Source organism: Nonomuraea sp. NPDC005983 (genome assembly GCF_040614375.1).
Lineage (GTDB): Bacteria > Actinomycetota > Actinomycetes > Streptosporangiales > Streptosporangiaceae > Nonomuraea.
Genome location: NZ_JBEXUP010000009.1, coordinates 1 through 54,919, shown reverse-complemented (window position 1 = coordinate 54,919; position 54,919 = coordinate 1). Strand labels below are relative to the sequence as shown.

54 protein-coding genes and 1 tRNA gene (1 of these 55 cut by a window edge) are annotated in these 54,919 nt (G+C 69.5%); 31 read left to right on the top strand and 24 right to left on the bottom strand.

The annotated features are described in order from the left end of the window. Window positions 1-279: the 3' portion of a helix-turn-helix domain-containing protein gene (locus ABZ297_RS07085; RefSeq protein WP_355340694.1), read on the top strand. Its footprint begins 117 nt before the window's first position; the window shows 279 of its 396 coding nt (coding positions 118-396); the start codon falls outside the window, past its left edge; its stop codon occupies window positions 277-279. Between the two features lie 292 nt (window positions 280-571). On the opposite strand, the gene ABZ297_RS07080 is transcribed toward ABZ297_RS07085, so the two are convergent. The 4 genes from ABZ297_RS07080 to ABZ297_RS07065 are packed head-to-tail and all read right to left on the bottom strand — an operon-like array spanning window position 572 to window position 4,174. Then, the gene (locus tag ABZ297_RS07080; protein ID WP_355340690.1) at window positions 572-1,765 is read right to left on the bottom strand and encodes an ABC transporter permease; all 1,194 of its coding nucleotides are present in this window, start codon (window positions 1,763-1,765) and stop codon (window positions 572-574) included. Further along, window positions 1,762-2,484: an ABC transporter ATP-binding protein gene (locus ABZ297_RS07075; protein WP_355340687.1), complete on the bottom strand. Its 723-nt coding sequence runs from the start codon at window positions 2,482-2,484 to the stop codon at window positions 1,762-1,764. Before ABZ297_RS07075 ends, ABZ297_RS07080 begins: the two co-directional genes overlap by 4 nt. Continuing rightward, entirely contained in the window at window positions 2,481-3,599 is a 1,119-nt protein-coding gene (locus tag ABZ297_RS07070) for a peptidoglycan-binding protein (protein WP_355340684.1), read from the bottom strand. Before ABZ297_RS07070 ends, ABZ297_RS07075 begins: the two co-directional genes overlap by 4 nt. Then, window positions 3,596-4,174: a hypothetical protein gene (locus ABZ297_RS07065; protein WP_355340681.1), complete on the bottom strand. Its 579-nt coding sequence runs from the start codon at window positions 4,172-4,174 to the stop codon at window positions 3,596-3,598. The genes ABZ297_RS07070 and ABZ297_RS07065 overlap by 4 nt, the downstream gene beginning before the upstream one ends. A gap of 208 nt (window positions 4,175-4,382) precedes the next feature. Here ABZ297_RS07065 and ABZ297_RS07060 point away from each other — a divergent pair, with 208 nt between their 5' ends. Together ABZ297_RS07060 and ABZ297_RS07055 are read left to right on the top strand one after the other, a co-directional pair. After that, complete coding sequence (locus tag ABZ297_RS07060; RefSeq protein ID WP_355340678.1) at window positions 4,383-5,036, top strand: response regulator transcription factor; 654 nt, start codon at window positions 4,383-4,385, stop codon at window positions 5,034-5,036. Then, entirely contained in the window at window positions 5,036-6,367 is a 1,332-nt protein-coding gene (locus tag ABZ297_RS07055; protein ID WP_355340675.1) for an ATP-binding protein, read from the top strand. The genes ABZ297_RS07060 and ABZ297_RS07055 overlap by 1 nt, the downstream gene beginning before the upstream one ends. Here the strand turns inward: ABZ297_RS07055 and ABZ297_RS07050 are convergent. Genes ABZ297_RS07050 through ABZ297_RS07040 form a run of 3 tightly spaced genes read right to left on the bottom strand, consistent with a single transcriptional unit; the run spans window position 6,350 to window position 9,235 of the window. Beyond that, on the bottom strand, window positions 6,350-7,144 hold the full coding sequence (locus ABZ297_RS07050; protein WP_355340672.1) for a hypothetical protein: 795 nt from the start codon (window positions 7,142-7,144) through the stop codon (window positions 6,350-6,352). The two genes, ABZ297_RS07055 and ABZ297_RS07050, sit on opposite strands and share 18 nt — an antisense overlap. Next, window positions 7,141-8,403 carry a hypothetical protein gene (locus ABZ297_RS07045; protein WP_355340669.1) on the bottom strand — a complete coding sequence of 421 codons (1,263 nt, stop codon included), beginning with the start codon at window positions 8,401-8,403 and terminating at the stop codon, window positions 7,141-7,143. The genes ABZ297_RS07050 and ABZ297_RS07045 overlap by 4 nt, the downstream gene beginning before the upstream one ends. Beyond that, entirely contained in the window at window positions 8,387-9,235 is an 849-nt protein-coding gene (locus ABZ297_RS07040; RefSeq protein WP_355340666.1) for a hypothetical protein, read from the bottom strand. Before ABZ297_RS07040 ends, ABZ297_RS07045 begins: the two co-directional genes overlap by 17 nt. Window positions 9,236-9,389: 154 nt before the next feature. On the opposite strand from ABZ297_RS07040, the gene ABZ297_RS07035 reads away from it, so the two are divergent. Next, on the top strand, window positions 9,390-10,346 hold the full coding sequence (locus tag ABZ297_RS07035) for a phosphotransferase (protein WP_355340663.1): 957 nt from the start codon (window positions 9,390-9,392) through the stop codon (window positions 10,344-10,346). A gap of 6 nt (window positions 10,347-10,352) precedes the next feature. Here the strand turns inward: ABZ297_RS07035 and ABZ297_RS07030 are convergent, their stop codons facing one another. Both ABZ297_RS07030 and ABZ297_RS07025 read right to left on the bottom strand, forming a co-directional pair. Next, the gene (locus tag ABZ297_RS07030) at window positions 10,353-10,586 is read right to left on the bottom strand and encodes a hypothetical protein (protein ID WP_355340660.1); all 234 of its coding nucleotides are present in this window, start codon (window positions 10,584-10,586) and stop codon (window positions 10,353-10,355) included. A 10-nt stretch (window positions 10,587-10,596) separates the two neighbouring features. Further along, window positions 10,597-11,553, bottom strand: a complete 957-nt coding sequence (locus tag ABZ297_RS07025; RefSeq protein WP_355340657.1) for an aminoglycoside phosphotransferase family protein — start codon at window positions 11,551-11,553, stop codon at window positions 10,597-10,599. Window positions 11,554-11,791: 238 nt separating this feature from the next. On the opposite strand from ABZ297_RS07025, the gene ABZ297_RS07020 reads away from it, so the two are divergent. Continuing rightward, complete coding sequence (locus ABZ297_RS07020) at window positions 11,792-13,288, top strand: serine/threonine-protein kinase (protein ID WP_355340653.1); 1,497 nt, start codon at window positions 11,792-11,794, stop codon at window positions 13,286-13,288. An 18-nt stretch (window positions 13,289-13,306) separates the two neighbouring features. Here the strand turns inward: ABZ297_RS07020 and ABZ297_RS07015 are convergent, their stop codons facing one another. Continuing rightward, window positions 13,307-14,248, bottom strand: coding sequence for a YafY family protein (locus tag ABZ297_RS07015; RefSeq protein ID WP_355340650.1), 942 nt, complete (start codon window positions 14,246-14,248; stop codon window positions 13,307-13,309). Between the two features lie 89 nt (window positions 14,249-14,337). Between ABZ297_RS07015 and ABZ297_RS07010 the strand changes: the two genes are divergently transcribed. The 4 genes from ABZ297_RS07010 (at window position 14,338) to ABZ297_RS06995 (ending at window position 17,402) form a co-directional block, all read left to right on the top strand. After that, window positions 14,338-14,811: a VOC family protein gene (locus ABZ297_RS07010; protein ID WP_355340647.1), complete on the top strand. Its 474-nt coding sequence runs from the start codon at window positions 14,338-14,340 to the stop codon at window positions 14,809-14,811. A 116-nt stretch (window positions 14,812-14,927) separates the two neighbouring features. After that, window positions 14,928-16,157, top strand: coding sequence for an SMI1/KNR4 family protein (locus tag ABZ297_RS07005; protein ID WP_355340644.1), 1,230 nt, complete (start codon window positions 14,928-14,930; stop codon window positions 16,155-16,157). Window positions 16,158-16,263: 106 nt separating this feature from the next. Further along, window positions 16,264-16,833, top strand: a complete 570-nt coding sequence (locus ABZ297_RS07000) for a TetR family transcriptional regulator (RefSeq protein WP_355340641.1) — start codon at window positions 16,264-16,266, stop codon at window positions 16,831-16,833. Between the two features lie 101 nt (window positions 16,834-16,934). Then, window positions 16,935-17,402: an AAA family ATPase gene (locus ABZ297_RS06995; RefSeq protein ID WP_355340638.1), complete on the top strand. Its 468-nt coding sequence runs from the start codon at window positions 16,935-16,937 to the stop codon at window positions 17,400-17,402. Window positions 17,403-17,553: 151 nt separating this feature from the next. On the opposite strand, the gene ABZ297_RS06990 is transcribed toward ABZ297_RS06995, so the two are convergent. After that, window positions 17,554-18,138, bottom strand: a complete 585-nt coding sequence (locus ABZ297_RS06990) for a DinB family protein (RefSeq protein WP_355340635.1) — start codon at window positions 18,136-18,138, stop codon at window positions 17,554-17,556. A 116-nt stretch (window positions 18,139-18,254) separates the two neighbouring features. Here ABZ297_RS06990 and ABZ297_RS06985 point away from each other — a divergent pair, with 116 nt between their 5' ends. Further along, on the top strand, window positions 18,255-18,797 hold the full coding sequence (locus ABZ297_RS06985; RefSeq protein ID WP_355340632.1) for a GNAT family protein: 543 nt from the start codon (window positions 18,255-18,257) through the stop codon (window positions 18,795-18,797). 137 nt (window positions 18,798-18,934) lie between these two features. Here the strand turns inward: ABZ297_RS06985 and ABZ297_RS06980 are convergent, their stop codons facing one another. Continuing rightward, on the bottom strand, window positions 18,935-19,357 hold the full coding sequence (locus tag ABZ297_RS06980) for a hypothetical protein (protein WP_355340629.1): 423 nt from the start codon (window positions 19,355-19,357) through the stop codon (window positions 18,935-18,937). Window positions 19,358-19,637: 280 nt separating this feature from the next. Between ABZ297_RS06980 and ABZ297_RS06975 the strand changes: the two genes are divergently transcribed. From ABZ297_RS06975 to ABZ297_RS06965, 3 genes are all read left to right on the top strand, one after another. After that, complete coding sequence (locus tag ABZ297_RS06975; RefSeq protein WP_355340626.1) at window positions 19,638-19,772, top strand: hypothetical protein; 135 nt, start codon at window positions 19,638-19,640, stop codon at window positions 19,770-19,772. Window positions 19,773-19,774: 2 nt separating this feature from the next. Then, a complete protein-coding gene (locus ABZ297_RS06970; RefSeq protein WP_355340623.1) occupies window positions 19,775-20,224 on the top strand; it encodes a group II truncated hemoglobin in 450 nt (149 codons plus the stop codon). Window positions 20,225-20,286: 62 nt separating this feature from the next. Beyond that, window positions 20,287-21,012 carry an SGNH/GDSL hydrolase family protein gene (locus ABZ297_RS06965; protein WP_355340620.1) on the top strand — a complete coding sequence of 242 codons (726 nt, stop codon included), beginning with the start codon at window positions 20,287-20,289 and terminating at the stop codon, window positions 21,010-21,012. A gap of 10 nt (window positions 21,013-21,022) precedes the next feature. Here the strand turns inward: ABZ297_RS06965 and ABZ297_RS06960 are convergent, their stop codons facing one another. Continuing rightward, window positions 21,023-21,814, bottom strand: coding sequence for an MBL fold metallo-hydrolase (locus tag ABZ297_RS06960; protein WP_355340617.1), 792 nt, complete (start codon window positions 21,812-21,814; stop codon window positions 21,023-21,025). Window positions 21,815-21,862: 48 nt separating this feature from the next. On the opposite strand from ABZ297_RS06960, the gene ABZ297_RS06955 reads away from it, so the two are divergent. Further along, entirely contained in the window at window positions 21,863-22,252 is a 390-nt protein-coding gene (locus ABZ297_RS06955) for a MerR family transcriptional regulator (RefSeq protein ID WP_355340614.1), read from the top strand. Window positions 22,253-22,320: 68 nt separating this feature from the next. On the opposite strand, the gene ABZ297_RS06950 is transcribed toward ABZ297_RS06955, so the two are convergent. Together ABZ297_RS06950 and ABZ297_RS06945 are read right to left on the bottom strand one after the other, a co-directional pair. Further along, a complete protein-coding gene (locus tag ABZ297_RS06950) occupies window positions 22,321-23,505 on the bottom strand; it encodes a hypothetical protein (protein ID WP_355340612.1) in 1,185 nt (394 codons plus the stop codon). A gap of 111 nt (window positions 23,506-23,616) precedes the next feature. Beyond that, window positions 23,617-25,251, bottom strand: coding sequence for a phospholipid carrier-dependent glycosyltransferase (locus ABZ297_RS06945; protein ID WP_355340609.1), 1,635 nt, complete (start codon window positions 25,249-25,251; stop codon window positions 23,617-23,619). A 77-nt stretch (window positions 25,252-25,328) separates the two neighbouring features. Here ABZ297_RS06945 and rsmI point away from each other — a divergent pair, with 77 nt between their 5' ends. Further along, the gene (rsmI, locus tag ABZ297_RS06940) at window positions 25,329-26,177 is read left to right on the top strand and encodes a 16S rRNA (cytidine(1402)-2'-O)-methyltransferase (protein ID WP_355340606.1); all 849 of its coding nucleotides are present in this window, start codon (window positions 25,329-25,331) and stop codon (window positions 26,175-26,177) included. 52 nt (window positions 26,178-26,229) lie between these two features. Continuing rightward, entirely contained in the window at window positions 26,230-27,774 is a 1,545-nt protein-coding gene (locus tag ABZ297_RS06935) for a phospholipid carrier-dependent glycosyltransferase (protein WP_355340603.1), read from the top strand. Here ABZ297_RS06935 and ABZ297_RS06930 read toward each other — a convergent pair. Continuing rightward, the gene (locus tag ABZ297_RS06930) at window positions 27,710-29,254 is read right to left on the bottom strand and encodes a hypothetical protein (protein WP_355340600.1); all 1,545 of its coding nucleotides are present in this window, start codon (window positions 29,252-29,254) and stop codon (window positions 27,710-27,712) included. The genes ABZ297_RS06935 and ABZ297_RS06930 overlap by 65 nt on opposite strands. A 99-nt stretch (window positions 29,255-29,353) precedes the next feature. On the opposite strand from ABZ297_RS06930, the gene ABZ297_RS06925 reads away from it, so the two are divergent. The 3 genes from ABZ297_RS06925 to ABZ297_RS06915 all read left to right on the top strand — a co-directional run bounded on the left by ABZ297_RS06925 (window position 29,354) and on the right by ABZ297_RS06915 (window position 33,303). After that, window positions 29,354-30,589: a glycosyltransferase family 2 protein gene (locus ABZ297_RS06925; RefSeq protein WP_355340597.1), complete on the top strand. Its 1,236-nt coding sequence runs from the start codon at window positions 29,354-29,356 to the stop codon at window positions 30,587-30,589. A gap of 72 nt (window positions 30,590-30,661) precedes the next feature. Then, window positions 30,662-32,443: a methionine--tRNA ligase gene (gene metG, locus ABZ297_RS06920; protein WP_355340594.1), complete on the top strand. Its 1,782-nt coding sequence runs from the start codon at window positions 30,662-30,664 to the stop codon at window positions 32,441-32,443. A gap of 5 nt (window positions 32,444-32,448) precedes the next feature. Further along, window positions 32,449-33,303, top strand: a complete 855-nt coding sequence (locus tag ABZ297_RS06915) for a TatD family hydrolase (RefSeq protein WP_355340591.1) — start codon at window positions 32,449-32,451, stop codon at window positions 33,301-33,303. 40 nt (window positions 33,304-33,343) lie between these two features. Here ABZ297_RS06915 and ABZ297_RS06910 read toward each other — a convergent pair whose 3' ends face one another. Both ABZ297_RS06910 and ABZ297_RS06905 read right to left on the bottom strand, forming a co-directional pair. After that, window positions 33,344-34,585 carry a hypothetical protein gene (locus ABZ297_RS06910; RefSeq protein ID WP_355340588.1) on the bottom strand — a complete coding sequence of 414 codons (1,242 nt, stop codon included), beginning with the start codon at window positions 34,583-34,585 and terminating at the stop codon, window positions 33,344-33,346. After that, window positions 34,582-36,228: a serine/threonine-protein kinase gene (locus ABZ297_RS06905; RefSeq protein WP_355340836.1), complete on the bottom strand. Its 1,647-nt coding sequence runs from the start codon at window positions 36,226-36,228 to the stop codon at window positions 34,582-34,584. The genes ABZ297_RS06910 and ABZ297_RS06905 overlap by 4 nt, the downstream gene beginning before the upstream one ends. 91 nt (window positions 36,229-36,319) lie before the next feature. Between ABZ297_RS06905 and rsmA the strand changes: the two genes are divergently transcribed. The 3 genes from rsmA to ABZ297_RS06890 all read left to right on the top strand — a co-directional run bounded on the left by rsmA (window position 36,320) and on the right by ABZ297_RS06890 (window position 38,782). Continuing rightward, window positions 36,320-37,159, top strand: coding sequence for a 16S rRNA (adenine(1518)-N(6)/adenine(1519)-N(6))-dimethyltransferase RsmA (gene rsmA, locus ABZ297_RS06900; RefSeq protein WP_355340833.1), 840 nt, complete (start codon window positions 36,320-36,322; stop codon window positions 37,157-37,159). A gap of 32 nt (window positions 37,160-37,191) precedes the next feature. Then, a complete protein-coding gene (locus tag ABZ297_RS06895; RefSeq protein WP_355340585.1) occupies window positions 37,192-37,374 on the top strand; it encodes a hypothetical protein in 183 nt (60 codons plus the stop codon). Between the two features lie 811 nt (window positions 37,375-38,185). Next, window positions 38,186-38,782, top strand: coding sequence for an NlpC/P60 family protein (locus tag ABZ297_RS06890; RefSeq protein ID WP_355340582.1), 597 nt, complete (start codon window positions 38,186-38,188; stop codon window positions 38,780-38,782). A 25-nt stretch (window positions 38,783-38,807) separates the two neighbouring features. Here ABZ297_RS06890 and ABZ297_RS06885 read toward each other — a convergent pair whose 3' ends face one another. Further along, window positions 38,808-39,125, bottom strand: coding sequence for an arginase family protein (locus tag ABZ297_RS06885; protein WP_355340830.1), 318 nt, complete (start codon window positions 39,123-39,125; stop codon window positions 38,808-38,810). A gap of 188 nt (window positions 39,126-39,313) precedes the next feature. Between ABZ297_RS06885 and ABZ297_RS06880 the strand changes: the two genes are divergently transcribed. Both ABZ297_RS06880 and ABZ297_RS06875 read left to right on the top strand, forming a co-directional pair. After that, window positions 39,314-40,216 (top strand): 4-(cytidine 5'-diphospho)-2-C-methyl-D-erythritol kinase, encoded by a 903-nt coding sequence (locus tag ABZ297_RS06880; protein WP_355340579.1) that lies wholly within the window; start codon window positions 39,314-39,316, stop codon window positions 40,214-40,216. Window positions 40,217-40,460: 244 nt separating this feature from the next. After that, entirely contained in the window at window positions 40,461-42,257 is a 1,797-nt protein-coding gene (locus ABZ297_RS06875; RefSeq protein ID WP_355340576.1) for an ABC-F family ATP-binding cassette domain-containing protein, read from the top strand. 321 nt (window positions 42,258-42,578) lie between these two features. Here the strand turns inward: ABZ297_RS06875 and ABZ297_RS06870 are convergent, their stop codons facing one another. Then, window positions 42,579-43,079 (bottom strand): MarR family transcriptional regulator, encoded by a 501-nt coding sequence (locus tag ABZ297_RS06870; protein ID WP_355340573.1) that lies wholly within the window; start codon window positions 43,077-43,079, stop codon window positions 42,579-42,581. A gap of 56 nt (window positions 43,080-43,135) precedes the next feature. Here ABZ297_RS06870 and ABZ297_RS06865 point away from each other — a divergent pair, with 56 nt between their 5' ends. The 4 genes from ABZ297_RS06865 to ABZ297_RS06850 are packed head-to-tail and all read left to right on the top strand — an operon-like array spanning window position 43,136 to window position 47,008. Continuing rightward, window positions 43,136-43,924, top strand: a complete 789-nt coding sequence (locus ABZ297_RS06865) for a trans-aconitate 2-methyltransferase (protein ID WP_355340570.1) — start codon at window positions 43,136-43,138, stop codon at window positions 43,922-43,924. A 10-nt stretch (window positions 43,925-43,934) separates the two neighbouring features. Continuing rightward, entirely contained in the window at window positions 43,935-44,291 is a 357-nt protein-coding gene (locus ABZ297_RS06860; RefSeq protein WP_355340567.1) for a VOC family protein, read from the top strand. Window positions 44,292-44,345: 54 nt separating this feature from the next. Continuing rightward, window positions 44,346-45,821, top strand: a complete 1,476-nt coding sequence (locus tag ABZ297_RS06855) for a CYTH and CHAD domain-containing protein (RefSeq protein WP_355340563.1) — start codon at window positions 44,346-44,348, stop codon at window positions 45,819-45,821. After that, on the top strand, window positions 45,818-47,008 hold the full coding sequence (locus ABZ297_RS06850; protein ID WP_355340560.1) for a cytochrome P450: 1,191 nt from the start codon (window positions 45,818-45,820) through the stop codon (window positions 47,006-47,008). Before ABZ297_RS06855 ends, ABZ297_RS06850 begins: the two co-directional genes overlap by 4 nt. Here the strand turns inward: ABZ297_RS06850 and ABZ297_RS06845 are convergent. The 4 genes from ABZ297_RS06845 to ABZ297_RS06830 form a co-directional block, all read right to left on the bottom strand. After that, the gene (locus ABZ297_RS06845; protein WP_355340557.1) at window positions 46,983-47,813 is read right to left on the bottom strand and encodes an NUDIX hydrolase; all 831 of its coding nucleotides are present in this window, start codon (window positions 47,811-47,813) and stop codon (window positions 46,983-46,985) included. The genes ABZ297_RS06850 and ABZ297_RS06845 overlap by 26 nt on opposite strands. Next, a complete protein-coding gene (locus ABZ297_RS06840) occupies window positions 47,806-49,866 on the bottom strand; it encodes an RNA degradosome polyphosphate kinase (protein WP_355340554.1) in 2,061 nt (686 codons plus the stop codon). Before ABZ297_RS06840 ends, ABZ297_RS06845 begins: the two co-directional genes overlap by 8 nt. Before the next feature lie 131 nt (window positions 49,867-49,997). Next, window positions 49,998-50,864 carry a TetR family transcriptional regulator gene (locus ABZ297_RS06835; RefSeq protein WP_355340551.1) on the bottom strand — a complete coding sequence of 289 codons (867 nt, stop codon included), beginning with the start codon at window positions 50,862-50,864 and terminating at the stop codon, window positions 49,998-50,000. 79 nt (window positions 50,865-50,943) lie between these two features. Further along, entirely contained in the window at window positions 50,944-51,882 is a 939-nt protein-coding gene (locus ABZ297_RS06830) for an acyl-CoA desaturase (RefSeq protein WP_355340548.1), read from the bottom strand. Between the two features lie 232 nt (window positions 51,883-52,114). Between ABZ297_RS06830 and ABZ297_RS06825 the strand changes: the two genes are divergently transcribed. The 3 genes from ABZ297_RS06825 to ABZ297_RS06815 all read left to right on the top strand — a co-directional run bounded on the left by ABZ297_RS06825 (window position 52,115) and on the right by ABZ297_RS06815 (window position 54,733). After that, window positions 52,115-52,186, top strand: a tRNA-Gln gene (locus tag ABZ297_RS06825). Window positions 52,187-52,307: 121 nt separating this feature from the next. Next, the gene (gene glmU, locus ABZ297_RS06820; RefSeq protein ID WP_355340545.1) at window positions 52,308-53,759 is read left to right on the top strand and encodes a bifunctional UDP-N-acetylglucosamine diphosphorylase/glucosamine-1-phosphate N-acetyltransferase GlmU; all 1,452 of its coding nucleotides are present in this window, start codon (window positions 52,308-52,310) and stop codon (window positions 53,757-53,759) included. After that, window positions 53,756-54,733, top strand: coding sequence for a ribose-phosphate diphosphokinase (locus tag ABZ297_RS06815; protein WP_355340542.1), 978 nt, complete (start codon window positions 53,756-53,758; stop codon window positions 54,731-54,733). Before glmU ends, ABZ297_RS06815 begins: the two co-directional genes overlap by 4 nt. The last annotated feature ends 186 nt before the right edge of the window (window positions 54,734-54,919 follow it).

Here is a 54,919-nt window from a genome sequence, read left to right as displayed (position 1 = left end):
TTCGGAGAGCTGAAACGGGCGATGCCCGGCATCACCCAGCGGATGCTCACCCGTCAGTTGCGCGAGATGGAAGCCGATGGACTGGTCGTACGTGACGTGTACCGCGAGGTGCCCCCGAAGGTGGAGTACTCCCTGACGGAGACGGGACGGAGCCTGGAACACATCGCCGACCTGCTCGACGACTGGGGACGGTGGTACCGCGACACCGTCCGGAGGCAGTCTGAGGGCGAACGGTCCTGTGACGTCCACCCTGACCTGGCACCACCCTTGGCCGGTTGATCAGACCCATGTCGGCGGCGAGTGCGGGCTCGGCGACCTGGACCGCCTGCCAGTGCATCGTCACTCCCGGCTCTTCAGCGTCCGACGCCTTGATCGCCTGTCTGCGGGCGATTGTCGTCTCCCGGTTTCCCGCGCCGGGGGGCGGCAGCACGATCGTCTGACAGGAGGACCTGGAGATCCCCTTCGATCTGGCCAGGCGGCTCGCCTGGCTGGCAGCCTCCCTGGTCAGAGGGTATGCCGCCCCCGGCACCGCGCAGTTTCGTCCGCGGTGCCGGATGGTGTGGCGATGGGTTCAGACGGTTCTGAGTGCCTCTGTGGGTTGCATGCGGGCGGCGCGCAGCGCCGGGAGAAGTCCTGCGACGGCGCCGATCGCGACGGCTGCGCCGAGCCCGCCCCAGGCGAGGGGTGGCACCACGGTGGTCCAGTCCTTGACGTGGGCGTACACCGCTGTGGCCGCCACCCCGATGGCCACTCCGGCAGTTCCTCCGAGCGCGGCCAGCAGGATCGCCTCGGACAGGAACTGCAGCCGGATGTGTCCCTTGGTCGCGCCGAGCGCGCGCCTGAGCCCGATCTCCGACCGGCGCTCGAGGACGGAGATGACCATGGTGTTGGCCACGCCGATGCCGCCCACGAGCAGGGCGACCGCGCCGAGGCCGAGGAACAGGCCGCTGAGCGCCGACTGTGCCGCGGCGCGGGCCACCAGGGCGGCTGAGGGGCGGCTGACGCTGACCTCGCCGGGGTTCTGCGGGTTGGCCGTGGCGGCGAGCACCTTCTGCACGTCGCTCACCTGCTCGGTCTGGGCTCGTACGTACACCGTGGACGGGTGGCCGTCGAAGTTCAGATATCTCTGCGCGGCCGGGTACCCGACCAGCACCGAGGAGTCGATCTCTGGGGTCAGCGCGGCGGGGTTGAGTATCCCGGCCAGGTAGAACCACTGGCCGCCGACCCAGATGCGCGCACCCGGATGGATCCTGGCGATACCCAGGCGGGCGGCGGCGTCCGAACCGAGCACCGCGACCGGTTGCCCGGCGGTGGCGGCGTTGAGGTAGCGCCCCTGGGCGGTGGTGGTGCGTACCGCCGCGGGCAGGTTCAGGCTGGCGGCGTGAACCGTGATCGAGTTGGTGTTGAAGCTGGGGATGTGCGGGCTGCGGTAGGCGCCGGCCTCGACCTTGCCGGTGTGCTCGACCGTGTCCACCGGGCCGATCCTGGCGATCATCGCAGGGGCGTCCACGGGCAGCTTGGCGTCGGCACCGCCCATGGTCTGGCCGGGGGTGACGGTCAGCAGGTTGGTGCCTAGCTTGTCGATCTCGGACAGCAGCCCGGCCTGCGAGGAGGCTGACAGGCCGAGCACCGCCACCATCGCGGCGACGCCGATGGCGATGCCGAGGGCCGACAGGGCGGCGCGCATGCGGCGGGTACGCAGGCCGACGCCGGCGGTGCGGGCCAAGTCGGCCGGGTGCAGGCGGCTGGACGCCGTGCTCGTCATGGCCGGTTCCTCTCGGTGTCGGCGACGATGCGGCCGTCGAGGACCTCGATGCGGCGGGGCAGCCGCGCGGCCAGCTCCCGATCATGGGTGATCATGACGATGGTGGCGCCTTCGGCGTTGAGCTCCCGCAACAGCGCGAAGATCGCGCTCCCGGACGCGCTGTCGAGGTTCCCGGTGGGCTCGTCGGCCAGCACGATGTCCGGGTTGCCGACCAGCGCACGCGCGATCGCCACGCGCTGCCGTTCACCGCCCGACAGTTCCGGCGGCCGGTGGTGGAGGCGATGGCCGAGCCCGACCCGCTCCAGGGCGACCGCGGCGGCCCGCGTCCGCGTCCGGTGCCGGGTGCCCGAATACAGCATCCCGTCGGCCACGTTCTCCAGTGCGGTGGCGTGCTGGGCCAGGAAGAACTGCTGGAAGACGAAGCCGATCCTGGACGCGCGGAGCCCGGCCAGCGCCCGGTCGGACATGCGAACCAGATCGTCGCCCACGATGCGGACCGTCCCGGACGTGGGCCGGTCCAGGGTGCCCATCACCTGCAACAGCGTGGACTTGCCCGACCCTGACGGGCCCACGATGGCCACCAGTTCGCCCCGCCGTACGGTGAAGGTCGCCTCGGCGAGCGCCACCACCGGGGTGGCGCCCGGGTAGATCTTGGTCACCTGGTCAAGCTGGAGCACCGGCTCGCCGAGCGGCCGCGGTTCCGCATGAACGCCGGTCATGTGCTCGGCACCACGATGTTCTGGCCGGCTGCCAGGCCGTCACCGGTGACTTCGACCTTGCCGCCGCTGTCGTCGAACAGGCCAGTTTCCACCGGGATCAGCCGGTGCCTGCCGTCCGTCTCCACGACCTCGACCGCGTAGCCGCCCCCGGCCAGCGCCAGCAGCGCGTTCACCGGCACCGACAGCACGTCCTCGACCGTGTCGGTCACGATGGACACCTGTACAGGCGCTTGGTCGAGCTGCCCCGTCGTCTGCGGCCTGAGCGGTTTGATCCGGACGTCGACGGTGGTGCCGCTGTCCGCTTTGACGGCCACCCTGCCCACCGAGGAGACGACGCCGGGGCTGGTCTTGCCGTTGGGCAGCGTGATGGTCACCTTGTCGCCGGTCGCGACCTGGGACTGCCGGCTGGCGCTCAGTTCGACGGTGATCTGGCGGGCCGTCGACGAGGCCCGCAGCACCACGGACCCGGCCGCCGCCGTGCCACCGGGCACTGCGATGATCTTGGTGATGCGGATCCGCCCGGCGGGGACGAACACCGCCTGGCCCAGTGTCAGGTTCCCGGTCGCCTCCAGCCCCGCCGCCTCCTGCAGTTCTTTGAGGGCGTAGTAGGTCGGTCGGCCGAAGTAGTCGGAGTCGGGGTCGATCTCGTCCTTGGTGGCGTACCTGAGATCCACCAGCGCGGCGTTCAGTTGCCGTACGTCGCTGCCCTGGGTGCCCCAGGACAGGTCGCGGTAGACCGGAACCTCACCGCGCAGCAGCACCACGGGCCTGCCGTCCACCCGGTAGAGCACCCGGCCCTGGCTGATGACCTGGCCGACCGCGGGCAGCCTGGTCACGGTGCCGCCGGCCTTGTTGACCACCTGGTAGTCGCCCGCGTAGCCGAGCGTGCCGTTCTCCATCGTTCTGGCCGACAGGGTGCCCCTGGTCACCTGCGCCAGCGCCGTTGCGGCCGCGGTCCGGGCCGGCGCCTCCTTCGTCCCGGCGGCGAACGGGCCGGACCGCGCGTACCACGCACCGGCCGCGATCATCGCCCCGCCCACGGGGACCGCCACGAGCCGGCCCAGCCGACGCCGACCCGTCGAGCTCCCTGTGTCCGCGGTCTGGGCGGCACTCACGACATTCCCCCCTTCATCTGCCCCTGCTTCGGCATGTTCCGCGGCTGGTACTGCTTACAGGCTTCCTCCGCCTTCTTGAACGGCTCCGAGGCGGGGTCCACGGTGCCGTTCTGCGGGAAGATGAACCCGCCGTTGTCGTCGGGGTCGGGGAAGCTCGGCACGCCGTTCTCCCGCATGCACTTGGCGTACTTGAGCTTGTCCGGCACCGGCCAGGAATCGTCAAGCGCGGGGGGCTGATCCGGAGCCGGCGGCTGGAACTGCTTGCAGCTCTTCTCCGCCGCCTTGAACTGCGGGGAGTTGACCAGTTCCGGCGAGAAGGCAAGACCCTTGTCGGGCTTGGGATCGGGGAAGTCCGGCATGCCATGGGCGCGCATGCACGTGGCGAAGGCCAGCGCGTCTCCCTTGGAGGCGGCCGCGGTCTGGGGCTTCTCGTCGCCCGCCTGGGGCGCCACGGACGCGATGGTCCTGACCGGCCCCTCGCTGCCGCCGCAGGCCGCGGTGGCCAGTACGACGGACGCCAACAGGACGGCCATCACGCCGAACCGCCGCATGTCCGTACTCACAACGATTCGCATATCGCTCTCCCTTACGTCCGGCGAGAGGCACGTCTACGTCCGGCGAGAGGCACGTCCCGAAGGCGTGCACTGGTGGAATGCGATCGTTTGTAGGGGATCTGCGGTTTCGACAAGGTTTCACTGACCCTGACCTGCGGATGAAACGCTGCCGAAACCGGCGTTGGAGGATCCTGTCGGAGATGTTCTGTCTCGGCGGAGGGAGCTGTGGGTGCGCGTGCTCGTGGTGGAGGACGACGAGGTGACGGCGCAGACGGTGGCCGTGGGCCTGCGCAGGGCCCAGATGGCCGTGGACGTGGCGCTCGACGGGCCCGGCGGGCTGGAGCGCGCGTTGCTCAACGACTACGACGTGATCGTGCTCGACCGCGACCTGCCGGGGATGCACGGCGACGACGTGTGCGCACAACTGCTCGCGGCCGGCTGCCGCAGCCGGGTGCTGATGCTGACCGCGGCGGCGACGACCGAGGACCTCGTCGACGGGCTAGGCCTGGGCGCCGACGACTATCTCACCAAGCCGTTCGACTTCCCCGCGCTGGTGGCGCGGATCGGCGCGCTGGCTCGCCGCGCCCATCCGGCGTTGCCCCCTGTGCTGCGCCACGCCGATCTCGCGCTGGACACCGCGCGGCGCCGGGTCAGCCGGGGCGAGCGGCCCCTGGAGCTGGCCCCCAAGGAGTTCGGTGTCCTGGAGTTGCTGCTGGCATCCAAGGGTCGGGTGGTTTCCGCCGAGGAACTGCTCGAGCGGGTCTGGGACGAGAGCGCCGACCCGTTCACGCACGCCGTGAAGATCACCATCAGCAGGCTCAGGGCCAAACTCGGCGATCCACCGATCATCGAGACCGTAGCCAGGCAGGGATACCGCATCTGATGGCGTCCCTGCCGGCCCTGACTCGGCTCGCCGACCGCCTGGCACGTCCGCACCTGCCGCGCCGAACCGTGCGGCTGCGGATGACCCTCCTGTACGGAGGCCTGTTCCTGGTCTCCGGCGTCGTCCTGCTGGCGATCACGTACCTGCTGGTGCGCCACGCGGTCATGGGCCAAGTGGTCAAGAGCTTCATCCCCGCGCAGGGCGACGGCTCCGTCCCCTCTCCCAACATGCCGCCGCCAGGCAAGCTGCGCTCCGTAGAACTGCTCCCTGCCCAGATGCAGCAGGTCGCGGAGCTTCAGCGGGCCGAGGTGCTGGACCAGCTTCTGATCAATTCCGGGATCGCGCTCGCTCTCATGTCGGTGATCTCGGTCGCGCTCGGCTGGGTCGTCGCCGGACGCATCCTGGGCAGGCTCCGTACGATCATCGCGACCGCCAGGGACATCTCGGCGACGGACCTGCACCGGCGCCTGGCCTTCGACGGCCCCGCCGACGAGCTCAAGGCGCTGGGCGACACCTTCGACGGCCTGCTGGCCCGGCTGGAGGCGTCCTTCCAGGCCCAGCGCCAGTTCGTCGCCAACGCCTCCCACGAGCTCCGTACCCCACTGACCCGGCAGCGGGCACTCGGCCAGGTCGCCCTGTCCGACCCGACACCCACCGTGGCGTCGCTACGAGAGGCGCACGAGCAGATCCTCGCCGCCGGAGCCCAGCAGGAGCGGCTCATCGAGGCGTTGCTCACCCTGACCCGCGGACACGCGGGCATCGAGGTCCGCCACGCCTTCGACCTGGCCCAGCTCACCGAAGAGATCACGGACACCCGCCGCGCGGAAGCCCACCGGCGGGGCGTGACGATCCGCCCGTCCTTCGGCGCCGCCCTGGCAGCCGGCCACCGCCCTCTTGCCGAACGACTGGTCGCGAACCTGGTGGACAACGCGCTGTGCCACAACACCTCGCCCGGCTGGGTAGAGGTGCGAACCCGGACCACGAACGGCCACGCCGTACTCACGATCACCAACTCGGGCCCCCTGGTGCCCCCTGACGCCGTCGAACGCCTCTTCCAGCCCTTCCAACGCCTCGGCATCGCCCGCACGGACCGCCCGGACGGGCTGGGCCTCGGCCTCTCCATCGTCCAAGCCATCGTCACCGCGCACGACGCCACCATCACCACGACTCCCAGACCCGAGGGCGGCCTGACCGTCACCGTCACCTTCCTCAGGCCATCGGCCGTAGAGCGTGTCCGGCAACCCCACGTGCGACGGTATGAAATCGCCGGTGATGACCACGCAGAATACGAGAGTGGCACGATTCCCCGACAACTACCGCCACCGGCCTAACAGGACCCTCTGGTACGGGGGAGCGACGACGGGGAGTTTGGTGAGCGAGCCGGTTCTGATATCGGCGGCGTAGTAGCCGTTGTAGGTCCTGGCCAGGAGGTGATCGGCGTCAAGCCATTGCTTGGTTGCCGGGATCGGGAAGTTTCGCACCGCCTCACCGGTCGCGAAGTCGATGAGCGTGAAGCCTCGGACCGCGATGAACTTGCCGTCGGGCGAGAGCGAAGGCCCGTCGTTGCGGTTGAGGTACTTGAAGACGCGCGGTTTCTTGCCTGGAGAGACCCAGCGCAGGTCACTGTCGCCCTCGCAGTGTCGTGTCCCGAGTACTCCGGAAGAGGTCACGCCGTAGAGGCGGCAGACGTTCTTGATGATCCTGGTTTCGCCGGTGTCAAAGTTGGTGATCGTGGTTTCCGCAACCGCCTCTGGAGAGGTGGCGAAGAACATGCCGTCGCCCGAGACGGCCAGGTGCGGCTCATCCTCGCGGACGCGGCCTGCCGGCTTCGCGTTGAGCTGCCGGATCTGGCCGGTGCGCAGGTCGAGCGCGACGTAGTGGCCGAAGGCGTCGTCGATGTAGACGACGCGGTGGCCATCGCGGCTCACGCCCACGATCTTCCTGACATTCTGGATCGCCACGTCCTGGCCGGATGCGAGACGGGCGATATCTGATGTGCTGATCCAGCGGACGGGGGACTGAGTGGGCGCGAACGGGCGCGGCCCCTCGGGAGCGGGGGAGGAGCAAGCCGTCAGCAGGAGTGCCGCCAGGGCGAGTGGGACCTTCATACCGCTCCGATCGTGATGTCGTCCCCGGCTACCTCCGGAGCGTACGGCACCGGCCGGGTCGCGCCGCTGAGCACGTTCATGAGGTAGACGGCGGCTGAACGGTACCCAGGCGCATACACCAGCACCTCGCCAGGCCCCGTCCACCGGTAGATGCGCCTGAGCTCGGCGGTCGGTGGCAACTGCGCGTCGACCTTGCGCAGCACCCCGCCGTTCTGGCCGAGGACCAGGACACGCCGGCCGGAGGGTACGGCGATCTCCTTGCCATCCGGCGATACGGCCGGCCGCCGGTCGGATTCCAGTGCCGCGGCCTGTGCCTTGGCGATCACTGAGCCGTCCAACGCCACGATCTTGACCCCGTTGTAGGAGTGGCCCATCACCAGATGGCCGCCCGCCCATCCCAGGAGAGGCTCGTCGTCCTCGATGCGTATGACGGTGCCCGACCGCGTGTCGGCGACGACCACTTCCTCTGCTCGTGTTTGTTCCATGGCCAGATAGCGGCTGTCGGGAGAGAAAGACAGGCCGACCTCGTAGAAGGCGGTCGGAACGGGAAGGATCGCACCGGTCGTGACGTCGTGGATCACCACCTGCATGCGGGCGAAGCTGTAGTAGGCGAGTTTGCGGCCATCCGGGCTCACCTGCACGTCGGTTTGCGGCAGCGCGTCCGGTAGCCGCCAGCGCCGTCCCGACGTGTCGACCACGAGCCATCCTTCGGACGGATCTGCTGAGGCGAACGGCTCGATCCGATCGGGAAACAGCTCGTCCCGCACACGCATGCCGTACCGGATGGGCTCGGCTGCCGCGGCAGGCAGAACCGGCAGCAGCGGTGGCTTTCGAGCTGTGAGCGGGACCACGGCGGCTGAGCCGGCCATGCCGAGCAGGCAGAGGCAGGCGACGAGTTTCGGGAAGCGCGTCGGCGCCGGGCCCGGTGTCGTGGCTGCCTCCCGAAGCCGGGCGGCGAGCGCCGCCCTTTCCTGCTCCGGTACGGCAAGCGCTCGGACCTCGGCCTGGCTCAACCCGCACAACTCGGCCGTGTCCTGCTCGTCCCATCTCTCATGCAGCGTCGCTACCAGCACTGCCCGCTGCCGCCGGGACAAGCCCCGACCCCAGGTGGGCGCATCCCAGACGCGCAGCGGAGACAGGAAGCGGCGAAACATCCGGAAATAGGTGGCAGGGGTGCCGCTGCCCTTGGCGAGTCTCGCCGCCGATTGACCGGCGAGTAGGGAAGCGGCCCGTGCCTGCCGTTCAGCCCAGCCAGTCATTACCCGCCCCGGGCAACGCGATGTAAGGGATCCACTTGTCTGGCAACGCCGGGTCGTGGCGCGTGTCGCCCGTCTTCACGTCAACGAGCTGGTACGGCGAATCCTGGACGATGACCTCGTGATCGTTGAACCAGGCGATGATGCCGGGATTGTTTCTCCTGATCAATTTGATCTTCTTGCCGGACGTGGCGTCGCTGATGAGGACTCCGTCGAAGTCGTATGAGGCAACAAGCCGAAGGTCGGGCGAAACCAGCCCGCCGGTAAGTTTGCCGACGAACGCGCCCGTAGCATCGCGTCGAACGATCACGAGCCGGGCTTCCTCCCCATGGCGTGCGCAGCCGGGCACACCCCAAACGACGGTGTCGGACAATCCGTACACCTTGCAGATATCGGTGATCGTGCGCCGCTCGCCGGTCCGGAGGTTCGCGATCAGCGTGCGATCCCGATAGGAGACCGTGACGTCCCGGCCGTCGAAGGAGGTGTGCAGGCCGGTGATTCGGCCCGCGTCGGTGAGGTCGTGCACCGTTTCGTCACGCAGGTCGCGTGCCCGAATACGGCCGTCCTGAACGTAGACGATCGTGTGACCGTCGCCGCTGACGATGAGGGGGTCGTCTGCCTGGATCTCGTTGAGCGTGAGCGTCTGTCCGGATCGCAGACGAAGCACCCAGCCCTGGTCGTCGTTGGGATCCCCGTAGAGGATCGGCTCAGTCGTGAGGGCCTGCGGCCACCGGATGTAGACGCTGTAGCCAACGATGAGGAGGAAGGCCGCGGCGAGGCGGCCAATTCGGTCGCGACGCGCGCGGCGTGCTAATCGGGTCCAGGTGCCAGGCACACGGCTGATCGTAGGGAAGGAGATGCCGCGGTGGAAGCCGGGCCAGGTGGTAGGTGGCGGTCGTGTACGCCGGCCAGGGGCCGCCTGCGTGCCCGGATGTGGCGCTGCCGAAAACGCCTGGTCGGGCTGGTACAGCCGCTGATCTAATGCGCAGATGGAGATCCCACCGAAGGCCGAAGCGGCCCCCGACGCTGATCCGTGGCCCGGATACTTCGCCGGCCGCGGACACCCAGGGGCCCGTCGTATCGGCGCCGGTGTCGAGGGCGTCGTCTACAGGCTGGGTGACGGCCAGGTCGCCAAGGTGTGGACCGGTCGGCCGCCGACCGAGCTCACCCGCCAGGTGTACGCGGACATCGCACAACACCGACTGCCATTCGCCACCCCGGAGATCTTCGAGGTCCAGGAGCACGAGGGCATCGTGGTGACGTACGAGCGTGAGCTGCCTGGCGTCCCAATGCGGGGCGATTGCGCGCACGAGGACTACGAGCGTAAGCTGCCCGTCGCCCACAGGAACGCGCTGCTTGCCGTCCTGCGCGGCCTCGCCTCGGTGCCGGGTACGGACGCGATGCGCCAACTGACCGTCCAGGGCGACGACCGTCCGTTGTGGCAGGATCACGACCGCTTCCAGGACGCGCTCGCGGCCCTGGTCGTTCGAGCAGCGGCCCGGCACGGCGCTGCGCTGGCCGTGGAGGTGCCGAACTTCAGCGCGGGGGTCGAACGCACGCTGAAAGCACTGCGGTCGCTGCCCGACGCTCCGGTCACAGCGATCCACGGCGACCTCGTCCCGCCCAACATCCACACCGCCGCCGACCGACCCGTCGCCGTACTCGACTTCGGCTTCTATACGACCGCAGGCGACCCGGCATTCGAGGCGGCCGTCACCGCGGCCATCTGGGACATGTACGGCCCGTACGCCGAGGAGCACACCGCGGAACTCACCCGGTTCTTCGCACAGGAACTCGGCTACGCGCCTGCCGCCCTCACCGTCTACCAGGCCGTATACGCCCTCACCACCTACGATCTCTTCGGCATGGACGACAACGACGGGCACTTCCGATGGTGCGCCGAACAGCTGCGCCGCAACACCGTGTTCAGCGCCCAGGTGTCGTGACTACAGCTACTTCGTCCACGCCAGTAAGCGATCACCGTGTTGCGACGACCCCTCGAATGCGCCCTCGCTCAGCCGCCGCCCCTCGTCGTGCCCGAGCCACGCGTGCAGCCGCTCGCCGCTCTTGCCCAGCCCGGGCCATTCGGCCAGGTCGGGCCCGGTGACGAACCCGTCCACCGACATCGAGATATCCACCTCAACAAGTGCCATACCCGAGTAGACGTACTCCGGCCGGAATGTCATGGGACCGAAGTCAGCGGACGCCGGCCGAGGTTCGTCGGCTGCGTTCCGTGAGCAGCTCCGCCAGGCGGTCTGCGAACTGGGTGACCCAGTCCAGTCGTGGTCCGCTGCGGGCGATGCGGAATCCGTGGCGGCGGCCCCAGAACGCAGCCTGGACGGCGTGGAGCTGAGCCCATCGCTGGGCGCGTTCGCGATCTAGTTCCGCGGCGTCGACGAAGACGTCCAGGGTGTGGTGGAGGGCCTTGCGCAGGTCGTCCGCTTCGAGCAGCGTCAGCGCGCGCGACTTGAGCAGAGTGCCGCCGTCGTAAGCGGGGTCTCCCGCGTACCCCTTGGGGTCGACGGCGAGCCAGGGCTCACGGTCGGCGCGCAGGATGTTCCCGGCGTGGAGGTCGCCGTGGATGAGGACGTCCGGCTGGACGCGGCCCAGCTCACGGATGGTCGCCACGGCGGCGTCCACGACGTAAGGCGCCAGTGAATGGGGCAGCTCCTTGGCATCCGTGCGTAGCTGCTCCTCCCAGGCGTCGGCCTGCTCGCGCAGCCGCGGCAGACCGGGCGGCGCGGGGATGGCCAGTCGGCGACTGATCCGCCCGGCGACCGCTACAACCTCATCGCCGTCTTCGACCTCTGCCAGCGTCGACGTCTGGACCCGCTCGAGCAGCATGGCGAAACGCTCGTCGTCGCGCTCGTGCAGCAGAACGGCTCCGTGCCCGCCCCATGCTGCGAATGCGTCCGGCTCATGGACGTTGCCGGGATGCGGAAACGACACCTTCAGGACGGCGGTCCCTTCGGCTCGCCATCGCACCGGGACGACGAGCCCGACAGCCCCGTGCATGACCTCGCCGTCCAGCACGCACTCCCAGCGCCCCAGCAGCTCCTCCACGATCCCAGGCAGTTCGGCGAGCCACGCCGCTCCGGGCTCTCCTTCACGCTCCACAGTGCTCCGCGCGAACGCCCTTGGCATCTCGATCATTCGGGCACTCTAGGTGCCAGGCCGACTCCGGCACCACGCCGGCCGCCGGAAGGCGGGGCTGTGAGGTGCAGAGGCGCGTGCGACGCGGATCGCGGCGAGAGCCGCGGTAGCGCGCGGATACCTTTGATCACGATTCACTCGCCTCTCGCCGCATTGGCCCCTACTATCGACTTGCCCGGCCGACCGTGAGATCCAGGAGGCGACGGATGGTCACAGTGCCTCAGGCGCCCGTTGGGACATGGTGGCGCTGCTAGCGGGCCGCTATCGGCTGCTGTCGCAACTCGGTCAGGGCGGCATGGGCACGGTCTGGCGGGCGATGGACGAACTCCTGCAGCAGGAGGTGGCCGTCAAGGAGGTCAGGCTCCCACCGGACCTCGACGACGCCTCGCGGGCCGAACTGACCGAGCGCACGCTCCGCGAGGCGCGCGCGGCCGCGACCCTACGCTCGAACCCGTCCATCGTCACCGTGCATGATGTGGTCCTCGACGGCGAACGGCCGTGGATCGTCATGGAGCTGGTCCGCGGCCGCTCCCTTGACCAGGTCGTACGCGACGACGGCCCGCTGCCGCCGCAACGGGTCGCCACGATCGGCGTCCGGATGCTCGACGCCCTCGCGGCCGCGCACGCGTCCGGGATTCTGCACAGGGATGTCAAACCCGCCAACGTCCTGCTCACCGACGACGGGCGGGTGTTGCTGACCGACTTCGGCATCGCGATCATCGCCGGAGACTCCGCGCTCACCCAGACGGGGCTGCTGTCCGGCTCGCCCGGCTACATCGCCCCGGAGCGCCTGCGCGGTGAGGCCGACGGCCCGCTCGCCGACCTGTGGTCGCTGGGTGCCACGCTTTTCACGGCGGTGGAGGGCGGCCCGCCGTTCGCCCGTCCGAACGAGGCCGCGGTGCTGGCGGCCGTGCTGATGCAGGAGCCGGCCCCCTTCCGACTGGCCGGCCCGCTCGCACCTGTGCTGGCCGCGATCCTGGAGAAGGACCCGGCGCGTCGCTGCTCTCCCGAGGAGGTGGCCGGCTGGCTGGAAGCCATCGCACGAGGGGCCCCCACGACCGGCCCAGCCCTCAGGCAGGAGCGGACCCAGCCGAGACGCTTGCCTCGCCGCCGCCGCCGCACCCAGGTCGTCCTGGGCGCCGTGCTCGCGGTGGTGCTGATCGTGGCGGCGGGGGTGGCAGTCGTGCCGTACCTGTTCCCGAACGTCATCCGCATCATCGGGTACGCGCTCGCGCCTCCTGCCACCTACTCCGTCGTGCCTCCGATGGTGCACACCCCCTCGGCCACGCCGTTGATCGGGCGCGACTTCGAGGCGTGCGACCTGCTGAGCAACGCCCAGACGCGCTCGTTGTTCGGCACCTCGATGAAGCGCCAGTGGATGCTGGCCCAGACCTGTTCCTGGAACGGGGCGGACGCCACCTCGCTGAATATCACGGTGACTCGCCTGCCCGGTGCCTCGTTCGCCACGCAGTTCTACGACAACATGGTCGATTTCATGAAGGACGAGCCGAAGCGCACCCCGGGGACCAAGGTCCGCAAGGGGCCGGACATCGGCGACGCGGCGTTCAGCTACACCCGACGCATGCGTTTCATGACGTACCTCTACGAGACGAAGATCGTCTACCGGTTCTCGAACGTCTCGGTGGTCATCGACGTCAGAGCCCGGCACCCCGGCTTCGCGACCGCCGATCGGGCGGCCAAGCTTGTTGTGGCGTCCCTCAACAAGTATCGCTAGCCATGCTGGTGCTCCTGGCTACTGGGCCGCTGCGCGGGTGAGGCGGGCGGCGAGGGCCAGCAGGCGCGCGTTCAGCTCTGCCGGCTCGTGCACCTCGAACTCGCAGCCCAGCGCCAGCAGCCGGAAGGCGAGCCAGTCCAGCGTGTCGGCGTGCGTGCGCAGTCGGCACGTCCCTTCGGAGATCGGGGCGACCTCGCCCAGGCCTCTGATCGCCTCGGTCACAGGCGTGTGCAGGGTGATGACCGCCTCATAGGTGGGTGCGAGCGAGTAGAGCTTCTCGGTCACGTAGGCGGCGGCGTCCTCGGCAGGCAGGTCGCGCGGCGCGATCCTGGCGCCGGTCGCGTGCAGGTCGGCGATGCGGTCGATGCGGAAGATCCGCCAGTCGTCGCGGTCGCGGTCGTGCCCGAGCAGATACCACTGCCGCCCGGCCGCGACCATGCGGTGGGGATCGACCAGGCGCGTGCTGGTCGATCCGTCATGGGCCCGGTACGCGAACCGCACCCGCTCCCGGTTGGCCACGGCTGCCGCCAGAGTCGTCAGCTGCTCGGGATCGACCTCGGGCCCCGGGACGCCTGGGATCGGAACGGTGGCACCGCCCAGCGACCTGACCCGGTAGCGCAGCCGAGCTGGCAGCACCTGCTCCAGCTTGGCCAGGGCGCGCACCGACGCCTCCTCGATCCCCTGCACCGGATGCCGGGCCGCGGTGGACAGGCCGACGGCGATGGCCACCGCCTCCTCGTCGTCCAGCAGTAGCGGCGGCATCGCGGTGCCCGCCACCAGCCGGTAGCCGCCGTCGGCTCCCATGGTGGCCTCGACCGGGTAGCCGAGGGCGCGCAGGCGCTCGATGTCGCGCCGAACGGTACGGCGGCTGACGCCCAGGCGCTCAGCCAGCTCGCCGCCGGGCCACTCGCGTGGGGTCTGGAGCAGGGACAGCAGGCTTAGGAGGCGGGATTCCGTCATAGTCCAAGAATGCCCGCTGATATAGGACGGGATCTGACCTACTCCCGGAATAGCGTCGCTCGTACGTACTTCGCGTTCCTGGAGGAAGCATGACTGTCAATCCCATCCCCGAGGGCTACACCACCGTGACGCCGTGGATCATCTCCCACGACACCGCCGGGCTGATCGACTACCTCAAGAACGCGTTCGACGCCGTGGAGCTGGGGCGGGTGACCGACGACGAGGGGCGCATCGGCCACGCGGAGGTGCGGGTCGGCGACGCGGTGGTGATGATGTTCGACGCCAAGCCCGACTGGCCGCGGACACCGGCCTTCCTGCGCCTGTACGTCCCCGACGCCGACGCCACTCACCGCCAGGCCGTCGAGGCGGGGGGCACGTCGCACACGGAGGTCACGCACCTGTTCTTCGGCGACCGGGTCGGCCGGGTCCGGGACCCGTTCGGCAACCTGTGGTGGATCCAGACCCGCATCGAGGACGTCTCTCCCGAGGAGATGGAGCGCCGCCTGAGTGACCCGGTGTTCACCAAGGCGATGGCGTACGTCCAGGGCGCCGACCTCTCCTGAGCTCAGAACCGGCGGCCCTGGCGAGGTGCTCCCGGCGTGGACGCTCAAGGGCTCTTCGGGATCATCCGGAGGGCTTTTGATCTCCATGCAGACCGATTCCCGGTACTCTGCCGGACGTGCGGCGATTGATCACCTCCCGCGGGGTATGGCTCGCGCTTGGGGCGGCCATTGCGGCAGCGGCGATCGTCGCGCTCGTGCGCTCTCGCCGGCGCCCGACGGGAGGGCGTCCAGTCCGGCAGGACGAGGCAGCTGCCTCGTACCCCGCCGAGACCGAGAGCGGACCCGGATCTCGCTGGCCCCCGGTCCCGATCCTCGGCACTCCCACCGCTGAGGATCTCAAGCGCTACGACTCCAAGCCCTCCGTCGTCGACCGCCCCACGTTCGCAAGAATCTTCAGCGCCGGCGAGCCGGGGGAGCCGCTGGACGAAGCCGCCCGACGTCGCCTGACCCGTTGGGGCATGGCCGGACTCACGCTTCTCCTGCTCGCTGTCGGTACTCAAACCCTTGAATCTGCGGTCTTCTCCAAGGAAACGGGGGTGGAGGTCTTCGCGGAGACCTCCACCGAGTACGCAGATGCGGTCCAGGACGAGCCATGCGCCGCTTGCCTTTTCGCTGCGATCGACACGGATTCCGCTCCAGACAGCGATCACGTCCCTCAGCCGAGCGAGGGAGGGGAGACGCAAGAGCCGGTTCCGGCCGATGAGTCGAGCCCCGACGCGGACTGCCGGCCCAAGACCGCCGACCCGCGAGTACGGACGCTCAACGCGAAGGTGACCCGGGCAGTGGACCGGCAGTGGCAGCGGATCGAGGCGTGGCTGAAGACCAACGCCCCAAGGAGCTATCGCACGCTCGGCAAGCCAGGAAAGGCTGAGACCATCGCGGCGGCTGAGGCGCAGATGGGCGTGCGGTTCCCCGACGACCTGCGGGCCTCACTCCTACGGCACGACGGGGCCGTCATGATGAAGGACACCTGGGGCTTCGGTTTTCTGGGCCACGAGAACCTGAGTGTCCTGAGGATCCGGGACACGTGGCGAAGCCTGTGCGAGATCGACGCCGAGGACGAGGGTGGCGTGGAGTTCTCCGATCCACGAACGGAATGGTGGGACGGGCGCATGCTCCCCATCGGCGCCAACGGGATGGGCGACCACCTCGTGATCGACTCGGTGAAGCGTGACGTCGGCTACACCGATCATGAGGGCAGTATGAGCTTCACGCCTGGAGGGGGCCGGATTCGTTCGTACTACGCGCTGCTCAAGGCCACCGCCGACGCCATGGAGAACGGCGGCTCCGTCGGCTACTGGAAGCCCCAGGCGGTCGCCGGTGAGCTCGACTGGAAGGTCCTCTGAGCCGGCTGGTTCGCCCGCAGGCGGGCGATCGCGAGGACGCGACCGACTCGGCCACCTCCTGTGTTGATCGGCATAGAATATGATTGTCGGCACAAAGGGAGGTGCCATGACAACGCGACGAGAGCAGACGAGTCAGGAGAGCCGCGAGCTGATCCTCTCGGCGGCGGCGGAGCTGTTCGCGGAGAAGGGGTACAGGCAGACCACGTTCGCCGACGTGGCGGAGCGGTCCCGGATCAGCAGGGGCTCGATCCCGTGGCACTTCGGCAGCAAGGAGGGGCTGCTGCTCGCCGTCCTCGAGCGCTCGCTGGACGTGATCCGCAGCGGGCTACCCGAGGAGGCGGCGAGCTTCGACAACATGCGGCAACGCGCCGACATGCTCATGCGGCTGCCCACCTCGAAGCTCTTCGTCACGCTCCTGGTGGAGGCGCTGGAGCCCGGCTCGCCGATCCACGACCGCTATGTCGAGATCCACAACACGTTGCGCGACCTGTGCAGGAGGTGGCTGGAGAGTCTCCCGCTGCCCCCGGGCACCTCTGCGGAGGCGCTGGCCGTCACCGTGGTGGGCGCCGTGATCGGCATCCACCAGCAGTGGCTCCTCGCACCCGACCGCATCGACCTGGCGGAGGCGTTCGCCCCCCTGCGGCTGCTGGTGACCGCCCCGCCGCCGGCCCCATAGCCGCCGAACGGCCAACCGGGCGGTGGTCCGCTCGGTCAGGCGACTGCTGTGCGAGATGGGGAAGGAAGAAGGTTGTCGGTCGCCGTGTATAGCCTTTCGACATGCCGAAAGTCTTGATCACTGGAATGTCGGGCACCGGCAAATCGACTTCCCTGCAGATCCTGGGCGCGCGAGGGCATCGAACCGTCGATACCGACTACGGCCGGTGGAGCCACTGGGTGACCCTGCCCGACGGCTCGTCCGACTGGGTATGGCGGGAAGAGGCGATGACCGATCTGCTCGCCGACCACAAGGAAGGCAGCCTGTTCGTGGCCGGTTGTAAGAGCAACCAGGGGCGGTTCTACCCGCAGTTCGACCACATCGTGCTGCTGAGCGCGCCCGCTGACGTGCTGCTGGCCCGCGTCGCCGAACGAACCAACAACCCCTACGGCAAGCGGCCCGAAGAGCGGGCCGCCATCCTGCACCACCTGGCCGTCGTCGAGCCGCTGCTACGAGCCACCGCGACCGTCGAGATCGACGCCTCAGCGCCGATCGACAGAGTCGTACGGCAGCTCGAGGAACTCGCCTGACCTGCTCAGGTCGCGGGTTCGGGCCCCGTCGCAGGCTTCGGTCTGCATAGCTCAGTCGGCAGAGCCTCGAACAACCGGTGGGCCGCCCCACGTCCGTGCCGGCTCCAGACCTGATCGTTCGCCGGGTTCGTCGGCCGGACAGCCGCAGGACCTAGCCGGCTTCCTGTGCCGCGCGCTCCAGCCGGCCCCGGTAGGTCTCCCACCACGCCTGGTCAACCGGCGCCATGTTGTCGTTGCCTGCTCGCATCCCGACGGCCCCGTCGATCAGCTCCCGGACGATGTCGGCATGTCCGGCGTGCCGATTTGTCTCGGCGATCACGTGCACCAGGATCTGGTGCAACGTCACCTGGCTCCGGTCGTCCGGCCACCACCGCACGTGGCCGGTCGCGTCCAGCGCCAGCGCGTGGATCGTCGCGTCCGAGTGCGCCCATGCCCGGTGGTACAGGCCGACGATCTGCTCGCGCGACTCGTCGGCGGTCGCCCACAAGTCGGCGTTGGGCTCCGCGTCGTCCTCGAACCAGGGCAGCGGCTCGTTGGACGGCCGGTCGAAGGTTCCGCCGAAGTACTCAAGCTCGACGCTGGCCACGTGCTTGATCAGCCCCAGCAGGTTGGTGCCGGTCGGCGTCAGCGGCCGCCGGATGTCGTACTCCGAAAGCCCCTCCAGCTTCCACACCAGGGCCTCGCGGGCGGACTGCAGGTAACGATGAAGATCCGCTTTCGGATCCGATCCGGTCATGCCGGGCATTCTGTCACCTTCTTCCCTCTTTCGATCTGTCTGCGAAGTCGATTGAGAGCACAGGCCAGGATGGGCCTGGTTTGCCGCCGGACCGCCCGGTCGGATAGGAATCCTGCATGCTTAGAGGTAACAAGGTCGGGCTCAGGGCCCGGCACGAGGACGATATTCCGATCCTGCGGGCCGAGCTCTACGACGACGTGGTCAACTCCGCGCGGGCCGAAGGCCGACCGTGGCGGCCGATCACGCCCGGCTCGAAGGATCCGCGGCTCGTGGTGGACGACACGGAGCAAGGGCACGTCCCGTTCTCGGTCGTGGAGCTGGACGGCGGCACGCTGGTCGGCACCGCGACGCTGTGGGGCATCGACAACCACAACCGGTCCGCGCACATCGGGCTAGGGCTGCTGCCGTCGGTCCGCGGCAAGGGCTACGGCACCGACGTGGTCGCGGTGCTGTGCCACTACGGTTTCGTCGTGCGCGGCCTGCAGCGACTGCAGATCGAGACGCTGTCGGACAACGCCGCGATGCTGCGCTCCGCCGAGCGCAACGGCTTCGTCCGCGAGGGCGTGCTGCGCTCCTCGGCCTGGGTGATGGGCGAGTTCCTGGACCAGGTGCTGCTCGGGCTCCTCGTCCAGGACTGGAAGCCGGACTCGAAGGCCTAACTCTGATCTTCGCGTTCGGGACTTCGTGAACATGTCGCGCTTGGCTAGGTGTAGCTGGTCAGGTGGTGCGGCGAGGCTTGGTGCCTTTGCGGTGATGAGCTGGGCGTGGACGGCACGTGGTACTCGAACATCTCCTCTCAGTCCGGTTCCCAGTACTTCTCCATGGCCTTCTCCAGGTCCCGCACCACCGGGCTCCAGGAAGAGGGCAGCGTGTAGCGGCTGACGCGGGTCCCCCGGTAGGCGATCGTGTACTTGATGAAGTCGGCGCCCTGCGGCTGGGGCTCCGAACGCCCGAGACGCAGGTTCTTCAGGTGAGCGCGCAGCGTCCGCATCTCCGTCTCGGTCAGGCACTCGTCCACGGTCGGCCCCATGCGGCGGCTCAGCCGGACACATCCGTTGGTGTACACGATCACTTGATCGTTGAGCCCCGCGAAGCCGCCCTCCTTGTGGAGCGTGATCAGCGTCCTCGTCTTCTCGGTGTCCGCCTGGGCCGGCTCCGTTGCGCCCATGCCGAGCGCGAGGACGAGCGCAGGTAGGAGCGTGATTCGCCAGTTCTTCATGCCTCTTTCACGTACCAGAACGACGAACGGCTCAAACGTATTCGACGCGGCGCGAGCGCGATCCACGGCGTGGACGGGTTCACCTCCGCGATGAGCCGCGCCCAAGAGATGGTCGGCGGACAGTCATTGGCGATCCGGTAGGAGTTGAACCGGGTCGAAGTGAGCGCATCTGCGTACGGTGCCGCGCACTGCCGGAAGAGGGCGATCGGCTGCGGCTGTCTGGGGGCCGAGTCATCTGATTGCTTCACCTGCTCGGTTCTGAAGAGCAGGTGGAAAGGACGTGCTGGACGGCGTCCTTTCTTTCATCGCGGTGTGCGCGGTTCGCGGAGAGGGCAAGGTCAATGAGGCGGACATGCAGGTGTCCGCCTGCCCGGAGAATTCCTGGCCCGCCGGGGAATTGCGTGTAATGATGTAATTATGGAAACTCTTTTCGAGCACGCCGGCGGCGAGGAAGGTCTCCGCCGGTTCATCGAGATTTTCTACGGAAGCGTCCTGGTGGATCCGGTGCTGCAGCCGTTGTTCGGTGCCGGACGTCCTCGGCATATCGACAACCTGACGGCCTTCACCGCCGAGACCTTCGGCGGCCCGGCCACCTTCTCCGCGGAGATGGGCGGCTTTCCGCTGTTGATCAGAGCGCATCGAGGGCTGAGGATCACCGAACCGCAGCGCCGCCGATTCGTCGAGCTGTACCTGGCGGCGGCCGATCGGGCAGGGCTGCCCGACGACGAGCCGTTCCGGGAGGCGCTCCGCTCCCACGTGGAGTTCGGGACGCAGGTGGCCATGCAGAACTCCCACGCCGAGACGGACGACCAGTTGCACCCCCTGCGCGAGGTCCCGCTCTGGGACTGGGAGGCGCCGTCCGGTTGACAGGTGGGTGAGTGCTCACTCACCCTATGAGTGAGTGAGCACCCACTGACTGGAGAGATGAAGTGACAGAGCGCATCGTCTGTGTGGGTGACAGCATCACCCGAGGCCAGGTCAGCGTGGACTACGTCCAATTGCTGCGCAGACGGTTCCAGGACCGGCCGTACACCTTCGTCAACCACGGCGTGAACTACGACCTCGCCTACAACGTCGCCGGACGCCTGGACCGGATCGTCGCCGAGGACCCCCACCACGTGATCGTCCTCGTGGGCACGAACGACGCGAACGCCACCCTGGGCGAGGCCAACAGGCGGCTCATGACGCTGATCAAACGGCTGCCGGTCAGGCCGTCCGCCCAGTGGTACGCCGACAACCTGGCGGCGATCCTCCAGGGCCTCGAAGAGCGCACGTACGCGCGGGTCGCCGTGCTGTCGCTGCCGGTCATCGGCGAGGACCTGGACTCGGTCCCGCTGCGCAGGGCCGGCGAGTACAGCGCCATCGCCCAGGAGGTCGCGGCGGCGCACAACGCCGACTACCTGCCGCTCCACGAACGCCAGGTCGAGGACCTGCGCACCTCGGGCCACCGGCCCGGCACGCACTACCGGCCCGGGATGCTGCTGTCCTCGACGGCCTCGACCCAGCACTTCGTGCTCCGCCGCAGCCTTGACGAGATCGCCGAACGACGCGGCCTGCGGCTGACCACCGACACCGTGCACCAGAACAGCCGCGGCGCCGGAATGATCGCCGACCTGATCGAGGAGCACCTGATGGTCCGATCCGGACACGCCTAGGGGGAACGGCTCAGGTGCGCGAGGGGAGCCGCTGAGCCAGCTCCCACGGGTCGTGGGCGGAGACGACCGTCACCTCCTCGGGCAGCTCGCGCAGCCGCGCCTGGTTGGCGAGCCGCAGCTCCGCGTCCACCTGGGACCTGAGCTGGACGATGTCGAAGAGCGGGTGCGACTCCGGGGCCGTGCGTGACAGCTCGCGGTGGTAGAAGTAGGCGTCACCGGCGTGCAGCAGCCAGCGGTCGCCGTCGCGCACCGCCACGCCCGCGTGGCCGCGTGAGTGCCCGCCGAGCGGCACCAGCAGGATGTCCCGCAGCCCTGTCAGTTCGTGCGCGCCGTCGAAGCCGAACCACGGCGATCCGCCGTCCGCGTAGGTGACCCAGCGGGGGCCGTGCGCCCAGTGGCCGGTGCGGTAGCGAAGGCTGGGGCCCTCGGCCAGGGCGGCGTCCAGTTCGGCCGCCATGAGGTGGACCTCGGCCTGCGGGAAGTCGGGCAGGCCGCCGCTGTGGTCGACGTCCAGGTGTGTCAGGACGATGTGGCGGACGTCGGCGGGGTCGTGACCGAGCGCCGCGATCTGCTGTACGGCGGTCTCCGCGGGCGTGAGCGACGGTTCGACCAGCGCCACCCAGTCGGGGTCGAGCAGTTCGCCGGGACGTGCCACGTCGTCGGTGCCCAGGCCGGTCTCGACGAGCACCAGCGAGTCGGCGGTCTCGACGAGCAGGGCGTGGCAGACGGCGTTGGCCGGAGCGAGGTCGTACGTGGACTCGATCTCGCGCATCGAGCCCAGGTTGAGGTGGTGGATTCGCATGCGGTCTAGACTGCGACTTGAAGCGCGGTTCAAGTCAAGGGAGTGCGGATGCTGCTCGACATCGGAGAGGTGGCGCAGCGCTCCGGCCTGGCGCCGTCGGCGCTGCGGTTCTACGAGCGCAAGGGCCTCATCATGGCCGACGGGCGCAACGGTCTGCGTCGCGCGTACACCCCGGAGACGCTGGAACGGCTGGCGCTGATCGCCTGCGCCCGCGACGCCGGGTTCGCGCTGGCCGAGATCGCCACCTTCCTGGGGGCCAGGCCGTCCGACACGGAGCTGCGCGAGCGGATGGCGGCCAAGGAGCGCGAGGTGAGCCAGCGCGTCGATCAGCTCACCCGGCTGCGTGACAGCCTGCGGCACGCCGCCGTCTGCACGCACGACCCGATCGTGGACTGCCCGGAGTTCAAGCAGGCGCTGGGTCGAGTTCCCAGCGGCTGAGACGCCGGTCCGGGCGCCTCGCAGGCGCCTGGATTCGACGGCCGCCGCCGGTGAGGCGCCGCGGGGCCTCAGCCGGCGTTGACGTACTGCCGGGGGCGCAGCGCGTGGGCGCGCAGCGCGGCCATGGCCGCGAACTGGCCCGGCCGCGTGAGGCGTACCGCCAACTCGTCGCCGAAGGCCAGGTCGAGCGCGGTGAGCTGCCCCACCAGGTCGCTCACGGGCGCGGACACGTCGTCGAGCCCGGTCGTCGGGTGCCAGCCTTCGCCGCCGACCACCTCGGCGACCTTCTCGCGCAGCTCGGCGGGCGACATCAGGACGCCGTCGGCGAGCAGCATGAGCGCGGCCTCGCGCGCCGACGCCTCGAACTCGTGCTCGCCCTTGGCGAGCAGCAGCCTGGTGACCGCCTCCCACATGGCCTCGGACGAGTCGAGCAGCGCCCGGCCCCGCTCGGTGATCGTCAGCCTGGCGCCGCGCCGGGTGAGCGCACCCAGCTCGTGCTCGGCCAGCTCGCGCAGCCTGAGCGCGGCGGGAGACGGGGCCAGCCGCAGCGGCAGGCTCTCCTCGGACGCGGCGAGTGACAGCAGGCCCTGGAGGGCGGGCAGCGGCTGCGGCGTGACCGGCGCGTGCAGCCGGACCTCGAACGGCTGGGCCAGCTCCCGCCTGGCCGGGCCGCGTCCGAGCACCCAGCGGTTCAGCCGCTCGCCGTGCACGCGATGCAGCCAGTTGTCGCCGCCCAGCTCGGTGCGGGGTTCGGTGAGCCAGCGGGTGGTCAGCGCCTTACGGTCGATCGGGTCGCCGGCGACGATCGCCAGCTCCAGCGCCGCAGAGCAGGCCACGTGGGCGCCCAGCTCCTCGGGCCCCATGATCATGCTCCACTGCAGGTCGGGCACGTCGGGCGGGAGGACTCCCGTGGCCTCCAGCGCCTCCTGGTAGGCGGCGGTGCCGGCGTCCTCGCCGTCGCGCTGGTAGGTGCGCAGGATCTGCGTGGTGGTCGGGGACGCGCACAGTGCGGCGTAGCGCTCGAGCCCGCCCAGCTGGAGCAGCCGGCCGAGGGCGCGGGCCAGCCGCTCGTGGTCGCCGCCGACCTTGAGCGGCAGCGTGTACCAGAGAAATTCGCAGACGTCGAGCTGGGTGACCGTCTCCAGCGGCTCCCCGCCCGTCAACCACTCGACGGCCGTTCTGGCGTCGTCGGCCAGATCCGGCTCGGATCGCTCCAACTCGGCCAGGAGCGCGGTGACGTCCGGTGCACTCATGCCTCGAAGTTTGCCGTATCGACCCCGGGCCTGACGATGACCGAATCCGGTGCGTATTGGGTCTTGCACAGCGACTACCCTACGAAAGCCCTATTGAGCGGATATGACCGGTTAGATCCATCGTTTGTCGAAGAGCATTCTCGCCTTCCACTCTGTGTAAGGAATCAGCTCCGCCGACAGGATCGGGTGCAGCCACCAAAAGTTGATCAATGCTAGCAGGGCGAAGGCCCCGACCGTGGCGGCACCCAGGGTTCGGCGCATGGGCAGCGCGCCCGTCGCCGTCTGCGTCGCCGGGCCGATGATCAGCCCGGCGCAGAGCGTGATGGCCAGCACCATGAACGGGACCATCGGCACCGCGTAGAACAGGAACATCGTGCGGTTCTGCGCGATGGCGAAGTAGAACCACGGCAGCCAGCCCATCGCGTACGCCAGCAGCACCGCGCCCGCCCGCCAGTCGCGGGAGGAGACGTACCAGGCGATCAGCGCCACCAGCGCGGCCAGCGCGCCGAACCAGATCACCGGCGTGCCCACGCCCAGCACGGCCTCGGAGCAGTCCTTGGCCGCGCCGCAGCCGCCCTGCTTGCCCTCGTAGTAGAAGGCGACGGGACGCAGCAGCAGCGGCCACTGCCACGGATCCGACATGTACGGATGCGAGGTCGCCAGCCCGCTGTGGAAGCTGAAGACCTGCCACTGGTACTGCACCCACGACCGCGCCGAGTCGATGACGAAGTAGAACGGCCCCGACGAGGTGGCCTGGTCCCAGTGGCGGCCGTAGCCGGTGGCGGTGGCGAACCAGCCCGTCCAGGTGGCCATGTACGTGACGAACGGCACGACGGCGAACGCGATCGCGCCGTTGGACACGTCCTTGGAGAGCGCGCCCAGGTACGGGTGGCGGACGCCCGCCGCCCTGCGCGCGCCGAAGTCCCACAGCAGCGACATGATCGCGAAGGCGACGGCGAACGCCAGCCCCGACCACTTGACCGCCATCGACGCCCCCAGACAGGCGCCGGCCGCGATCCGCCACCACCGCACGCCCAGCGACGGCCCGTGCGCAGACACCGGGGAGTTCTCGTACCAGTCGGCCAGCCGCCGCCGGGCCTGGTCACGGTCGACGACCAGGCAGGCGAACGCCGCGAGCACCCAGAACATCAGGAAGATGTCGAGCAGCGCGGTACGGGACAGCACGAAGTGCAGGCCGTCGAGCGCGAGCAGCAGGCCCGCGAAGCAGCCGAGCAGGGTCGAGCGGGTCATCCTGCGCGCCAGCCGGGCCAGGATCAGGATCGACAGCGTGCCCACCACGGCCGCCGCGAACCGCCAGCCGAACGGGTTCATCCCGAACAGCCACTCCCCGGCCCCGATCATCCACTTGCCCAGCGGCGGATGGACCACGTAGGAGGCGCACTTGTCGAGCGTCTGCTCCGTGCACTTCTCCCAGATCTCGGTGTTCCCGGCGATCAGCGCCTTGTCGGCGTCCTTGACGGCGACGCGCTCGACCAGCCAGGTGATCAGCGAGTACGCGTCCTTGGCGTAGTAGGTCTCGTCGAAGACGACGGCGTTGGGATGGCCCAGGTTGACGAAGCGGAGGATGCCGCCGAAGACGGTGACCAGCAGCGGACCGATCCACCCCCACAGCACGCTGCCGCGCATCGGCGGGACCAGCCGGTCACGTACCGATGATGTTCGGGGACTGCTCTCGTTGGCCTCGGGATCGCCGAAGGCCTTGTACGGGAAATCGGTCACCGCCATTCGGACATCGTACGGGCCCCAAGCAGGTGCTTACCCAGGAATCACCGCCAATTCGGATGCCCTGCCACAATGGTTCAGTGACGGGAAACGGCAGGTTGGTGCTGGCAGGAGCCCCGATAGGACAGGCGGGGGACGTCTCGCCGCGGCTGCGCGAGGTGCTCGGGAGCGCCGACGTGGTGGCGGCCGAGGACACCAGGAGGCTGCGCAGGCTGGCCACCGAACTCGGCGTGGAGATCACCGGGCGCGTGGTCTCGTACTACGACGCCAACGAGGCCGGACGGGCGCGGGAGCTGCTCGAGATGCTCAAAGAGGGCCGGACGGTGGTGGTCATCACCGACGCCGGCATGCCGGGCGTCTCCGACCCCGGCTACCGGCTGACGAGTCTGGCCGTGGAGGAGGGCGTCAAGGTCACGGCGCTGCCGGGGCCGAGCGCCGTCACCACCGCGCTGGCCGTCTCGGGCCTGGCCAGCGACCGGTTCTGCTTCGAGGGCTTCCCGCCGCGCAAGCAGGGAGAGCGCGCCCGCCGCCTGGCGTCCCTGGCGGAGGAGGAGCGCACGATGGTGTTCTTCGAGGCGCCCCACCGGCTGCACGACTCGCTGGAGGCGATGGCGGAGGCGTTCGGCCCCGACCGCCGCGCGGCCGTCTGCCGCGAGCTGACCAAGACCTACGAGGAGGTGCGGCGGGGCGGCCTGGCCGAGCTGGCCGAGTGGGCGGCGCCGGGCGTCAAGGGCGAGATCACCGTCGTGGTGGCCGGTTACGTCGCCGCGGCGGGCGAGCTCGACGTCGACGATCTCGTCGCCGAGGTCGATCGCCGGGTGGCCGAAGGGGAGCAGCGCAAGGCCGCCATCGTGGACGTCGCCAAACGTGCCGGGCTGCCGAAGCGCGAGCTGTACGACGCGGTTCACAGGAGATCCGACACCCCATAGGGTGCGCATCGTGAAGAACTGGGGGGTTTCATCGCAAAGGCTGGTCCCGCCGATGCAGGGAACCGCCCTGTGGGGGTGGCTCGGCCCCATCCTGGTCACGATCTTCGGCGGCATCCTCCGCTTCGTCCGGTTACAGGACCCCAGGGCGATCGTCTTCGACGAGACGTACTACATCAAGGACGCGTACTCGCTGATCAGGTTCGGCGTCGAGCGGATCACCCTCGGCACCGACAAGGACCCCATCGCAGACAAGCGCCTGATCGCCGGCGACCTGGACATCTTCAAACAGTGCCCCCAGTTCGCCGACTGCGGGTCCTACGTGGCCCATCCGCCGCTGGGCAAGTGGATGATCGGGGCCGGGGAGCAGCTGTTCGGGATGAACCCGTTCGGCTGGCGGTTCGCGGCGGCCGTGGTGGGCACGCTGTCGATCCTGATCCTGGCCCGGCTGGCGCGCAGGATGACCCGCTCGACCCTGCTCGGCTGCCTGGCGGGCCTGCTACTGGCGCTCGACGGCCTGCACCTGGTGCTCTCGCGCACGGCCCTGCTGGACATCTTCCTGATGTTCTGGGTGCTGGCCGGGTTCGCCTGCCTGGTCGTCGACCGCGACCAGGCCAGGCGGCGGCTGGCCGACTGGCGCGACAGCTCGCCGCTGCCGGACCTCGGGCCGCGGCTCGGCGTGCGGTGGTGGCGGCTGGGCGCGGGCGCCTGCCTGGGCGCGGCCTGCGCGGTCAAGTGGTCCGGAGTGTTCTTCCTGATCGCGTTCGCGGTGCTGTCGCTGATGTGGGACTCGGGTGCCAGGCGCGCCGTCGGGCTGCGGCAGCCGTACCGGGGGATGTTCGCGCTCGACCTGCCCGGCGCGCTCGGCGCGCTGCTCGCCGTGCCCGCGGCGACGTACGTGCTGACGTGGACGGGCTGGTTCGTCACCGCCGGAGGCTACGGACGCAACTGGGAGCAGGCGACGTCCTCAGGGCCGCTGTTCTTCGTGGTGGACTCGGCGCGGTCCTGGCTGCAGTACCAGTGGCAGGTGCTCGGCTACCACACCGGCCTGCACCTCTACCACCCGTACATGTCGGACCCCTGGACGTGGCCGGTGCTGTATAGACCGGTCTCGTTCTACTACCCGGCGGACCTGCCGTCGTCGGCGTGCGGGGCCGACAAGTGCTCGCAGGCCGTGCTCGGCGTCGGAACGCCCGCCCTCTGGTACGGCGCCCTGCTGGCCCTGCTCGGGCTGATCGCCTGGTACGTCTACTCCCGCGACTGGCGGGCGGGCGCGGTGCTGCTGGCCTACGCCGCGGGCTGGCTGCCCTGGTTCTACTACGCCGTCGCCGACAAGCGCACGATGTACCTCTTCTACATGATCCCGCTGCTGCCGTTCATGGTGCTCGCCCTGGTGCTGGTGGCCGGGCTGGCGCTGGGCAAGCAGAACGCGCCCCCGGCGCGCCGGGCGGCGGGCGCCGCGGCCGTGGGCGCGTTCGCGCTCATCGTGCTGATCAACTTCTGGTGGCTGTACCCGGTGCTGGCCGCCGAGACGATCACGCAGGGACAGTGGTGGGCTCGGATGCTGACGAGTTCTTGGGTGACCGTCGCCCCCAAATGAGACCGTGCCGCAGCGTGATCGCCGCCGCCATGCAGGCCAGGGGGACGGCGGGCAGCAGGTAGCGGTAGTCGAACTCGGCCGTCGCTGCGGGCGCCAGGATCAGGCCGAACGCGCCCAGCCAGGGCAGCACCACCGGGCCGCCGAGCCTGCGCCAGCGCACCACGACCCCGTACAGGCCGATCAGCAGGATCCCGCCCAGCATGATGCCGCGCAGGTAGAAGACCTTCTGGTAGGCGCTCATGATGTCGGCCCAGGGGTGCGCGATCCGCGTCTCCGGGGGGCCCTGCTCGTAGGCGAACGCGTCGGTGTCGGTGCGGCCGCCGATCGACGGCCACTTCGGCAGCCGCTTGGGCTGGCCGTTCTCGTCGAGGTCGTAGTACGGCTTGAACTCGTACATGTTGTACGTGGACGGGTCGGGGAAGATCGGCCGGTTCCAGTGGAAGGCGCGGAAGAAGTCGCGGGCGACCACGGCCAGGTAGTCGCCGGGTTGCGAGGTGATCGCCCGGGTGGCGAACGCGCTCGCGGCCTCGTTGGTGAACTCGGTGAACTTCTTGTTGGCCCCCCAGCGGTGCAGGACCTCGCCGGTGCCCTTGCCGTCGCCGCTGCCCTGGCCCCACAGGTACCACTGGGCGTAGTCCTTGCGCTCGTCGACGGGGTCGTTGATGCACAGCAGCGCGAGCTGGAGCTCCTTGTAGGTGTCGATGTGCATCTTGTTGCAGTCAGCGAAGATCGCTGTGCGCATGTAGAGGATGAGTCCGTCGCTGTTGGTCATGGCGAATTTCCCGAAATTTGTGGCGAACCACCCCATATAAGCCACCACAGGGATCGCGCAGGCCGTGAGCACCGCCACGATCGGCTTCCAGCCGGTCCTCTTGATCAGCAGATAGGTCGCCACCAGCGCCAGGATCGGCAGCCCGATCGAGCGCGTAAGCCAGGTGAGCGCGAGCAACAGCCCGACCACCGCGCCGATCTTCCATGACATCCGCCGGTTCCACAGCACCAGCGTGATCACGCCCATAACCAGCAGAATGAACATGGTGTCGGACATGACCATCTGTTCGAGCTGGATCTGGTAGGCATCGAACAGTACTGGCGCGGCGGCCAGCGTGGCGCCCCACTTCGGCAGCGCGAACTTCCTGCGCAGCAGCGCGTACATCAGCGCGGCCGTGGCCAAGCCCATCAGATGCTGGGTGAAGACCACCAGCGTGAAACTGTGGAACGGCTTCAGCAGCAGCAACCAGAACCCGTAGCCGTCGGGCCGGATCGGGTGCGGCCTGGGGTGCAACGCCACCGAGACGTACTCGTAGGAGTCGTTGAACCACATCGCCGGCCCGTATCCGAGCATCGTCACGAGCCGCAGCACCCCGCCCACGGCGAAGGCTGCGGCGAACACCCGATGACGGCGCAGGAACGCCAGCGCACGAGCGGTCCTGCCAGGGGCGGAGTGGTCCACAGGGGTAATCTCCGCGACGCTCACCATGCTGTAAAGAATGCCAGTCGTTTTTTGGTCTTGACCCGACCAGCTCTGGGCACAGGGCATGATGGTGTGCTTGAAGAGCCTTAACTGAAGGGTTGAGACGTGGAACTGACGGTGGTCATGCCCTGCCTCAACGAGGCGGAGACCGTGGAAGTCTGTGTGCGCAAGGCAGTGGCGTGCATGGAGGAGCACGGTATCGACGGCGAGGTCCTCATTGCCGACAACGGCAGCACGGACGGCTCGCAACAGCTCGCACGCGATGCGGGAGCCCGGGTGGTCCACGTTGACGAGAAGGGCTACGGCAACGCGCTCATGGGCGGCATCAGGGCCGCCCGCGGCAAGTACGTCATCATGGGCGACGCCGACGACTCCTACGACTTCACCGGATTGCTGCCCTTCGTCGAACAGTTGCGCGACGGCGCCGACCTGGTGATGGGCAACCGCTTCAAGGGCGGCATCGCGCCCGGCGCCATGCCGCCGCTGCACCGCTACCTGGGCAACCCGGTGCTGTCGTTCATCGGCCGGCTGTTCTTCCCGTCGGCCATCGGCGACTTCCACTGCGGCCTGCGCGGTTTCCGTCGCGACTCGATCCTGCGGCTCGGCCTGCAGACCGGCGGCATGGAGTTCGCCAGCGAGATGGTCGTCCGCTCCACCCTGTCGGGCCTGGACGTCCGCGAGGTGCCCACCACGTTGTCGCCCGACGGCCGATCCCGCCCGCCGCACCTGCGCTCCTGGCGCGACGGATGGCGCCACCTGCGCTTCCTGCTGCTCTACAGCCCGAAGTGGCTGTTCTTCTACCCGGGCATCTTCCTGATGATCCTCGGCCTGGTCGTCGGCACCGCGCTGACGTTCGGCCCGGTCGTGATCGGCGAGCTGGCCTTCGACGTCGACACCCTGGTCGGCGCGTCGGCGGCGGTGGTGATCGGCTTCCAGGCGGCGCTGTTCGCGCTGTTCACCAAGGTGTACGCGGCGGAGGAGGGCTTTCTACCCGAGTCGCAACGGGTCCGGAAACTCATCGACATCGTGAGTCTGGAGAAGGGCCTCGTGGTCGGCGGCCTGCTGGCCGTCGCCGGTCTGGTCGGCCTGGTCATGTCGCTGGCTCACTGGCAGGGCCGCAGCTTCGGCGAGCTCGATCCGCGTGAGGCGCTCCGCATCGTCGTCCCCTCGGCGACGGCGCTCATCATGAGCTTCCAGACGATCTTCGCGGCGCTGTTCATCAGCATCCTCGGCATCCGCCGCACCAAGGAGACCTCGGTCGACGTGGCTGCCAAGGCCGCGGAGGAGGCCGCGGAGGCGGTCTCGCGCGAGGAGTCCACCGCCCCCGCCGACACGCACTGAACCGCCCCCGCGCCGTACCGGAAATGGCCAACCGGTTCGAGGCGGGGGGCGCAGAGCCGTAGGCTTGGGGCTATGTCCCAGCACATCCTGACCGCCGTCGCGTGGCCGTACGCCAACGGCCCCCGCCACATCGGGCACGTCTCCGGGTTCGGCGTGCCATCCGACGTCTTCAGCCGCTACCAGCGGATGGCGGGCAACAAGGTGCTGATGGTGTCAGGCACCGACGAGCACGGCACGCCCATCCAGGTGCAGGCCGACAAGGAGGGCGTCACCGCCCGCGAGCTGGCCGACCGCTACAACCGGGTGATCGCCGAGGACCTGACCGGGCTGGGGCTGTCGTACGACCTGTTCACCCGGACGACCACGAACAACCACTACGCCGTCACCCAGCAGATCTTCAAGGGCCTGTACGACAACGGCTATATCTTCCCGAAGACCACGATGGGGGCGATCTCGCCGTCCACCGGTCGCACCCTGCCCGACCGCTACATCGAGGGCACCTGCCCCATCTGCAGCTACGACGGGGCGCGCGGCGACCAGTGCGACAACTGCGGCAACCAGCTCGACCCGATCCAGCTGATCAACCCGCGCAGCCGCATCAACGGCGAGGCCCCGGTGTTCGTCGAGACCGAGCACTTCATGCTCGACCTGCCCGCCTTCGCCGAGGTGCTCGGCTCCTACCTGCAGTCCAAGCAGGGCGAGTGGCGGCCCAACGTGCTGAAGTTCGCGCTCAACCTGCTCGACGACCTCCAGCCGCGGGCGATCAGCCGCGACCTCGACTGGGGTGTGCCGATCCCGCTCGACGGGTGGCGCGACCAGCCGAACAAGCGGCTGTACGTGTGGTTCGACGCGGTCATCGGCTACCTGAGCGCGTCCATCGAGTGGGCGAAGCGGTCCGGCGACCCCGACGCGTGGCGCCAGTGGTGGCAGAACCCCGACGCCAAGAGCTACTACTTCATGGGCAAGGACAACATCGTCTTCCACGCCGAGATCTGGCCGGCGATGCTGTTCGGCTACAACGGGCAGGGCGCGCGAGACGGCCGGCCCGGCGGGTTCGGCGCGCTGAACGTGCCGTCCGAGGTGGTCTCCAGCGAGTTCCTGACCATGGAGGGCAGGAAGTTCTCCTCCTCCAGGCAGGTCGTCATCTACGTCCGCGACTTCCTGGCGCGCTACGACGCCGACGCGCTGCGCTACTACATCGCGGTCGCCGGCCCCGAGAACCAGGACACCGACTTCACCTGGCAGGAGTTCGTCAACCGCAACAACGGCGAGCTCGTCGCGGCCTGGGGCAACCTGGTCAACCGGTCGATCTCGATGGCGGCCAAGAACTTCGGCGCGGTGCCCGAGCCGGGCGACCTGACCGACGCCGACCGCAGGCTGCTCGAACGCTCGCGCAACGCGTTCGCGCCCGTGGGCGCCGAGCTGGGTCGTTCCCGGTTCAAGAACGCCATCACCGAGGCGTTCGACGTGGTCCGCGAGGCCAACAAGTACCTCGCCGAGCAGGAGCCGTGGAAGCTCAAGGACGACCCCGAGCGGCAGAAGTCGATCCTGCACGTGGCGCTGCAGGTGGTCGACGACGCCAAGACCATGCTCACGCCGTTCCTGCCCAGCTCGTCCAACAAGGTGCACGCCATGCTCGGCGGCGAGGGCGTCTGGTCGGGCATGCCGGAGATCCGCGAGGTCGACGAGGAGGGCGGCGGGTCGTACCCGGTGATCACCGGTGAGTACGACGGCGGGGCCCGCTGGGAGCACCGGGCGATCACGCCGGGCACCCCGCTCGCGCCGCCCGTGCCGCTGTTCAAGAAGCTCGACCCGAAGGTCGTCGAAGAGGAGCTGGCCCGGCTGGGCGAGTGACGTCCATGAGCAAGGTTCCCGCCGCGCCCGAGCCGCTCTCCGCTCCGGTGTTCGACAGCCACTGCCATCTCGACATCATGGTGGGCAACCGCCAGGCGTCCTCGGGAGATCCGGTGGCGCAGGCCGCGCAGGCGGCGTCCGCCACCGTTCGCGGCATCCTCGACGACGCGCGCGCGGTGGGCGTGACCCGGCTCGTCACGATCGGCTACGACCTGCCGTCGTCTCGGTGGAACGCCGAGACGGCGGCCGGGCAGGAGGGCGTCTACGCCGGGGTGGCGATCCATCCGAACGAGGCGCACGCCGCCACGCCCGAGGTGCTGGCCGAGATCGAGGCGCTGGCCGGGCAGGCGGGCGTCAGGGCGGTGGGCGAGACCGGGCTCGACTACTTCCGCGACTGGGCCGCCAAGGACGACCAGCACGCCTCCTTCCGGGCGCACATCGAGATCGCCAAGCGCACCGGCAAGGCGCTGGTCATCCACGACCGCGACGCGCACGACGACGTCCTGAAGGTGCTCGCCGCCGAGGGCGCTCCCGACGTGGTGGTCTTCCACAGCTTCTCCGGTGACGCCGAAATGGCGAAAAAGTGCGTTGAAGCCGGATATTTCATGTCATTTTCCGGGCCTGTCACGTACAAGAACGCCGGGTACCTGCGCGAGGCCGCCCAGGTCGCGCCCGTCGAGCTCATGCTGGTCGAGACCGACGCCCCGTACCTGCCGCCCGTGCCGCACCGGGGCAAGCCCAACGCCCCCTACCTCATCCCGCTGACCCTGCGCTGCCTGGCGGAGGTCAAGGGGGTCTCCGCCGACCGGCTCTGCGAGGCGATCAGCGAGAACGGCGTCACCGTGTTCGGCGAGTGGTGACGTCCGGCGCCGCTGAACTGCCACTGGAAGGCGGCCCGGGTCAGCTGCCGCCCGCCAGCGCCGCGCCGAAGTCGGCCCCCTTGGGCGGGGCGAGCGGCCGCAGGTCGCCTGCGTTGCGGCCGGCCGAGGAGACCCTGCCGTAAGGCGGCGCGTCGGGCTGGCCCACGTACAGTCTGTTGCCGCTGAAGGCCACCGACCAGCCGAACAGCCCCTCGCCGGAGGGCACCTTCCTGTCGTCGTCCGGGTTCCGCAGCGAGACCACCCTGACGCCCCCGCCGTACGGCGAGCCGATCGCCAGCCTGCCGTCGGAGGAAGCGGCCAGCGAGAAGCCGAACGCCTCCTTGGCGTCCGGCCTGATCGTCCTGCCGGGGCGCAGGTTCTGGTCGAGCAGCTGGACGTAACCCGCGCCGGGCGCGCTCGCCGCCACCGTGCCGTTGGCGTAGGCGACGGCGTAGCCGTACCTGTCGCCGCTGGACCTGCTCGGGGAGTCGGCCTTCACGGCGGTGAGCCGGGGCGCCAGGACGTCCCGGATGAGGGTGATCGAACCCGAGTCGACCTTGCCCACCCCGACCTGGCGCCCGGCGCCGTCGTCGTTCTCGTACGGGACGCCGACGACCAGGCCGTCGCCCTCCGCCAGGGCCAGCGACCAGCCGAACTGGTCGCCGACCTCGCCGTTGCCGGGGACGCCCGCGGAGTCCTGGCTGATCCTGCGCAGCCGCCCCTCGCCCTTGCGGACGTAGACCGAGCCGGCGTCGGCCAGCTGGGCCTCGTCCTCGTACGGGGCGCCGATCGCGAGCAGGTCTCCCCGGGCGGCCAGCGACCAGCCGAAGTGCGCGTCACGCTGCGGCTCCGGAGCGGTGAGGCGCTGCGGTGGCGCCGCGCCCCCGCCATAAAGGACGTAGACGGCTCCCGCGTCCGTGACGCCGTTGACGTCGGCGTAGGGCGCGCCGACGACCAGGTCCGCGCAGGCGTCGCCGTTGACGCGGGTCAGCGCCACGGACCAGCCGAACGCGTCGCCCGCCGCCGACTCGGGGCCGACGACCGGGACGACCTTGTCGCCGGACAGGACGTGGACCGCGCCCTTCTGCCCGTTCCCGAACGGGTCGCCGACGGCCACGTCGTCCACTCCGTCGCCGTCGAAGTCGCTCGTGCCCGAGCACGCCGTGTCCACCACTGCGGCCGCCACTGAGGCCACCACTGAGGCCACCGCTGCGGCTGTCGTCTGGGGCACGAGGGCGAGGGTGGCGGCCATGGTCAGCAGGAGGGCCGGTCGGATCCTCATAGTGTGACCTCGATCTGCCTGCCTCTGTCGAGCATGGTCGCCGACAGCCGCGCCGGTCTGCGGTAGAGCGGCACGTCGAAGACGAACTCGCCGTCGATGCGGCCACCGGGAACGATCACGTCGGGTAACGCGACGGGGGCCGGGTCATGGCGTCCGCCCTGGTCGTCCACGAGCGAGACCGTGGGGTTGCCCAGCTGCCTGCGTTCCCCGCCGGGGTTCAGCATGGTCCAGCGGACCACGCAGAGCTGGCCCTGGGTCTGCTGCCTGCCCTGGTACTCCTTCAGGCCGCACTGGGGGGCGTCGGCCACGATCACCTGCGGGTCGTCGAAGGACTCGCCGAGCGCGAACCTGTGGCCGAGGTCGTTCGGCTGCGCGGCGGCCGTGGGCTGTGGCCGGGCGGGAGTCGCGCTGTTGCGTCCGGACGAGAGGATCAGCAGGCCTGCGGTGACCGAGATGGCGAGCACGGCCGCGGCGGCGGCGATCAGCCAGCGGCTGCTGAGCGAGCGCCGGGGGGCCGGTCCGGCGGCAGGCTCGGCGGGGGTGAGCCGCTCCTGGCGTGCGCGTTCGTCCCGCAGCGCCTGGTCGGCGCGGGCGAGTTCGTCCCGCGCGGCCTGCTCCTCGCGCCGCGCCAGCTCGGACGCGCCCTGCCTGCCGTGCGCCGGGTCCGTCGCGGGTGTCTCCGGGGCCATGGTGTCGCTCGGAGGTGGGGTGGCGAAGGTGGCGGTGATGTCGGGTTCGTCCACCACGTTCTGCGGCGGCTGCCACTCGGTGAGCAGCTCGGTGGCGACCAGGGTGGGCGGGTCGGCCTGCGCCGCGACCGGCGCGCCGCCGACCAGGGCGAGCAGCAGGTCCTGGGCGCTGGGGCGGTGGGCGGGGTCCATCGCCGTGGCCCGCCGTACCAGCTCGTTCAGCGGCGCGGGCAGCGCGCCCAGGTCGGGGGCGGTTTGCAGCACCCGCGTGGCCAGCGTGATGGGGTCGCCGCGGCCGAACGGATGGCGTCCGTTGCCCGCGTACGTGATCAGGCAGCCCCAGGCGAAGATGTCGGCGGCGGGCGTGACGGTCTGGCCGCGTACCTGCTCGGGGGCCCACCAGCCGGGGCTGCCGAGCAGCTCGCCGGAGAGCGTGAACCCGGTCTCCCTGTCGAGCGCCCTGGCGATGCCGAAGTCGATCACGCGCGGGCCCGACAGCGAGAGGATCACGTTGGCGGGCTTGAGGTCCCTGTGGACCAGCCCGGCCACGTGGATGGCGGCCAGCGCCGCCGCCACGCCGAGGGCGACGCCGTGCAGCGGCCCCGGCTCCAATGCGCCATATTTCGCGATTTGTGCGGATAACGGGGTGCCCGCGATGTATTCGGTCACCATGTACGGCCTGCCGTCCCCGGTGTCGCCGTTGTCGAGCACCTGGGCCGTGCAGAAGGACGCCACCCGCCGCGCGTTGTCGACCTCGGCGTGGAAGCGCGCCGCGAAGCCCTCCTGGTTGGCGAACTCCGCCTTCACCACCTTGACCGCGACGAACCGTCCCGTGGGGGCCTTCGCCAGGAACACCGTGCCCATGCCGCCCTCGCCGAGCCGGCCGAGCAGCCGGTACGGGCCGATTTCCCGGGGATCCCGGGGGCGGAGCGGCGCGGCGCCCGTTGGCTCCATGAGCGACGTCCCTTCGTGTTCCACGCCATCCTCCCCTTTGATCCCCCCGCCCGCCATCGCAGGTTCTTCGATGCGGGAGACTTATTGGATGATGAGGCTGTTGGGCCCTGCGGAAATACGTACTTTGGCGGACAAGCTAGATCTTCGTCCGACCAAGAAGCTGGGGCAGAACTTCGTTATCGACGGGGGAACCGTCCGGCGGATCGTCCGCGTGGCCGACCTCACGCCCGATGACGTGGTGATCGAGGTCGGGCCGGGCCTCGGCTCGCTCACCCTCGCCCTGCTGCCCAGCGCCTCTCATGTGGTGGCCGTCGAGATCGACCCCGTACTGGCGGCGCAGCTTCCGATCACGGTGGGGGAGCGCGGGCTGTCCGACAGGCTGACGGTGGTCAGGGCCGACGCGATGAAGGTCACACCCGGCGATCTGCGCGGGCACACGCCCACCGCCCTGGTGGCCAACCTCCCGTACAACGTGGCGGTGCCGGTCGTGCTGCACCTGCTCGAAGCCCTGCCGTCGCTGCGCAAGGGGCTGGTGATGGTGCAGTCGGAGGTCGCCGACCGGCTCGCCGCGGGCCCCGGCTCCAAGGTCTACGGCGTGCCGTCGGTGAAGGCGGCCTGGTACGCGGACGTCCGCAGGGCGGGCCCCGTCGGGCGCACCGTCTTCTGGCCGGTGCCGAACGTCGACTCGGGCCTGGTCTCGCTCACCCGCCGCGAGCCCCCGGCGACGACGGCCTCCCGCGAGGACGTGTTCAAGGTCATCGACGCCGCCTTCGCCCAGCGCAGGAAGACCCTGCGGGCGGCCCTGTCGACGTGGGCGGGCTCGGCGGCGGGGGCGGAGCAGGCGCTGCGCGCGGCGGGGGTCGAGCCGTCCACCCGCGGGGAGCAGCTGGACGTCGAGGCGTTCGCGCGGATCGCCGAAGCCAGACCCTAGCGGTCACCCGCGGGGCTGCTGCACCCCGCGCTTTGAAGGTGGCCTTCGCCTGCTCCGACATCCTCGGCCCGACGCGCTCGTCCCGCAGCAGCTCCAGGCTGCCCGGATCGCCGGTGACCGCTTCGATGAAGGTGAGCGTGCTGACCACGAACGCGTCGTACGAGGCGATCCTGGCGGCCGTCTCCTCGGCGCCGTCAGGGCCGGCGTCGGAGTAGAGGTGCGCGAGCCCGTCGACGCCCGCGTCGAGCGCGATGATCGCCTCCCGCGCGGTGACCGTGTGCGCGATGGCCTTGAGCCCCGCGGTGTGCGCGGCCTCGACCAGCACGGCGGCGAGCTCCGGGCTGAGCGCCGGCGCGGTTGCGTCCACCGGATCTGGCTCGATCAACAGCGAAACGCCCCCTCTGATTGTGGATAACTCGATGCTGTCCACAGAACCTCGCTCGGTTCCGCGGCCGCCCGCCCCGCTCAATGATCCTGGGCCTCCGTTCCCTTACGGCACAGGAGGCACCCATGACCCGGCTCTCTTCCATGAGCGTCACGATCGGCGGCGGGCTCGTCGCGGGGCTGACCGCGTTCTCGTACCCCGCGTCGGCGTCGGCTTCCGATGAGCGCATGTGCTTCGGTGTGATCGCGCTCGACCGAATGTCGAGGTACTCGGAAGACCTCTTCGTCCTTCCCGGGAAGGGCTCCCGAAGAGGGGCGCTCGTCCGCATCGTCCTGGTTCTACCGCCGGAAGACTGCGCGAGCACCCCACAGAGCAGACCTGGCCGCAGCGACGCCTTCGACCCACCAGACCTCTCGACCTCCGCCACCGTGCCAACATCCGCCACGCCACCGCCGCCAGGGGCCACCTCACCAGCGACCGGGGTCACTCCACCGTTGACCAGGTCCGCTCCGCCACTGATCACGGCCATGCCACCGTCGCTCATCATCACGGCCACTTCGCCGCCGACCGCGGTAAGCACTCCACCCGGGCCCACTGTCGCAACTCCACCCACTTCACCGGCCACGGCGGCCCCGAAGGCCGTGACGGCCACTCCAGAGAGCGCCGCCAACGCGGACAGCACGAACCTTCCAGGGAGTAGGCCCACCCCCGAGAGCTCCACCCCCGAGAGCTCCACCCCCGAGAGCTCCACCCCCGAGAGCTCCACCCCCGAGAGCACCGCCACCCAAGAGAGCGCGACCACCCCAGGCAGCACGGCGTCCAGGCCCACAAAGGGCGAGGTGGCAGCCGCCGCAGCCCTCCGCCAGCTGGGAGTCCGCTTCTCCTGGGGCGGAGGCTCTTCCACAGGCCCTACGAAAGGCGTGGGCAGGGGAGCCGCCACAACAGGCTTCGACTGCAGTGGCCTGACCCTCTACGCATGGTCCAAGGCCGGGATACGGCTCGGCCACTACACGGGCACCCAGTTCCGTCAGGGCCACAAGATCCCCTTGGACGACCTCCGCAAGGGCGACCTCGTCTTCTTCGGCGGCGGCACAGGCGACCCCACCCACGTGGGCCTCTACCTGGGAGAAGGCGTGATGGTCCACGCCCCCAAAACGGGTGACGTGGTCCGGCGAACCCGTTTCGTGGGCTCGCCCTACTACGGCCCGCTCTACCGAGGCGCCATCCGCCCAGCCTGACCCCTGAACGCCCGCTGGGGCGGCATCACGACGACACAAACCTCCCCACCGCATCCAGACGCGCCCCTGGTAGGCGACGGCCCCCGTCCCCACCAGACCGGGGCGCGGGAACCTGGTGGTGACAGGTCCTTCGCTGCCGGGTCCGGCCTGACAGCAGAGGGGCCAGCCCTGTGAGGTCAGTTCTTGGCGCAGACCGTGGCCAGCGCCCGCACCAGCGGAGCGAGCAGCTCCTGGTCCTCCGGCCTTCACGGGTGAGGGCGCGCAGCACCATGCCATGGAAGGCACCGGAGGGCGACGAGGAGGGAGTGTTGAGATCACCATGAGCGTCGAACCAGACGACCACCAGCCGGTCGCCGAACCGCCGGCGAGCGGCCGTGATCGGCGTCCAACTCGACGCCGCAGTCCCCACCAGCTGGTCCTTGGGGTCTTCTGCTTTCCTGTCGCTCGTGTAGGAAAAAGGCCAGGTAGGTGCGCGGGCCCCGATACGATTCAGAGTCCCCTGATTCCAGGCTAGAGAGTGGCAGCAGATCGATGAGTTCGGTGACCGTACGGGTGCCCGCGAAGGTCAACGTGCAGCTTTCCGTCGGCCCGCTCAGGGAGGACGGCTACCACGACCTCGTGAACGTCTTCCACGCAGTGTCGATCTTCGACGAGGTGGTGGCCAAGGAGTCCGAGGGGATGACAGTGTCGGTGGTCGGCGAGTGGGCCGACCAGGTGCCGGTCGACGACGGGAACCTGGCGATCCAGGCCGCCCGGGCCCTCGCCAAGCACGCCGGGCGCACGTACGGAGCCGAGCTGGTCATCCACAAGGCCATCCCGGTGGCTGGGGGCATGGCCGGTGGAAGCGCCGACGCGGCCGGTGCGCTGGTGGCGTGCAACGAGCTGTGGGGTCTGGGCCTGCCGTTGGAGGACCTCATGGAGATCGCCGCCGATCTCGGCAGCGACGTGCCGTTCTCGCTGCTGGGGGGCACGGCGGTCGGCACCGGACGCGGTGAGCAGCTGAGCCGGCTGGCCACGGGCGGCCTCTTCCACTGGGTTTTCGCCGTTGCCGAAGGCGGCCTCTCCACGGCCAAGGTCTACGCCGAGTGCGATCGGCTGCGCGCCGAGACGGGTGCGGACGTCCCCTGGCCGGAGCTCGACGAAGCCCTCCTGGCGGCCCTCCGCGCCGGTGACGCCCCAGCCTTGGGTGCTCGTCTCGCCAATGATCTCCAACTCGCCGCTCTCACGCTGCGTCCCGACCTGGCCGACACCCTCGACGAGGGCCGTCGGCACGGCGCGCTTGGCGCCCTCGTCTCTGGTTCCGGCCCCAGCTGCGCGTTCCTCGCCGGCGACGCCGACCACGCCCGCGACCTCGCCACCACCCTGTCGCAGTTCGCGGGCTGCCGTGCCGCGGTCCCCGCCCACGGCCCGGTCCCGGGCGCGGCCGTCCTCTGATCGCTCACCATCGGGGCCACCGAGTGCTTGCGGCAGGCGCCGATCCGCGCAGGCGGTGAAGGACACCCTTCGGGGGCGGTTGCGCGTGTCGGATATCGATCCAGGCGGGACATGGTCCGGTGGCCTGAGGTCGGTGCCTGGCTCGGCGGGTGGCGGGCCGTACCCCCCTGGGGATCGGTGCCGCCAAGGTGGACGGAGCTGGGCTGGGCGGGAGGTGGGTGGGAGCCGATACCCTTGGAGGGACATGAACCTGGTCAATCTCGAATCCGTCTCCCACGCATACGGGCCCAAGCCGCTGCTCAGTGATCTCTCCCTCGGCGTCGGGGCCGGTGAACGCATCGGCGTCGTCGGCCGCAACGGTGGCGGGAAGACCACGCTGCTGTCGGTGATCGCGGGAGATGTGCGTCCCGACAGCGGGCGCGTCACGCATACCCGCGGGTTGAGGGTCGGGGTCCTCTCCCAGCAGGACGTGCTCGATCCGTCCGTGACCGTGCGGGAAGCAGTCCTTGGCGGACGTGCCGAGCACGAGTGGGCGGGCGATCAGGGCGTCCGCGAGATCCTGTCGAGCCTCATCGGCGACCTCGACCTCGACGCCCAGGCCGGTGACCTGTCCGGCGGCGAGCGGCGGCGCACGGCGCTCGCCAAGCTGCTCATCGACGAGCACGACCTGATCATGCTCGACGAGCCCACCAACCACCTCGACATCGAGGCCATCGCCTGGCTCGCCGCGCACCTCTCGGGCAGGAAGAGCGCCCTGGTGGTGGTCACGCACGACCGGTGGTTCCTGGACGCCGTGTCCACCAGGACGTGGGAGGTCGTCGACGGTCGGGTCGAGCGGTACGAGGGGGGATACGCCGCTTACGTCCTGGCCAAGGCCGAGCGCGCCCGCATCGCCCAGGCCGCCGAGGAACGTCGCCAGAACCTCATGCGGAAAGAGATCGCCTGGCTCCGTCGCGGCCCGCCCGCGCGCACGTCCAAGCCGAAGTTCCGGATCGAGGCCGCCCAGGCCCTGATCGCGAACGAACCGCCGCCCCGCGAGAGCGTGGAGCTGATGCGGTTCGCGGCCGCGCGCCTCGGCAAGACCGTGTACGACCTGGAGGACGTCACCCTCCACGCCGGAGGCCCCGGCAGCGGCCCGCTGGTGCTCGACCGGACGACGTGGCAGTTCGGCCCCGGCGACCGCATCGGACTGATCGGCGTCAACGGCTCAGGCAAGTCGTCGGTGCTCAGGCTGCTCGCCGACACGGTCAAGCCCGACGCCGGGCGCGTCGTCAGGGGCAGGACGGTGCGGTTGGCGCACCTGTCGCAGGAACTGGCCGAACTCGACCCCACGCGCAGGGTGCTGGAGACGGTCGAGGAGGTGCGCAAGTACATCCAGGTCGGCCAGAAGGAGTGGTCGGCCTCGCAGCTGCTTGAGCGGCTCGGATTCAAGGGCGACGCCCAGTGGAAGGTCGTCGGTGACCTGTCGGGCGGCGAGCGCAGGCGGCTGCAGCTTCTCAGGCTCCTCATGGACGACCCCAACGTCCTGCTGCTCGACGAGCCGACCAACGACCTGGACATCGAGACGCTCAACGAGCTCGAGGACCTCCTGGACGCCTGGCCCGGCACGCTCGTCCTGGTCAGCCACGACCGCTACTTCCTCGAGCGCGTGACGGACCGCGCGGTGGCCCTGCTCGGCGACGGCACCCTGTCGTTCCTTCCGGGGGGCGTCGACGAGTACCTGGAGCGCCGTGCCGCCGGCACCGCCCTCACGGCCCGCGTCGCCGTGGGCGCCGCCCAGCCGTCGGACGCGCCCGCAGCCTCCCAGTCGGCGGCACTGTCGGCCAAGGAGGAGCGCGAGCTGCGTAAGGACCTCAACCGCCTGGAGCGCCAGCTCGACCGGCTCGCCAACGAGGAGGCCAAGCTCCACACCGCCATGGCCTCCGCGGCCAGCGACTACGCCAAACTCGGCACCCTGGACGCCCAACTGCGGGAGATCCACGCCCAGAAGGACGCCGTCGAGGCCGAATGGCTGGAGGTAGCCGACCGCCTCGGCGAATAACCGACCCGCACAACGAGGACGCCACCGCCCCAGCACCCCTGGGCCGGTGGCGTCCTCGTTGTGTGCACGATGAACGCGGCCGGTGACAACATCTCACCGCCGCAGCGGGGAGACGAGGGACTCCGGAGCTGGTGGCGGTGCGGTGGAGGGCTCTGGAAGCGGGTGTCGGCGCGGCGAAGCAGACGGTCAAGAACGCGTCGTAACGGCGAGAACCCCGTGAGCCTTCACGACCGGCGCTCGACAGTCGCCCGCCCACGACGGCGGCGCGGGCAATGTGGCCGTGCCGTAAAAGAAAGTGCCCTTAAAAGAGTCCGAAAGGGGTTAGGTGTCGAAGGGGGCGAGGAGGGTGCGGAGGAGGGAGGAGAGGGTGCGCTGGTCGGTGGGGCCGAGGCTGGCGAGGAGGGCGTGCTCGCGGCGGAGGAGGTCGGCGAAGGCGGCGTCGACGCGTGCCAGGCCGGTGTCCGTGAGGGAGACGAGGACGCCGCGGCGGTCCTCGGGGTCGGGACGGCGGCGGACGAGTCCGGCCTGGGCGAGGCGGTCGATGCGGTTGGTCATCGTGCCGGAGGTCACTAGGGTGGCTTTGAGCAGAGCTCCGGGGCTGAGTTCGTAGGGCCTGCCGGCTCGGCGCAGAGCGGTGAGAACGTCGAACTCCCAGGGCTCCAGGTTGTGCTCGGCGAACGAGGCTCGCCTGGCACGGTCAAGGTGCTTGGCCAGTCGCGAGACGCGCGACAGTACTTGTAGGGGTTCGACGTCCAGGTCGGGGCGTTCCGACCGCCAGGCCGCGATCAGTCTGTCGACCTCGTCCTGCGGATCCTCTGTCATGACACAAAGTGTACTGTCTTGACATCGAGATATCTCTCTCGATATCAATTATCTTCATGTCGAGAGATATCTGGGACCCCGCGACCTACTCCCGGTACGCCGACGAGCGCTCCAGGCCGTTCTTCGACCTGGTCTCGAGGGTGCGAGCCGACGATCCCGATTATGTCGTGGACGCGGGGTGCGGCACCGGAGAACTGACCGCCACGCTGGCCAACCGCTGGCCGAAGGCGACCGTGGACGGCTTCGACGGTTCCCCGGCCATGATCGGGAAGGCTCGAGAACTCGACGCGACTCCCCGTTTCACGGTCGCGGACGTCACCACGTGGCGTCCCGACAGGCCGGTGGACGTGCTGGTGTCCAACGCCGTGCTGCAGTGGGTGCCCTCACACCGGGACGTGATCGGGCACTGGGTCGAGGCGCTCGCGCCGGGCGGGTGGCTGGCCTTCCAGGTGCCGGGGAACTTCGACGCGCCCAGCCATCTGGCGATCCGGCAGCTCTGCGCCTCGAAGGAGTGGTCCGACCGGCTCGGCGACTTCGACAAGGGGCGGCCGGTCGGGGACCCGGTCGAGTACCTGGACCTGCTGAGCGGCCACCGCTGCCAGGTCGACACCTGGGAGACGACGTACGTGCACGTGCTGCAGGGGGACGATCCGGTGCTCAACTGGATCTCCGGGACGGCACTGCGGCCGATCTTCGACAGGCTGGCCCGGGACGAGCAGAAGCGGTTCACCGGGCAACTCGCCGACCTGCTGGCCGCCGCCTACCCCGCCAGGACCTACGGCACGCCCTTCCCGTTCCGGCGCGTCTTCGTGGTGGCCCGAAAGGGCAGCGAGGGCGAGAGCTGAGGAAGGGGACGTGGTGGCTTTGATCAAGGCGTTGCATCATGTGCTGTTGGCCGCGCCGGCTGGGAGCGAGCCGTTGCTACGGGAGTTCTACGTGGGCGTCCTCGGCCTCCGGGAGGTGCCCAAGCCGCCCGAGCTGGCCGCCCGAGGTGGCGCCTGGTTCAGGGGCGAGGGGGTCGAGGTCCATCTCGGCATAGAGGACGATTTCCGCCCCGCGCGCAAGGCGCACCCGGCCTTCCTGGTCGATGACCTGGACGCGTTCGCCGCCAGATTGCCCGACGCGGTGCCCGACGACCTCTTCCCGGGCTTCCGACGCATCTACATCACCGACCCGGTCGGAAACAGGATCGAGCTCCTGCAATCCGTGTGATGTTCACCCATCAGTGGCATGATTGTCCCGAAATCGAACTCTTTGTGAGGTGCCGTGAGCATAGAGATCGAGGACAAATTCGACGTCCAAGCCGACTACACGGTGCCGGACCTGACCAAGCTGGGCGACGTCGCGGGGCCGAAGACCTATCAACTGGTCGCCCTCTACTACGACACGCCCGATCTGCGGCTGGCCGCCCGGGGGATCACGCTCCGGCGCAGGCGGGGCGGCGCCGACCCCGGCTGGCATCTGAAGCTCCCCAAGGCGAAGGGCGTCCGCCAGGAGATCACCCACCCGCTCACCCGGAGCACCAAGGTCGTCCCCGAGGAGCTCTCCGAGCTGGTCCGCGCCTTCACACGCGGCGCGGAGCTGGTGGCGGTCGCCGAGCTCGAGACGCGCCGCAGCGTCACGCTCCTGAAGGACGGCGGGACGGCGCTGGTAGAGATCGCGGACGACCAGGTCAAGGGCACCGTGTTCGGCGACGAGCCGAAAATCGAGCGCTGGCGTGAGGTCGAGGCCGAGCTGCTGGGCGGCGACCAGGCCCTCCTCGCCAAGGTCGGCAAGCGCCTGAGGAAGGCGGGCGCGAGCCCGTCGGACTCGTCCAGCAAGCTCGGCAGGCTGCTCGACCGGCAGCCCGCGCCCAGGGCGGGCACGGAGCCGGGAACGGCCGGGCACACGGTCGTCGACTACCTGGAGAGCCAGGTCGCCGCCCTCCTCGCCCAGGACCCCCAGGTACGGCGGGCCGAGGAGGACGCCGTGCACCAGATGCGGGTCGCCTCGCGCAGGCTCCGCAGCGCGCTCAAGGCGTTCAGGAAGATCGTGACCGACACCGTCCAGCTCCAGGACGAGCTGCGCTGGCTGGGCACCGTGCTGGCCGAGGCGCGCGACCTGGAGGTCATCAGGGCCAGGTTCGCGGGCGAGCTGGCACAGCTGGCCCCCGAACTGGTGACGGGCCCGATCCAGACCAGGCTCGGGGACGATCTGCACAGGCGCGAGCTGGAGGCGTACGAGCGGATCAAGCAGACGCTGAGCGGCGAGCGCTACTACGCGCTGCTCGACGCGCTCGACCGCCTGGTCGCGGAGCCCGCGCTGGGCAAGGCCGCGTCGGCGCCCGCCAAGGAGATGCTGAGCGGCGTGGCGTCCGCCAGCTGGAACCGGGTGATCAGGGCCTACGACACCGCGCAGGCGATCGACGACTACGAGCGGCGCCAGATCGCCATGCACGACGTCCGCAAGGCCGCGAAGCGGGCCCGTTACACGGCGGAGGCGTTGCAGCCGACGCTCGGCAAGCCGATGGCCAAGCTGGCCAAGCACGCCGAGGCGGTGCAGGAGGTCCTCGGCGCCCACCAGGACGGCGTCGTCGCCCAGGAGATGCTGACCAAGGAGGCGGAGAGCGCCCGCCAGGCGGGCGAGGACACGTTCACGTACGGTCTGCTGATCGGCCTCGAACGCGGGACGGCCGAACGCGCCGAGGCCGAGTTCCCTCACGTCTGGGCGGAGACCGTCGAAGCTGTTAGGAAGGTGATATGAGCGACCTTCCTGTCATACCCTTCGACCGGCGTGACCCGCTGGACGTGCCCGACGCCTACCGGGACCTGCGAGCCAAGGAGGGCGTCGCCAAGGTGCGTACCCGCACGGGCGACGAGGTCTGGCTGGTCAGCGGCTACGAGGACGCGCGCAAGCTGTTCGCCGACCCCCGGCTGGGCCGCTCGCACCCGGAACCGGAGAAGGCCCCCCGGCTGTCGAACTCTGCGCTGCTCGGCGGCCCGCAGGGCGAGGCGGCCACCGAGAAGGCCGACCACACGCGGATGCGCAAGCTGTTCATGCCGTCCTTCTCCGCCCGCCGGATGAAGGCGCTCAGCGACCACGTGGGCGCGCTCGTGGACGAGCGGCTGGACCATCTGGCCACCCTCACGCCCCCGGCCGACCTGCACGCCGAGCTCTCCTTCCCGCTGCCGGTGCTGGTCATCTGCCAGCTGCTCGGGGTCCCGTTCGAGGACCGGGAGTACTTCAGCGGCGTCTCCGCGGCCATGGCGGACCTCGGCGACGAGGCCAAGGGTGTCGCCGCCCGCGAGGAGCTGGGCGCGTACATGGCCGGGCTGATCGAGCGCAAGCGTGACGAACCGGGCGAGGACGTCCTGTCGGACCTGGCGCACGAGCTGGACGACGACGGCACGATCGCGCAGCTCGCGGGCGGGCTGCTGTTCGCCGGGCACGAGACCACGGTCAACCGCATCAACTACGGTGTGCTGCTCCTGCTCGCCAACCCCGACCAGCTGGCCCTGCTCAAGGCCGATCCGGGGCTGGCGCCGGCGGCGGTCGAGGAGATCCTGCGGCTGGCCGCGCCCAGCCTGCACGGGCTGCCGCGCTACGCGCACGAGGACATCCCGTTCGGGGACGTCACGATCCGCAGGGGCGAGGCGGTCGTGATCACGACGGGCGCCGCCAACAGGGACGAGCGGATCTTCCCCGACGCCGACACGTTCGACCTGCGCAGGCCGCCTGGCGACCCGCATCTGGCGTTCGGCTACGGGCCGCGCTTCTGCATCGGGGCCAGCCTGGCCCGGGTCGAGCTGGAGGCGGTGTTCAGCCGCCTGTTCCAGCGCTTCCCCGACCTGAGCCTGGCGGTGCCGTTCGAGGAGCTGCGGACCAACGACGACAAGCTCACAGGGGGTTTCGCCGAGCTGCCCGTCAGGTGGAGTGACGCTCCACGCTGACCACGCGGCGGCCCAGCCGGTGCAGCACGGCGAACGCGCCCTTGTGCAGGTGCACCTCCTCGCCGCTGAGCGCGTGGATCAGTTCGGGCAGCACCTTGCGGTGGCTGCACACGGCCGTGGGCGTCCGGAGGTCCCTGAGCAGGGCCGGGGTCTTCCTGGGGTCCTGGCTCTCCTCGCTGAGCAGCGGTTCGAGCCTGATGCTGGAACTGTAGGGCTCCAGGGTCTGGACACACCTGCGGCTGGGGGAGCTGATCAGCAGCTCGGGCTGGTAGGCGGGCAGAACCTGGGCGACGGTCGCCGCCTGGGCCTGCCCCTCGGAGTCGAGCGGGCGCAGGCCGTCGTCCCCCTGCCACTCCTGCCGCGACCCGGCGGCGGCGTGCCGGACCAGCACGAGGGGGACGGTGGCGAGCGGGGCCGCGGCCAGCGCGTGCAGCAGTCCCGCGTCCCACTCGTAGGTGAGCCGCTCGTGGGCCCGGTCGAGGGGGAGCCAGTGCAGCTCGTCCACCTCGACGCCGGGGACGAATCCGTCATCCTGCACGATCTGCGCGGCCCAGTAGTCGACGCGTTTGAGCCGGTTCTTGTGCAGGTAGTGGATGGGCGGCAGGGCGCGGCCGAGCACGGGGGTCAGCCCGGTCTCCTCGCGGACCTCGCGCAGGGCGGCGGCGATCAGATGCTCGCCGGGTTTGAGCTTGCCCTTGGGGAAGGTCCAGTCGTCGTACCGCGGGCGGTGGATGACCGCCACCTCGGGGCGCGACGTGTGACCGCGCCAGACGACGGCTCCGGCGGCGCGGAGCGGGTCAGTCATCAACGGTCCTCCAGCGGCGGGTGCCGATGAGGTGGCTCTGCAGGTCCTCGCCGGCGTGGCGGACCCAGGTGCCGTCGGAGTTCAGCCACCAGGCGTTCGTCGTGTCGGCCATGGCCAGGTCCATCAACTCGATGAGGTACGCCTTGTGCTGCTGCGCCGTCACCTTGACCAGCGACTCCACCCGGCGGTCCAGGTTCCTGCGCATCAGGTCCGCGCTGCCGATCCACACCTCCGGCCGTCTGCCCAGGCCGAACTCGTACACACGCGAGTGTTCCAGGAACCGCCCGAGGATGGACCGTACCCGGATGTTCTCCGACAGGTCCGGAATGCCGGGGCGGAGGATGCAGATGCCCCGCACCCACAGGTCCACCCGGACGCCCGCGCGCGAGGCCCGGTAGAGCGCGTCGATGATCGGCTCGTCCACCAGCGAGTTCGTCTTGATCCTGATGCGCGCGGGCCGACCCGCCTGCTGGTGGGCGATCTCCCGCTCGATCCTGGCCAGCAGCCCGCCGCGGAGCGAGTGCGGCGCGACCAGCAGCCTGCGGTAGGCGGAGTGGTTGGAGTAGCCGGTCAGGTGGATGAACAGGTCCGTGACGTCCTCGCCGACCAGCGGGTCGGCGGTGAGCAGGCCGAAGTCCTCGTACTGCCTGGCGGTCTTGGGGTTGTAGTTGCCGGTGCCGATGTGGCAGTAGCGGCGCAGCTCACCCGAGGGCTCCTGCCGGACGACCAGCGCGAGCTTGCAGTGCGTCTTGAGGCCCACCACGCCGTAGACCACGTGGCACCCGGCGCGCTCCAGCTTGCGGGCCCAGGAGATGTTGGCGTGCTCGTCGAAGCGGGCCTTGATCTCCACGACGACCACGACCTGCTTGCCCGCCTCGGCCGCGTCGATCAGCGCGTCCACGATCGGGGACTCGCCGCTGGTGCGGTAGAGGGTCTGCTTGATCGCCAGCACCCTGGGGTCGGTCGCGGCGGCCTCGATGAAGTGCTGGACGCTGGTGGCGAAGGAGTCGTAGGGGTGGTGCAGCAGGACGTCGCGCTCGCGCAGCATGGAGAAGATGTCGTCCTCGGCGTTCACGGCCTCGGCGGGGACGAACGGGCGGTAGCTGAGCTCGCCCCGGTCGAGGTCGGCGATCGCGTGCAGGCCGGTCAGGTCGAGCGGGCCGGCGATGCGGTAGATCTCGTGGGGGGCCACACCCAGCTCCTCCACCAGCAGGTCCAGCACCTCCGGGGTGATCGTGTCCTCGACCTCCAGCCGGACGGGCGGGCCGAAGCGGCGCTTGAGCAGCTCCTTCTCCAGGGCTTGCATGAGGTTCTCGGTGACGTCCTCGTCCACGTCCAGGTCCTCGTTCCTGGTGACGCGGAACACGTGGTGCTGGACGATCTCCATGCCCTTGAAGAGCTGGCCGAGATGCGCCGCGATGACGTCCTCCAGCGGGACGAACCGGTCCTTCGACGCGGTGACGAACCGGGGGAGCTGCGACGGGACCTTGACCCGGGCGAAGACCGTGTGGTCATCCTCCGGGTTTCTCACCACAACCGCGAGATTGAGGCTGAGCCCTGAAATATACGGAAATGGGTGGGCGGGGTCGACGGCGAGCGGCGTCAAAACCGGCCTGATCCGTTCCCTGAACAGTTTGCGCAGCTCCGTACGCTCCTCGCGGCCCAGGTCGTCCCACCTGACGATCTCGATGCCCTCGGCGGCGAGCTGCGGGCTGATCTGCTCGTGGAAGGCGGCGGCGTGCTGTTTGGCCAGCCCGTCGGCGACGGTGGCGATCCTGGCCAGCTCCTCGCGCGGCTTCAGGCCGCTCTTGGTCCGCAGCAGCAGGCCGGTCGCCATCCGGCGTTTCAGACCCGCCACCCGGACCCGGAAGAACTCATCCAGGTTGCTCGCGAAGATGGCCAGGAACCGCACCCGTTCGAGCAGCGGGAGCGAATCGTCCTCGGCCAGTTCCAGCACCCGCTCGTTGAACTGCAGCCAGCTCTCCTCGCGGTTGAGGAACCTCTCCTGGGGCAGCGGCAGGTCGTTTCCAGAGGACAGTGGTTCCGCGGACATATGAGAAATATGCCCTATTTGGTTGAACGGAACGTTAACTTAGCCGCAACGACTTGTTCTAGGAGTCGGGTCTACCCCAAGAAAACACCTCGTTCCGAGGGGGCGACGACTCCACTCCGGCCGGGAGCGCGTCAGTCGGGCTGGTCGCCCTGCTCCAGGCGGGCGGCGCGCTCGGCGAGCCTGGCCTCACGCTGGCGCAGCTTCTCCTCGCGCTCGTGGGCCTTCTCCGCCCCCTTGACCAGCCGCTCGCGCTCCTTCAGCTCCCGCACCCTGGCCTTCTCCGCCTCGCGCAGCTCCCGCTGCCGGGCCTTCTCGGCCTCCTTGAGCTCCTTCTCGCGGGCCTTCTCCAGCTCGCGCAGCTCCTTGTCGCTGGTACGCGGGATCGCCATGCTCGGGTGGGACCGGGTGGCCGCGGTGATCTCAGGCTGCGGGTTGAGCCCGGTCAGGCCGTTCCAGGCGAGGTTCACCAGATGGGCGGCGACCTCCTCGCGGCCCGGCTTGCGCACGTCCAGCCACCACTGGCCGGTCAGCGCCACCATGCCCACGAGCATCTGCGCGTACATCGGCGCGAGCTTGGGATCGTAGCCGCGGGATGCGAACTCGTCGGCGAGCACGTCCTCGACCTGGCTGGCGATCTCGCTGATCAGGCTGGCGAAGGTGCCGGTTCCGGACGCGGCGTGCGAGTCGCGTACCAGGATGCGGAAGCCCTCGCTGCTCTCCTCGATGTAGCGGAGCAGCGCCAGCGCGGCCCGCTCCAGTTTGATCAGCGAATGGGCGGCGGACAGCGCCTCGGTGATCATGGCGAGCAGCTTCTGCATCTCGCGGTCGACCACGACCGCGTAGATGCCCTCCTTGCCGCCGAAATGTTCGTACACCACCGGTTTCGACACCTGCGCTGTCGCCGCGATCTCTTCGATTGAGGTCCCGTCGAACCCCTTCTCCGCAAAGAGCGTGCGGCTGATGGTCACCAGCTGCTCTCTTCGCTCTCTACCGGTCATGCGCCTGCGAGATCGGGGTTCAGTCACGGTTTCCATAATGGCGGTGCCGGATGAATGACCGGTCGCCAAGGGGTTGGCATCAGCCAATGCGCTTCGCCGCCAGCCGTTCCGGAGTCGGCCAGCGCACGTCGTGGACCCAGCCCAGCCTCTCGAAGATCCGGATCAGCCCGGCGCTCAGGTCAATCTGCCCCTTGAGCGCGCCGTGCCTGGCACAGGTCGGGTCAGAGTGGTGCAGGTTGTGCCACGACTCGCCGAAGGACGGGATGGCCAGCCACCAGACGTTGCGGGACTTGTCGCGGACCTGGAACTCCTCCTCGCCGAACACGTGGCAGATCGAGTTGATCGACCAGGTCACGTGGTGCAGCAGCCCGATACGTACCAGTGAGCCCCAGAACAGCGCGGTCAGCGCGCCGTACCAGGACCAGGTGAGCAGCCCGCCGAGCACGCCGGGCAGCACGATCGAGGTGAGGGCCAGCGCGGGGAACCACTTGTGCAGCTTGATGACGTCCGGGTCGGTGGACAGGTCGGGGGCGTACTTCTCCCTGTTGGTGCGCTCGCTCTCGAACAGCCACCCCATGTGGGCGTAGAGCAGGCCCTTGGACAGCGACTTGAAGCCGGGGCCGAAGCGCCACGGCGAGTGCGGGTCGCCCTCCTTGTCGGAGAACTTGTGGTGCTTGCGATGGGTCGCCACCCAGTCCAGGACGGACATCTCCAGTGACAGGCTCCCCGCGATGCCCAGCGCGATCTTCAGCGGGCGGCTGGCCTTGAACGATCCGTGCGTGAAGTAGCGGTGCAGCCCGACGGTCACGCCGAGCCCGGAGACGGCGTAGAAGACGAACATGATCGCCAGGTCGGTCCAGCCGAGCCCCCACCCCCACGCGAACGGCACCGCGGCCGCGATCGCGATCAGGGGCAGCCCCACGACCAGTGCGAAGACGACGAGTTCGGCCTTGGTGCGCGGTTCAGGGTCGACATCGGGCTTCGGTTCAGGCGTCGGGCGGTCGGCGAGAACGGTCATGGACTACCTCTCACGACATGTATGGGGATGATTGTCTGGCTACGCCACCGTAACCTACGCCATCGTAAGTAAGGAAGCCCTAAGCTGCGAATGTTCGGAAGGTTACGTTCTGCCGGGCGACGTGAGTGGATTCCGCGCCTTGCGGGTTTTCGGATGCTCTGTTATGCGGGCGCGCACGCGGGCCGGGGATCGGTATCGTAGGGATGTGTCGGACCCAGCCGTGTCCGATTGGTCCCGGATCGTCTAATCGGCAGGACAAGTGGTTTTGGTCCACTTTGTAGGGGTTCGAGTCCTCTTCCGGGAGCTTTTCGGTCGTCCCCCCGAGCGACGGCGTTGAAGGTGGGCAGGTATCCTCACGGTGTCGGGAGGGTGGCGGTGCGGTAGCCGACCACCCTGAACCGTCCAGTCACAGGGAGCCTCAGTCCGTGAGTGTGCCGCGCCCGGCCGCCGTCATCGTCCTCGCCGCGGGCGAGGGCACCCGGATGAAGAGCCAGACCCCCAAAGTCCTGCACGAGCTGTGCGGCCACGCGCTGGTCGACCACATGCTCGCAGCCGCCAGAGACCTCGGTCCCGAGCAGCTGATCGTCGTCATCGGCCACGCGCGCGAACGGGTCGCCGCGCACCTGGCCCAGACCAGCCCCGACGCGCGGGCCGTCGTCCAGCGGGAGCAGCGTGGCACCGGGCACGCCGTCCGCACCGTGCTGGAGGAGGTCGGCGAGATCGCCGGCACCGTCCTCGTCACGTACGGCGACGTGCCGCTGATGCGCGCCGAAACCCTCGCCGCGCTGCTTGAGCAGCACGGCGCCGACGGCAACGCGGTCACCGTGCTCACGGCCCACGTGCCCGATCCGACCGGCTACGGGCGGATCATCCGCGACCCGTCCGGCGCAGTCCTGGAGATCGTCGAGGAGAAGGACGCCAGCGCCGAGCAGAAGGCCATCAAGGAGATGAACTCCGGCATCTACGCCTTCGACGGCTCGCTGCTCGCCGACGCCGTCAAGCGGGTGTCGACCGACAACGCCCAGGGCGAGGAGTACCTGACCGACGTCCTGTCGATCCTGCGCCAGGACGGCCATCGCGTCGGCGCGCACGTCGCGGCCGACTTCGTCGAGGTCGAGGGCGTCAACGACCGGGTGCAGCTCGCCTGGGCCCGCAAGGTGCTCAACCAGCGGCTGCTGGAGAGCCACATGCGCGCCGGAGTCACCGTCATCGACCCGGCCAGCACCTGGATCGACGTGGGCGTCGAGATCGAGCCCGACGTGGTCGTGCACCCCGGCACCCAGCTGCACGGCAGCACCGTCATCGAGGCCGGCGCCGAGGTCGGCCCGGCCACCACGCTCACCGACACCAGGGTCGGCGCGGGGGCGGTCGTCCGCAACGCCGTCTGCGACAGCGCCGAGATCGGCCCCGAGGCCAGCGTCGGTCCGTACGCCTACCTGCGGCCCGGCACCGTGCTCGGCCGCAAGTCGAAGGCCGGCACGTTCGTCGAGATGAAGAACACGCAGGTCGGCGAGCGGTCCAAAGTGCCGCACCTGAGCTACGCCGGCGACGCGACGATCGGCGACGACGTCAACATCGGCGCCGCCGTGATCTTCGTCAACTACGACGGCGTCAACAAGCACCGCAGCACCGTGCGCGACGGCGCGTTCGTGGGCTGCGACTCCATGCTCGTCGCTCCGGTCACGATCGGCGACGGCGCCTACACGGCGGCCGGGTCCGTCATCGACGGCGACGTCCCTCCGGGCGCGATCGGCGTGGCGCGCGCGAAGCAGCGCAACATCGAGAAATGGGTCTTGCGCAGGCGCGCGGGCACGAAGTCGGCTGCGGCGGCCGAAAGGGCGCTCGCCGAGCAAGAACAGCAGGAGAGTGGCACGTGACCAGCATCAAACAGCCCGGCGAGAAGAACCTCATGCTCTTCTCCGGCCGCGCCTATCCAGAGCTGGCCGAGGAGGTGGCCGACCACGTCGGCGTCTCCCTCACCCCGACCAGGCTGATCGACTTCGCCAACGGCGAGATCTACGCCCGCTACCTCGAGTCCGTACGTGGCTGCGACGCCTTCGTGATCCAGAGCCACACCGGCCCCATCAACCAGTGGATCATGGAACAGCTCATCATGGTCGACGCGCTCAAGCGGGCCTCCGCCAAGCGCATCACCGTGGTCATGCCGTTCTTCGGCTACGCGCGACAGGACAAGAAGGGCCGCGGCCGCGAGCCGATCACCGCCCGGCTGATGGCCGACCTGTTCAAGACCGCAGGCGCCGACCGGCTCATGTCCATCGACCTGCACACCTCGCAGATCCAGGGCTTCTTCGACGGCCCCGTCGACCACCTGTTCGCCATGCCGGTGCTCGAGAACTACCTGAAGAACAGGCTCGATCTGGCCAACACCACGATCGTCTCGCCCGACACCGGCCGCGTGCGGCTGTCGGAGCGCTGGGCCGACACGCTCGGCACGCCGCTGGCGTTCATCCACAAGCGTCGCGACCTCGACGTCGCCAACCAGGTGAAGGTCAGCGAGGTCGTCGGCAAGGTGCGCGGCCGCACCTGCGTGCTGATCGACGACATGATCGACACCGCCGGCACCATCTGCAAGGCCGCCGACGCCCTCTACGAGCAGGGCGCCACCAACGTGATCACGGCCGCCACGCACGCCGTGTTCTCCGACCCGGCAGTCGACCGGCTGAAGAACTCCCGCATCTCCGAGGTCATCGTGAGCAACACGCTGCCGCTGTCGGAGGAGAAGCGGTTCGACAAGCTCACGGTCCTGTCGATCGCGCCGCTCATCGCACGCGCGATCACCGAGGTCTTCACCGACGGCTCCGTCACGAGCCTGTTCGAGGGCGACACCTGAGCCGCTGCGGGACACCTGAACAGGCGTCCCGCGACACCCGAGCTGTCGCGGGGCGACGCCTGAGCAGGCGTCCCGCGACGGCGGCTCGGGGGGGGGGGGGGGGTTGGGCGCCCGGCCCGGGCGGGCGTGGGGGGTGGGCGCGGATACCCCGGCCGGCGCGGCGGGGGGGGGGGGGGGGCAGAAAAG

Excerpts from the sequence above, each read along its gene's own strand:
- ABZ297_RS06870 (WP_355340573.1), bottom strand. The coding sequence starts at position 43,079 with ATGACAGAGGATCCGCAGGACGAGGTCGACAGACTGATCGCGGCCTGG.
- ABZ297_RS06905 (WP_355340836.1), bottom strand. The coding sequence starts at position 36,228 with ATGGAGCCAACGGGCGCCGCGCCGCTCCGCCCCCGGGATCCCCGGGAA.
- ABZ297_RS06970 (WP_355340623.1), top strand. The coding sequence starts at position 19,775 with ATGGAAACTCTTTTCGAGCACGCCGGCGGCGAGGAAGGTCTCCGCCGG.
- ABZ297_RS07045 (WP_355340669.1), bottom strand. The coding sequence starts at position 8,403 with ATGACTGGCTGGGCTGAACGGCAGGCACGGGCCGCTTCCCTACTCGCC.
- ABZ297_RS07035 (WP_355340663.1), top strand. The coding sequence starts at position 9,390 with ATGGAGATCCCACCGAAGGCCGAAGCGGCCCCCGACGCTGATCCGTGG.
- ABZ297_RS06945 (WP_355340609.1), bottom strand. The coding sequence starts at position 25,251 with ATGGCGGTGACCGATTTCCCGTACAAGGCCTTCGGCGATCCCGAGGCC.
- ABZ297_RS06840 (WP_355340554.1), bottom strand. The coding sequence starts at position 49,866 with ATGTCCGCGGAACCACTGTCCTCTGGAAACGACCTGCCGCTGCCCCAG.
- ABZ297_RS06915 (WP_355340591.1), top strand. The coding sequence starts at position 32,449 with ATGAGCAAGGTTCCCGCCGCGCCCGAGCCGCTCTCCGCTCCGGTGTTC.
- ABZ297_RS06985 (WP_355340632.1), top strand. The coding sequence starts at position 18,255 with ATGCTTAGAGGTAACAAGGTCGGGCTCAGGGCCCGGCACGAGGACGAT.
- ABZ297_RS07065 (WP_355340681.1), bottom strand. The coding sequence starts at position 4,174 with ATGCGAATCGTTGTGAGTACGGACATGCGGCGGTTCGGCGTGATGGCC.
- metG (WP_355340594.1), top strand. The coding sequence starts at position 30,662 with ATGTCCCAGCACATCCTGACCGCCGTCGCGTGGCCGTACGCCAACGGC.
- rsmA (WP_355340833.1), top strand. The coding sequence starts at position 36,320 with ATGAGGCTGTTGGGCCCTGCGGAAATACGTACTTTGGCGGACAAGCTA.
- ABZ297_RS06980 (WP_355340629.1), bottom strand. The coding sequence starts at position 19,357 with ATGAAGAACTGGCGAATCACGCTCCTACCTGCGCTCGTCCTCGCGCTC.
- ABZ297_RS07010 (WP_355340647.1), top strand. The coding sequence starts at position 14,338 with ATGACTGTCAATCCCATCCCCGAGGGCTACACCACCGTGACGCCGTGG.
- ABZ297_RS07075 (WP_355340687.1), bottom strand. The coding sequence starts at position 2,484 with ATGACCGGCGTTCATGCGGAACCGCGGCCGCTCGGCGAGCCGGTGCTC.
- ABZ297_RS06995 (WP_355340638.1), top strand. The coding sequence starts at position 16,935 with ATGCCGAAAGTCTTGATCACTGGAATGTCGGGCACCGGCAAATCGACT.
- ABZ297_RS06845 (WP_355340557.1), bottom strand. The coding sequence starts at position 47,813 with ATGACTGACCCGCTCCGCGCCGCCGGAGCCGTCGTCTGGCGCGGTCAC.
- ABZ297_RS07000 (WP_355340641.1), top strand. The coding sequence starts at position 16,264 with ATGACAACGCGACGAGAGCAGACGAGTCAGGAGAGCCGCGAGCTGATC.
- ABZ297_RS06930 (WP_355340600.1), bottom strand. The coding sequence starts at position 29,254 with ATGGTGAGCGTCGCGGAGATTACCCCTGTGGACCACTCCGCCCCTGGC.
- ABZ297_RS06960 (WP_355340617.1), bottom strand. The coding sequence starts at position 21,814 with ATGCGAATCCACCACCTCAACCTGGGCTCGATGCGCGAGATCGAGTCC.
- ABZ297_RS07020 (WP_355340653.1), top strand. The coding sequence starts at position 11,792 with ATGGTGGCGCTGCTAGCGGGCCGCTATCGGCTGCTGTCGCAACTCGGT.
- ABZ297_RS06990 (WP_355340635.1), bottom strand. The coding sequence starts at position 18,138 with ATGACCGGATCGGATCCGAAAGCGGATCTTCATCGTTACCTGCAGTCC.
- ABZ297_RS06835 (WP_355340551.1), bottom strand. The coding sequence starts at position 50,864 with ATGACCGGTAGAGAGCGAAGAGAGCAGCTGGTGACCATCAGCCGCACG.
- ABZ297_RS06830 (WP_355340548.1), bottom strand. The coding sequence starts at position 51,882 with ATGACCGTTCTCGCCGACCGCCCGACGCCTGAACCGAAGCCCGATGTC.
- ABZ297_RS06935 (WP_355340603.1), top strand. The coding sequence starts at position 26,230 with ATGCAGGGAACCGCCCTGTGGGGGTGGCTCGGCCCCATCCTGGTCACG.
- ABZ297_RS06875 (WP_355340576.1), top strand. The coding sequence starts at position 40,461 with ATGAACCTGGTCAATCTCGAATCCGTCTCCCACGCATACGGGCCCAAG.
- ABZ297_RS07050 (WP_355340672.1), bottom strand. The coding sequence starts at position 7,144 with ATGAAGGTCCCACTCGCCCTGGCGGCACTCCTGCTGACGGCTTGCTCC.
- ABZ297_RS07055 (WP_355340675.1), top strand. The coding sequence starts at position 5,036 with ATGGCGTCCCTGCCGGCCCTGACTCGGCTCGCCGACCGCCTGGCACGT.
- ABZ297_RS07015 (WP_355340650.1), bottom strand. The coding sequence starts at position 14,248 with ATGACGGAATCCCGCCTCCTAAGCCTGCTGTCCCTGCTCCAGACCCCA.
- ABZ297_RS06955 (WP_355340614.1), top strand. The coding sequence starts at position 21,863 with ATGCTGCTCGACATCGGAGAGGTGGCGCAGCGCTCCGGCCTGGCGCCG.
- ABZ297_RS06850 (WP_355340560.1), top strand. The coding sequence starts at position 45,818 with ATGAGCGACCTTCCTGTCATACCCTTCGACCGGCGTGACCCGCTGGAC.
- ABZ297_RS07030 (WP_355340660.1), bottom strand. The coding sequence starts at position 10,586 with ATGACATTCCGGCCGGAGTACGTCTACTCGGGTATGGCACTTGTTGAG.
- ABZ297_RS06880 (WP_355340579.1), top strand. The coding sequence starts at position 39,314 with ATGAGTTCGGTGACCGTACGGGTGCCCGCGAAGGTCAACGTGCAGCTT.
- ABZ297_RS07080 (WP_355340690.1), bottom strand. The coding sequence starts at position 1,765 with ATGACGAGCACGGCGTCCAGCCGCCTGCACCCGGCCGACTTGGCCCGC.
- ABZ297_RS06865 (WP_355340570.1), top strand. The coding sequence starts at position 43,136 with ATGTCGAGAGATATCTGGGACCCCGCGACCTACTCCCGGTACGCCGAC.
- ABZ297_RS06910 (WP_355340588.1), bottom strand. The coding sequence starts at position 34,585 with ATGAGGATCCGACCGGCCCTCCTGCTGACCATGGCCGCCACCCTCGCC.
- ABZ297_RS07025 (WP_355340657.1), bottom strand. The coding sequence starts at position 11,553 with ATGATCGAGATGCCAAGGGCGTTCGCGCGGAGCACTGTGGAGCGTGAA.
- ABZ297_RS06950 (WP_355340612.1), bottom strand. The coding sequence starts at position 23,505 with ATGAGTGCACCGGACGTCACCGCGCTCCTGGCCGAGTTGGAGCGATCC.